Source organism: Amycolatopsis sp. WAC 04182 (assembly GCF_003947465.1).
Lineage (GTDB): Bacteria > Actinomycetota > Actinomycetes > Mycobacteriales > Pseudonocardiaceae > Amycolatopsis.
On sequence record NZ_QHJJ01000003.1, the window covers coordinates 1,313,784 to 1,371,454 of the forward strand.

Below are 57,671 nucleotides of genomic sequence, written 5' to 3' on the forward strand. Positions count from 1 at the left end.
ACCACCGGTGAGCGACGTTCAGACCACCAGTTCCGCGCCGGCCATGACCACGGCCCCTGATCTGGTCGGCAAGGCGGTGTCGGAAGCGCAGGATTCACTGCCGTCCAGCGTACAGGTGGAGATCATCGAATCGATCGAACAGACCGGCAAGCCGGGAACCGTGATCGAGCAGGAACCCAAACCCGGCGATCGGTTGAACGGGAAGATCAAGCTGACCGTCGCCAGGGAAGCTGTTCAGGTGTATCTGGACGAGTTGCAACCCGTACGCGGCGAGTGGTCCAGCCAGAGCGCCGCAGGCAGGATCGCCGGCAAGATCCTGACCCACACCGTTCACGACGAGCTGGGCTGCAGCAACGCGGCTCAGGCTGTCGAATACAACCTCACCAAGGGCTACCGGCGGCTGATCGCCACGGCGGGTATCGATGATGATTCACGAGATACCGACTTGAAGGTCCAGCTGGAGATTTTCGCGGACGGCCGCAAGCTGATCTCGTCGCTGCTGGAATACGGCAAGGCGACCGAGGTGAATGTCGATCTCAGCGGCGTTCTGCGCTTGAGAGTGCAATGGCAGCCACTCGGTTCCAACTCGGAGTGCTTCGGCGGAACGGTGGATATCGGTGAGGCCCGGCTTCTCGGGCTTCCGGGAGAAGTGCCCAGCTCATCAAGTGTTCCGACGAGCTGACCGATGAACCCACCGGAACCTGCCTTGTCGATCACCTTCGGCATACGCTCGTGGCGGTTTACTCCCGGGCAGATCGTCACCATCGGACGGTCCGGCCACTGTGACGTCCTGGTCGATGACGCCCGGGTGTCCCGGGAGCACTTGCGGATCAGCTACGACGACGGCTGGACGATGGCCGACCTCCGAGCGAACAGCACCACCATGCCGGAACCACTCGCCGGCAGCCGCTCTGTTCTGCTGGCAGAGGGTCTGCCGATCGAGCTGGCCGTCGAACCGTCGCGTCGGAACGCACCGTCCGGTACCGCCGTGTCCGTGGGCAGGGCTCGCGACAACGACTTGATCGTGAACGACGTGCGCGTGTCACGGCACCATGCCCGGCTGGAACGTAGCTTCTCAGGCTGGCGGGTCACGGACCTGGGTCCCCGGAACCGCACCCTGCTCAACGCTGTCCCGATCTCCGGCCCGACCCCGGTCTTCAACGGCGATCGGCTGACCTTCGGCGGAACGGATCTTCTCGTCGACGGCGACGACTTCGTTCCGGCCGGGACCACACGAGCCGCTCTCGTCGCCAGACATCTCGGCTACAGCCTGCCCGGAGGCCGGAAACTGCTCGTCGGAGTCGACCTGGAGGCGGGACCGGGTGAGCTGGTCGCCATTCTCGGCCCCTCGGGCGCGGGGAAATCGACACTGCTCAAGGTGCTGTCCGGGGAGTTGCGGCCGGAGACCGGGACCGTCCACTACGACGACTACGAGGTCCATGATCAATACGCGGCGGTACGCAGCCGGATCGGCCTGGTACCGCAGGAGGATCTCGTACATTCCAGATTGACGGGGCGCCAGGCGCTCACTTACGCGGCCGACCTACGGCTTCCGGACGACACCAGCAAGCCGGAAGTACGCGCCAGGGTCGAAGCGACACTTCACGAACTCGGCTTGACCGAGCACGCCGACGTCCGAATCGCGCGCCTGTCCGGGGGCCAGCGCAAGCGGGTGTCGGTGGCACTCGAACTTCTCACCTCACCGTCCTTGCTGTTCCTCGACGAGCCGACATCCGGCCTGGACCCGGCGCTCGATCGGCTACTCATGTCCAGTCTGCGGAAGATCGCGGACGCGGGCCGGACCGTGGTGCTGGTGACCCACAACGTGCTCAATCTCGGTCAGTGCGACAAGGTAGTACTGCTGGCGCCGGGTGGAATTCCCGCGTTCACCGGTGCGCCGGGCGAATTACGCCGACGCTTCGGGACCGACGACTGGGCCGACATCATCACCAGTGTCGTGGAGAAGCCTCCTGCCCTTCTTGCCGACGACCTGCCACGTCGGTCGGCCGCGGTCAGGAAGCCACGGGATCCGGGCGTACGCAAGCCCGCCTTCACACGTCAGGTTCGCACCTTGGCGAGGAGGCATACGCGCCTGATCTTCGCCGACCCGGGATACGCGATCTTCCTCGCCGTCCTCCCGGCCGCTCTCGCTCTACTGGCATTGACCGTTCCCGGGCGGGCCGGTCTTCGAAACGGGTCTCCGACCGAAGCGGCCGAAGCAGGTCAGATCCTCGTGCTGCTGTTCATCGGCGCGGCTTTCATGGGTGGTGCCGCCGCTGCACGAGAGGTGATCGGTGAACGATCGATCGCCCTGAGGGAACGTGCGGCGGGTTTGCTGCCGGCCGCGTACTCTGTGGCCAAAGCAGGTATGTTCTGCCTGGTGTGCGGCGCTCAGAGCGCCTTGCTGGTCGGTGTTCTCGTCACTGTCAAACCGAGACCGGTCGACGGCGTCGCACTTGGCAGCGTGTCACTCGAACTCGCGTTCGCGGTCTGGGGTACGGCGACCACGTCCTGTCTGTTCAGTCTTTTGGCTTCCGCGCTGGTGCGCTCGAGCGAGCAGGCCATGCCGGTGCTGGTGGTCACCGTCATGGCTCAGTTGGTGCTCTGCGGCGGAATGATTCCGGTCACCGGCCGGGCCGTGCTGAATCAGCTTTCCTGGTTCGTACCGGCAAGGTGGGGGTACGCGGCAGGTGCCGCGACCGTGGATCTCAACAGGACCGGGACTCCTCCGGACGTTCTGTGGACTCACGCGCCCCACTGGTGGCTGCTCTCGATCGCCGTTCTGGCGGTGACCACGATCCTGTGCGCGGTCCTCCTCACTGTCCGCATGGTCCGGCTTTGCCGAGCCTGACGCTCCCGTCCGATCGGCGACAATGAGAGCTGAATAGTCGCCGTGGCGGGCTTTCCCAAGCCGGATTCGGGGCGGCGTAGGCGAAATGCCGTAACAGCGGTTCACGAATTCGGCCCATCAAAGAATAGTGCTCGCTCCGAAGTATGATGCACGCGAGTGAACTTTCTCGACAGCAGCCGTGTCATGTTGGAAAATCAGATGCGCGCGACACCTTGTTGCCAATCCTTGTCGCGTTCAGTTCCCTTACTCCCATCATTTGGCGAAAAGGAACCCCATGCATGACGATGATGAGCCAGTAGGCCGAGTTCTCGGCAGGCGACAGGCGCTGATTCTCCTCGGTGCCGCCGGCGCGACACTCGCCGTCGCCGGATCCACCACCGCGAGCGCCACCACCTCCAGCCCGGGCGCACCCGATATCTGCACGCTGGATTGTGTGGTCAAGCCGGAGCAGATGGAGGGCCCGTACTTCGTCGACGAACGGCTCAACCGCTCCGATATCCGCAGTGAGCCGTCCACCGGGCAACTGGTTCCCGGCACCGCACTGGCGCTCAATTTCACCGTTCAGCAAATCCGCCAGCAGCAGTGCACGCCATTACCGGGCGCCATGGTCGACCTCTGGCAGTGCGACGCGTTCGGGCTGTACTCCGACATTCCGTCCCAGGGCAGCAGAGGCCGCCGTTTCCTGCGCGGTTACCAGAACACCGACCAAACCGGAGCGGCCCGGTTCACCACCATTCTGCCGGGGTGGTACACGGGACGCACACTGCATATCCACCTCAAAATCCGCACCACCGGCACCAATGGCAGGCCGTACGAGTTCACTTCGCAGCTTTATTTCACCCCCGAGTTCGGCGCGGCCTATCTGCGGACCGATCCGTACCGGCGGAAAGGACCGGCCGACACGACCAACAGCCGGGATTCGATCTACCGCAACGGCGGGGCCCAGATGCTGCTGCGTCCGCAACAGGCGGGAAGCGGCTACACGGCGGACTTCGCGATCGGTCTCGACCTGTCGAACACCCAGGTCGGCCGTCCCGACTAGAGCGAAGCACAGGGCCCTCCCCGGCAACCGCCGGGGAGGGCCTTCACGACTTTTCCACAAGGGACACTTTCAGGAGAGTGGGTCGTGAGTGGCAAAGAGCGTTCTATCGAGGGGTAAGTCAAAGGTGGCGTGTTGCGAAAGCCACTTTCGCAACCTCTAGCGTTGCGAAAGTGGCTTTCGCAACGTCGGCGGGGTGAACGGTCGACCGGATGGGGATCGAGGGTGGCGGGAGTGCCGGCGCTCGCGGGTGTGTCGCGAAAGCCACTTTCGCGACATCTGGTGTCCCGAAAGTGGCTTTCGCGACGCGAGCATCAGGGCAGCAGCTTCGAGGGACACGGAGGTGCCGACCACGACACGTTTGCCTTGCCCTCAATAACCCTCATTACCACTCACGACCCCACTCGGTAAGCTCACGTCAGCCAGTTCGACTCGTACTGGATCACGCCGACCGTCAGACGCCGGCGATACCCTGGATCCAGGGCCGGTACCGCGTGATGTTCGTGTACGCGGTCGTGGTCTGCCGGTCGCTCGTCGAGGCGACGCCGACCTGACGACCGGAGGCGAACATCGGGCCACCCGAGTCCCCGCCGGCGGTGATGCCGTCGCCGCGGCGCGCGCACACCGCGATGCCGCCGTTGTAGTCACGGCAGGAGACCGACGTGACCGAGACGTTGGCGACCTTCAGGTAGCGAGACTGGCAGTTGATCTCTGAGCCGCACTGGCTGGTCGCACCCCAGCCGTAGACCTGGACGGTCTGCCCGACGGAGACGTTGGCCGTGGTGCCCAGCGGCGAGTACGTCGCGTTCACCGGCGCGGTGAGCCGCACGATCGCGAGGTCGGCGCTCGGGTGCCGGGTGACGGTGGAGCCGGTGGCCATGGTGCCGCCGCTCTGCTGGTCGAGGCTGCCGATCCGGAAGGTGAACGTGCCGCTGCTGGCCACACAGTGCTTCGCGGTCAGGATGTACTGCGGCGCGATGATCGTCGAGGTGCAGGTCTGCCTGCCGTTGGCGAAGAGCCTAGCCGCCCACGGGCCGCTCGTCGCGTTCTGGCCGCCGATGATCATCGGCTGGACGTCGGAGGACGGTTCCGCGGCGGACGCCACGGGGGCGGTGACGCCGAGCAGCGCCGCGAAGGCGGTGCCGGCGATCAGGGCGAAGGAGCGCAGTCGCATGGTTCCGACTCATTTCTGCGGCCCGGATTCGGCCGCGCGATGGGGACGGGTGTGCTGATTCTGGTGCGCGGCAAGAGAAACCTGACACCGACGAAAGTCGTGCAGTGGATACCTATCTCTACGCCGCGACGACCACTGAGTGGCGCTCTAGGTACCGGAAACACCCGCCGGTTACGACGACCGGCGTCCGTCCACTTGGGACAGACGGCGGCATAACTCCAGGGACATAACCTCGCTCCGGGGCTTCCCGAAAACCGGGTCCGCCGCCAGAATCGCCATCATGACCACAGCACAGTGGACCCCGACCTACGGCGACCCCTTCGAGCCGGTGCCCTACCGTCCGGCGCGTGTGCCCGCGGAAGAAGCGCTGGCCACCGCCGCCGATCTGCGCCGCCGCATGGACACCCGCCGCACCGTGCGGATGTTCTCGACGGACCCCGTGCCCGAGCAGGTGGTGGTGGACGCCATCGCGGTGGCGGCGACGGCGCCCAGCGGCGCACACCAGCAACCGTGGACGTTCGTGCTCATCAAGGACGCCGAGACCAAACAGCGGATCCGTGAGGCCGCCGAAGAGGAAGAACGCGTTTCGTACGAGGGCAGGCTCGGCGAGGAGTGGCTGTCCGCCTTGCGCCCGCTGGGCACCGACGCCGTCAAGACCCACCTCACCGACGCCCCGTACCTCATCGTGGTCTTCCAGCAGCGCTACTTCCTCGACGAGGACGGCACCAAGCACAAGCACTACTACGTCGACGAGTCGGTGGGCATCGCGGTCGGCATGCTGCTCACGGCGTTGCATCTGTCCGGGCTGGCCGCGTTGACGCACACACCGTCGCCGATGCGGTTCCTCGGCGAACTGCTCGAACGGCCGCAGAACGAGAAGGCGTTCGCCGTCATCCCGGTCGGCTATCCGGCGGACGACTGCGTGGTGCCGAACCTGGTGCGCAAGTCGATCGACCAGGTGCTGATCCGCCGGTGACCGCCCGCGCGGCCCGGGTGTGTACGCGCACCCGGGTTGCGCGAAACACCGGCCAACGAGCAAGCAAATTGCGCAATAGTGCAGTTTACTGCACACTTTGGCGCATCTCTTGACATATCCGGCGGCGATTGGACAAGGTCTGGGCACCGAAGGCGACACGAAGGAGTGTTCTTCATGGCCGACCTGCCCTCTGTCTCCCGGCGGACACTGTTCGGCGGCGCGCTCGCCGCCGGGGCGCTCGCCGCGATCCCGACGAGCGCGACCGCCGCGGAAGAGGCGGAAAGCGCGCCCCGCCGTCCTGGTCAGCGCAGCATGATCGGGGTCCCGTTCGAGCGGCACCAGACCGTCCGGATCGCGCTCATCGGTCTCGGCAACCGCGGGATGTCCATGATCGGCGGATGGAGCGCCGTCCCGGGCGCCGTCGTCACCGCGGTCTGCGACATCCGCGCCGAGCGCGCGAAAGCCGCCGCGGACAAACTCGCCGCCGGCGGGCGCCCGCGCCCTGCCGAGTACGGCGGATCCGCCGACGCCTACAAGAAGATGCTCTCCCGCGACGACATCGACCTCGTCTACATCGCCACCCCGTGGGAGTTCCACTACGCGCAGGGCAAGGCCGCGCTGCTGGCGGGCAAGCACGTCGGCGTCGAACTGCCCATCGCCACCGAGCTCGACCAGTTGTGGGACCTGGTCAACACGAGCGAGCAGACCCGCAAACACCTGTTCCTCGCCGAGAACTGCAGCTACGGCCGCAATGAGCTGGCCATCCTCAAGATGGCGCACGAGGGCGTCTTCGGCGAGGTCACCAACGGGCACGGCGGCTACCTGCACGACCTGCGCGAGCTGCTGTTCTCCGACACGTACTACACCGACGCGTGGCGCCGGAAGTGGCACACCCGCAGCACCGCCAGCTTCTACCCGATGCACGGTCTCGCGCCGATCGCCGCCTGCATGGACGTCAACCGCGGCGACCGGTTCGCCACGCTGCGCGCCACGGCGACCGAACCGAAGGGGCTCGCCGACTACCGGAAACGCCACATGCCGCCGGGCCATCCGTCGTGGAAAGAGACCTACATCAACGGCGACCTGGTGACCTGTCTCATCGAGACCGAGCAGGGCCGGATCATCCGCGCCGAGCACGACGTCAGCTCGCCGCGTCCGTACAGCCGCATCAACAGCCTCGCCGGCAGCCGCGGCATCGTGGAGGACTACCCCGCCCGGATCTACGTCGAGCCCGACCACAGCGGCCACGCGTGGAAGGACTTCGGGCCGTACCGCGAGCGCCACGACCACTGGCTGTGGAAGAAGCTCAAGGACGACCCGAACCTCGGCGGGCACGGCGGCATGGACTACGTGCTGCAGTGGCGGATCGTGCAGCAGATGCGCGCCGGACTGGTGCCGGACATCGACGTCTACGACTCGGCGGCCTGGTGCTCCCCCGTGCCGTTGAGCGTGGTCTCCCTGGCACGCGGCGGGAAACCGGTCGCGGTACCGGACTTCACGCGTGGCGGCTGGACGAAACCGCGGGCGGGGCTGGACTCGCAGCCTTCGGAGATGCCCGGCTAGGGCTTGCGGCTCGTGAAGGTGTGAAGGTCGAGTTTCCTCGGCTGAGCCGAGGGAAGGGGGCCTTCACGCGCAGCGGCTGTGACTGCTGGTGCAGGTGGGTCGAACGTGGCGATCCTGGAGTCCGTGAAGGCCTCCTTGAGGGACTCTGGGTCCCTCAAGGAGGCCTTCACGGACCTGGCCCTACACGACTGGCCACTCACGAGGAGTAACGAGGCACGACCCGGTAGACACGGAGGTCCTTCGGGGTCCCCTTGGCGCGGAAGCTCCGGCGCGGTCGCACGATCACCGCGCCGGGGTCCAGCTCGTCGACGACGCTTCCGCTGGCCAGCACCTCGTCGCCGTCGGCGGCGGCCATGATGCGGGCGGCGATGTTCACGTCGACGCCGAGGTAGTCGTCGCCGACCCGCCGCGGATTCCCTCGGTGAAGCCCCGCGCGCAGATGCGGGAGATAGCCCTCGGCCTTGATCACGCTCACGGCGGAGCACGTCTCGTACGCGGCGTTCACCGCCTCACCCGGATCGGCGAACACGGCCATCACGCCGTCGCCGAGTCCCTTCACGATGCTGCCGCGATGCCCGGCGACGACCGATTCGGTCACCTCGGCGACCGAACGCAGCAGCTCCAGAACGCGCTCGTCCCCCGCCTGCAGCGCCCATGTCGAGAAGCCGACCAGGTCGGTGAACAGCACCGTGATCCCGTCCGCGGACACCGGGTGCGCGCCGGACCGTCGGACGGCCTGCCAGGCCTGCACGGCAGCCAGCCCCAGCTCGCGGGTGGCACTGGGCCGGTCCGCGCCCGCCTCGGCGAGCAGCCGGGCGAGCCGGTCGGACGAGCGGCCCGTCGACGGCGCCAGCGGGTCACCCGGGACCAGCCTGCGGAGGAACCGCGCCCCGCGCACCAGTTCGCCGCGCTGATCCGTCGCGCGCAGGAAGCTGCGGGTCCGGCGGTGCCACGGCTCGGGTCGTTCGGTCACGATCAAGACACTAGGCCGTGTCCTGCAAGTCTGTTCGATGGGCTTCGTGATCCAGGTGGCTCCTGACGGTGCGGGCGGGTCGGCCTCGTACCGGGTCGTACTCGGCCGCACCCGCCCGTGCCGTCAGCCGGACACTGCCTAGCCCGCTCGCCCCGGGGCCGGCGCACCTGTCACCGAGGTGACAAGAACGCGGACGCCATTTCCCCTTTCCTCTTCCGCATGACAATTCACGAACTCACCATTCCGCCTCCGCGTGACAAGATCGAAGCGTAAAGAAAACGCGAGAGATCTTTTCCTTTCCTCGTTGGTGACTTTCCACCTACATTCGCTTTCGAGCCCATTCAACGACGAAAGGACCAGATATGACGGAAACCCTCGTACGGAAGGGTGTTCGGCGGTTCTGCGCGGCCGGGATCGCGGCCGCGGTCGCCGGAACGGTCATGCTCGCCGCGGCCGGAACCGCTGCCGCCGTCGAAAAGAATCTCACGTACAAGGGCGGCTTCCCCATCATCGGCGACCAGAAGGTGGCGGTGGTCGTCAAGGCGGAAATCCCGGCGGCCGCGAAAGCCGGGGAGCCGGTTTCGGTGCCGTTCACCCTCGACGTCGACGCCGGTCAGGCCGCAGGCGACGGGCTCCGGCTCGTCGGCGCCAAGAAGCTCTCCGGCACGATCAGCTCGAAGGTGAACATCGCGCTCGGCGAGCAGAAGATCGCGATCCCCATCGAGCTGCCGATCCCGGACACCGAGGTGCCCGCCGAAGGACCGCTCAAGTTCACCGCGGAGGGCAAGGTCGACTTCACCATCCCCGCGGGCACCCCCGCCGGTGAGGCGACCAGCAGCGTGGACGCCGCGGCGACCTCGCATATCGTCACCGACAGCTCGCTCGGTGAGTTCGACGTCCAGCTCGCGCTCGACCCGCCCGACCAGGACGCCGTCCTCGGCAAGACGACCGTCAGCTGACCCCGTCTTCCCCCGGCTCGCCGAGCCGGGGGAAGACGCGTCTTGACCTCCAGCGCACTGGAGGTCGCAAGCTGTCGATCATGTGGATTTGCGACAGGTGCGGTATCGAACATCCCGCCACTCCCGAGCCTCCCCGGTGCGTTCTCGACCGCGGCGAGGTCGGCATCGAGGAAGCCGGCGACCTCGGCGCGCACACCGGCCGCTGGTGGACGCACGAGGAACTGATCTCCGCGCCGCACAAGACCTTGCACCGGGATCACGGACGCGGCCTGCACAGCATCAAACGGGAGCCGCATTTCGCGATCGGGCACTGGTCGTTCCTCGCGGTGACCCCGGCAGGCACCCTGCTCTGGGATCCGCCGTCCTGGTTGGACACCGAGGTGCTCGACGTCGTGCGCGGGCTCGGCGACGTCGCCGTGATCGCCACCAGCCATCCGCACATGTTCGGCGCCCAGCTCGGCTGGAGCCGCGCGCTGGGCGGGGTCCCGGTACTGGTCAACGAACGCAACCGCGAATGGCTGCCCGTTCCCGATCCGGCGTTCGAATTCTGGGACGAGCACGTGGAACCCTTGCCGGGCCTCGAACTCGTCCGGCTCGGCGGGCATATGCGCGGCAGCGCCGTGGCCAGGACGCCGGACGGCAGCATCCTGGCCGGGGACACGATCAGCGGAGGATTCGCGCCGAACTGGGTTTCGTTCCAGCGCAACTTCCCCAAGCACATCCCGCTGTCGGGCGCCGTGGTCCGCCGTATCGTCGACCGGCTCGACGAGTTCTCCTACGACCGGCTCTACACCCTCGGCGGCGACACCATCGACCAGGATGCCCGCGCGGTGGTGCGCCGAAGCGCCGAAACCCATATCCGGTGGGTGAACGGCGACTTCGACCACCTCACTTGATCGCGCGTTTGTCCTTGCCGCGGAAGGTCAGCGCGATGGCGCCCGCCATCGCCATGAAGAAGGCGACGGCCCACATCCCGGCACGGAAGCTCCCGGTCAGACCCTGCAGCCAGCCGGTGAGATAGGGGCCGACGAAGCCCGACAGGTTACCGAAGGAGTTGATCAGGCCGATCCCGGCGGCAGCGCCGACTCCGGACAGGAAGGCGTTGGGCAGCTGCCAGAACACCGGGATCGCGGTGAACACGCCGACCGCGCAGAGGGTCACCGCGATCATCACCCACAGCGGCGAGCCGAGATACAGCGCGGCGGCGATCGCGACCGCGCCGACGAACGCGGCGATGGCGACGTGCCCCGCCCGTTCGCCGGTGCGGTCGGAATGCCGCGCCCACAACACCATGGCGACGGCGGCCACGGCGTACGGGATCGCCGTGATCAGCCCGATCTCCACGATGCTGTAGTTGGTCTGGAACTGCTGCTGGAAGCCCTTGATCACCTGCGGCAGGAAGAACGCGAGCACGTAGAGGCCGAAGATGATGCCGAAGTAGACGGCGCTCAGCGCGAGCACCCGCGGATCGGTCAGCGCCGATCGGGTGCTCACCTCCTTGCCGACCTCACGGATGTCCTCCGCGTCGATGGCCGACTGCAACGCCGTGCGCTCGCCCGAGGTCAGCCATTTCGCGTCCTTCGGCTTGCTCGGCAGCAGGAAGAACACCGCCACCCCGAGCAGGATCGACGGCACCCCTTCGGCGAAGAACATGAACCGCCAGCCGGCGTCGAAGCCCAGGACACCGTCACCGTGCTTGATGAGCAGGGAGGAGACCGGGCTGCCGATGACCGAGGACAGCGGCACCGCGAGGAAGAACAGCGCGACGATCTTCGCCCGCTGCTTACGCGGGAACCAGTAGGTCAGGTACAGGATGATGCCGGGGAAGAACCCGGCCTCGGCGATCCCGAGCAGCACCCGGACGATGTAGAAGCTGACCTCGCCCTGGATGAACGCGGTGGCCGAGGCGACGATGCCCCAGGTGACCATGATCCGCGCGATCCAGATCCGGGCGCCGACCTTGTGCAGGATGACGTTGCTGGGCACCTCGAAGAAGAAGTACCCGACGAAGAACAGGCCCGCGCCGAGCCCGTAGGCGGCCGAGCTGATGCCGAGGTCGGCGTTCATGGTGAGCGCCGCGAACCCGACGTTGACCCGGTCGAGATAGTTGAGCAGGTAGAGCAGCCCGAGTAACGGGACCAGCCGGATCATCGCCTTGCGCACCGCTGACGCGGTGGACACCTCTGCCGTCTGTTCGTCCATCCGCGGGAGTGTAGAGGGCGATCAGAACAGCGGAGGCAGGAACGCACCGAAGTTTCCGCCGGCGGCCCGATCGGCCGGATCCGGATCCACCTGGACCGAGTCGGGGTTCAGCGGGTCGTAGGTGACCTTCACCGTCGAACCTCGGGCAGGAGCCTGCATCGGCGGCGTGATCATCGACGTGATGACGGTCCGCTCGCCGTCGTCCGTGGGGAACCGGACCTGCACGGTGAACCTCGGATTGCCCATCACCCAGACGTTCGTGAACTCGACGCCGAGCACGTGGCCCGGCACCTGACGGCCCGTCTGGGCCAGCGCCTGCGCGCGGTCGTCCGCCTCGGCCTTGGTGACGAACGCTCGTCCCAGCACCATGATCATGACCAGCGCGGTCACCCCGGCCACCGCCGGAACGAGGTACGGCTCGTAGTAGACGATCCAGTCCACCTCGGTCCACGGTTCGGACGGCAGCCGCTTCCCCACCGCCTCGGGCGGCGTCCAGGACGGGATCGCGACGCCGCTGCCCAGCGCGATACCGAGGGACGCGGCGAGGCTGCTCGCCCGGAAGCCGATGCCCATCCCGCGCAGCGACATCCCGCCGCCCCACAGCATCGCGAACCCGAGCGACGACGCCACCGTGATCGAGACGCTGAAGAACAGGACGAGCGAAACCGCCGGGCCCGCGTCGGGCCCCCACGCTTCGACGCGGTTCAGTGACATCAACCGGAAGCCGTCCAGCAGCCCGAGGGCGCCGGACCAGCCCGCCGCCGCCCAGGCGAGCGTCGTCGGCACGCCGAGCAGCCAGAGCCGCAGGCCGGGGCTGCGGGCCTGCCGGGGATCTCCCGGCAGGCCGAACTCGAAGGTCCCGAACATCGCCGCCGCCTAACCGATCGGCCCGAACACGGCGACCTTCGCCGGGTCGGCGGGGTCGACGCGGGCTTCGTGACGGGTGCCCGGCGCGTACTGCTGGATCGTCGCCAGCGGCGCGATCAGCTGCGTCACCGTCCGGTACGTGGTGCCGTCGGTGCGCGTGACCTCGAGCGTCGCGGTGTACTGCGCCTGCCCGGCGATCTTCCGGCCGGTCGGCTCCAGCTCGCGGACCACCAGGGTGGCGGGCTCGCAGGTGTCGTAGAGCCGCCGCAGTTCGGTGCCGTAGGCCTGGAGTTCCTGCTGCTGACGCAGTTGCTCGTCCATCGGCAGCGCCAGGAACGCCGCCATGTCCGGGTCGGCGTTGAGGCTCCGGAAGGCCTGCGCGGCCAGCTGCGGCGTCGGCAGCTGCGGGGTGATGTCGTGGCCCTGCGCGGCGGCGGCCTGCCGGAACTGTTCCGCGTGGCGGTGGAAGTCCTGCTCACCCCGCGCCATGCCCTGCTGTGTCGCGTCGTTGATCTTGTCGCGGATCTTCTTGAACATCGGGTGCCGCCTTTCGCCGTGTCGTTCGTGCTGGACACAGCTTCGGCGGGCCCTCCCGCTACCGAACCCAGGTTTTCCCGTCGTCGGTCGCGTCGAGGCAGGTCAGCGGCGCCCAGAAGACCGGCGAGGCCGCCGGTTCGGGCTTTTCGCGCCAGCGACCGAGGCGGGACCGCTGCCAGGCGCACAGTTCGGTGACCGGATCGTCCCCGGCGAGCGCGGTGTCGACGGCGATGACGAGTTCGGACATCGGGTCCGAACCGGGCACCGCGGCCGAAGTCGGCAACGCCCAGACCGTGGCGGCCACCAGTCCCGCTCCGGCCGCGACGGCGGCGAGCAGCACACCGAACGGTTCGGCGAGGCCGAAATCGCCCGCGCTGGCGCAGCCGATCAGCGCCACCCTCGCGGGCATGCTGTCCATTTCGGACAGTGCGAGGTCGGCGGCGGTGAACGGCCGATGCGTCCCGATCGGCGCGGCCGTGCCCGGAAGGTCGGCGGAACAGGACAGATGCAGCGCGGTCTGCGCGCCGTACTCGTCGCGGACCCGGCTGACGTGTCCGACGAACACCAACCGGGAACAGGGGCCCGCCAGCAGTTCGGCGAGCAGACGGCGGTCGGTGTCGGTGCGGCGGACCAGATCGAGCCCGCGGGCGGCGGCGGGAAGGACCGGGCCGTCGGCGAGCCGCTCGTCGAGATGCCGGATCAGCGGCGACGCCGGATCCTGCTTGCCGAGCACGGATCCCAGCTCGCCGAAGGCACTCTGCCCGGGGATTCGCGGGTCGAGCAGATAGACGGGCGGGCCGTCGGCGGCAGGCGGGCGGCGCGGGATCGCGGCCGGGGCGAGCAGCGAGACGTCGGCGACGTCGAGCACGCGCTCGTCACTGTCGAAACAGCCGCCGATCTCGTCGATTTCGAGCACGTGGTCGGCCCGCCTGTCGGGCAGCGCGAGCAGCCCCCACGGGACACCGGCGAGGCTCGGCGACGGCTGGATCCGCAGGAGCGGGCGGGTTCCACCGTCGGCGGCGCGCCGGAGCCGCTCGACGAGATCCGCGGGCAGGAGGTTGAGAGCGAGGACGCGGGCCAGACGTTGTTCGCCTTCGAAGCTGCCGAAGGCGTCTGCGCTCAGTGAGCGACGGACGGCGTCGGCCGCGCTTTCGCCTTCGCGTGGTGTGGGCGACGCGGCGTCCAAGAACTGGCGAGCGGTCCCGACCAGGGCGAATTCGATCGGATGGGTGTGGACGGTGTCGAGGTCCTCGGCGGTCCGCCAGGTGAGGAAGGTGTGGCCGGCGTCGGCGTAGCGCAGGAGGAAGGTCTCGCGTCCGGGCTTCGCGGACGGCCAGGTCTCGACGGTTTCGGTGACCGTGCGCGGAAGCTGGTACCGCTCGGCGGCGAGGCGAAGCCACGGGTCCAGCTCCATGGGTGACGAGGGCGACCAGCGCAGCGCGGGCGGCGGGGCGAGCCGCAGCGGAAGCGACGACGTCACGGAACCCAGTGCCGCCAACGGAAGCCCTTCGGCGACCGGCGCCATTTCGAGGCTGGGCAGCGAGCCGGTGAGGTCCAGCGAGCGTCCCTCCACGCCCGTGTACGCCCCGACGGCGCAGGTGCGCTCGATCAGTTCCGCCGCCAGCCTCGGCTCCTGGAGCTGAGCCAGCAGCGCCATCAGCATTTCCGTCGCCGGACCGGCGACGTCGCGCGCCCAGGCCGTGCGTGCCTGCGGCGAAGTGAACTCGAACCGGTACTCCGCCGCCGCGAGGGCGAGCGGGAGCAGCAGATCCAGCACCGCGCGCAGGTCTTCGCCGTGAGCGAAGCCGATCGTGGCCGCCACGAAATCCGTGTGCAGACGGTCCGACCAGTCCCCCGACGTCCGCGCCGACTCCCGGGCGCGGGCCACGTGCTCCCCCGCCGTCGCCCAGTTGCCTTCGGCCATCGCACAGCGGGCCAGCGCAACGTCGAGGCGCCGCAGGCCCGGAACGTCGGCGTTGGCCGTCCAGATCTTTCCCGCGTGCTCGAACTGGTCCCTGGCCTGTGCGACATCACCCGCGTACAGCAGGAGTGTGCCCAGCGCGTGGCTTGCCTCCGCGACGTCGCCGTTCAGACCCGCGTCCGCGAGTTCGTCGCGGGCGGCGACGATCGCGGCGACCGCTCCGGGGAGGTCGCCGCCGAAGGCCCGGTCGGCCGCCAATTCGATGCTCGCCCTGGCGGCCAAGGGACGGCCCTCGTGCTGGGCGCTCAGCCGCAGCAGATCCGCGCGCGCGTCGGCGTCTTCGCCACCCGCCTGGCGGACGCGGGCCCGCTCGGCCCGCGCCATCGCCTGCAGCGCCGCCACCTGCCCGCGGATCTCGTCGATCTCCGCGATGGCGTCCAACGCCGTCAGGATCTCCTCGATCGCGGCCCGCGCACCCGCCATGTCCCCGGCGGCGATCTGGACACGCACGTCGAAGATCCGCAGTTCCAGCTCGTCCGCGCCGTACACGTCGAGCAACTCGGGCGGGTACTGTCCCGGTCCCTCTTCCTTGCGCAGCGCCGCCCGACGGCGTTGCCCGGCGATCAGCTCCCGCGCCTTGGCGACGTCACCTTCCTCCGTGCACAAGGAGATGAGCACGCGCTCGGCGACCTCGCGGGAGCCCTCGATCATCCGGATCTCGGCGAACTGTCCGAAGTGGACGATCGCGGCCGTGCTCACCTTGAAGGCCTGAAGCACGGCCTCGGCGCATTGCCTCGCGTTGCGCAGGTCGCCCGCGGAATAGCAGACGGTGGCCAGGTCGCTGACGGCGGCGAGGTCCAGATCCGTGCGGTCCAGCCGCTGCGCGATCTCCCGCATCTTGCCGTACGTCCGGTGCGCGCCGGCGACGTCCCGGGCGGCGGCGAGCCGTTTGGCCTTGTCCTGGAGCTTGGCCGCGTCGACGAGCAGCTTCCGGTACTGGCGTTCGGACAGCGAGCACGCCGGCAGTTCGCCGTACGGCGCCGGATCGAGGCCGAAATGCCTTGCGACACAACGGCAGTTGTAACCGTGCGAGGTCGCCGGGCCCAGTTCGGGCGGGAGCGGCCGGTCCGGTCGGTTCCGGGGCGGTGGCATGCCGACGAGCACGTCAGAACTCCTCATCGGCGGAAGCGGCCGCCGCCCGTTCGGCGAGCGTCCTGGCCTCCGGCGGGCGGGCCCGCACGAGCGCGACCACTTCCGCCCGGTCTTCCGCCGTGGTCCCGGCGACACCTTCTCCCGCGACGCCGACGACGACGGCTATCTGTCCACTGTGGACCCGGGCGGCGAGCCTGGCCGCGGTCTCGTCCAGCTCCGCCGTGCCGGAGAACCGTCCGGCGCCCAGCTCAAGCGGCACCTCCGCGAACGGCTCGCCCTCGTGACTCGCGAACGCGGTGATGGCCGCGTCGGCGAACGCGCCCGCGACGACGGCTTCGAGCCTTGTCGCTGCCGCAGCCGCGACGATCCGCCAGGTCACCGTGTCCTCGCCGGCGTCCAGGATCCCCGGTGGCACGCGCGCCCAATCGACGCTCGCGCGTCCGCTCGCCAGTACCCCTTCGCCGGGTGCGAGCGGATCGAGGCCCGCGGCCAGCGCGTACTCGCGTTGACCGGCTGTCGCCGTTTCCAGCCGTGCCGACACTTCGGCCGCCGCTTCGGCGCGCACGACGTCGTCCTGGTCGTCGAACCAAGCCGCGAGGCGAGTGCACAAGTCCCGGGCTCCGCCGGCGACCGGCACTGCGGCAGCGAGAAGGGCGCCGTCCGCGATCGCCGCGTCGAACAGTTCGGCCGGGGATGCTTCGAACTCGTCGAGTAGACCTTCGGCCACGTCCTCCACGTCCGCCGTGGCGACCGCCGTTTCGAGGTCCAGCAAAGCCGGATCCAACGAAGGGATTCCGAGCGACGGTCCGGCGGGCCACCAGCGACGCAGCCAGAGCAGCAAAGCGAGCCTGCCGAGTTCAGGCTTGGCGACGAGGTCCGCCTGACCTTGGTCGAGCGCGGCGAGGCTCGCCTCGGCGCCCGCGAGCCGGGTCAGCCAGGGTTCGGCGGCTGCGGCGTCGGTGAGTTCGAGGTGCATCGTGGCCGTCCGGCCGGCGAGAAGATCGGCCAGGCCGAAGCGGATGAGGCCGCCGTCGGCCGCGATGACGGGAGTGTGCACCGGATGCGTCACGACACGGCCTCCAGCTCCGGCAGACGGGCCGTGAGCGCGCGCCGCACCTTCGTCCGCAGGTCCAGCGAGGTCGAACGGACCACCCCGGTGACGAGGTCGCGGACGTCGGCGGCGTCGGCGGGCAGGTCGCCGCGGACGTCGAAGCCGTGCAGCCGCACCCACAGCCTGCTGAGGAAGTGCTTGGCGAATTCGCGAAGATCGCGCAGGAGTTCGGGGTCGGGCCGCGGAGTGAGCGGCGTGGCACCGGCGAGAGCCCGGCGAGCGTGCAGGACGTAACCCTCGCGTGCGACCTGCGCGTTGAGCTGCCGCGCGAATTCGGGAACACCGGCGGGCGCCGCGCCATCGAGTGGCCGGAGCGCGGGCGCGAGGACGACACCGAGCGCGAAACACGCGGCCAGCGCGGGCAAGCCGAGCCCGAATCCGGCGGCGATCCGGGTGAGTTCGTCGTCGACCAGCTCGGCGACGGGAGCCCGCTCGTCCAGCGGCAGACGGCGCAGGGTCGCGCGCACCCGTCGCTCGACACTGCGCTCCAGGAGTTCGGCTCCGGTTTCGTCGCTCCGGCTCAGTGGTGGGACGGCGGTGCGATCCCCGCGCTGCAGACCGAGATCCGGCGCGCGCAGCCCCGAAATCTCCTGGACGACTTCGCTCAAGCCCCGGGCCCCGCCCGGCTGTCGCAGCATCAGCCCGAAAGCGTGCCCCGCCGCCGAATCGGCGAGCGAACGCCAAGCGGAGTCGGAAAGACCGTCGACGAACGCCCGGAGCGCGGCGATGTCTTGCGGTACAGCGGTTTCGGCGTGCCAGCGGCGCCGCAGTTCCGCGGTGAGCTCGGCCGAGTGCCGCGGATCCGAGAGGTAGGAGGTGAGCTGATCGACGCCCACCGCGCCGCCCTCACCGTGCAGATCCCGCAACGCCGCCGCGGCCGTCTCCGCCGCGTCCGGGCCCGGCGAGCCGAAACCCGTCGCCAATTCATAGGCGAGCGGGAAACAGACGTCCTGGACGTTGCCCGCGGTGATCCGCAGGGCGCGGCGCTGCCGTTTGAGGTGGGTGAACCACGAGGCCGTCGCGCGCAACCTGTCGGCGTCGGCCAGCAGCACTTCCGTCAACTCCGCCGCCGCGACCGCGTCCAGCACGGGACGCCCCAGCCGGGGCCGCGCCGCGGTGCGGACGACGAGCGGGTCGATGATCTTCTTGATCGTCCGGGTCAGCGGACCGCCGTCGGCCGACGACAGGACTTCCACACCGGGGATACTCGCCCATGCCCGCGCGAGAACGGCCGACCGCAGCCGGGACTCGTCCGATCCCCTGGTCACTCGCCCTCCCCCCACGTCCGGCCGCAACTCTATCCGAGAGACCGTTCGGCCTAACTTTCGTCCGTTCTGTACATACTTTCGTTGACTTCAATCGAAAGTCCTCTTAGGTTCAGCGACGTCACAGAGGTGCTCCGCCGCCGACCCGAGGAGCAACGATGCTTCCGTCCGTCCGCAAGCGCTTCAACCGGACCATCGTCGCCTCGTTGGCGCTGGTCACGGCAGTGTCCGGGCTGGTGACAGCCCCGGCAGAAGCGGCCATCCCACCCCAGCAACCCGGTGTCACGCTCCGCACGTACGACCTGCAACGCGAGCTCAGCAAGCTCTGCACGATCAAATCCGGCCAGACGCCCAACGTCGACAAGCTGATGCCGACGATCAACTGGACCGCCACCGCCGACTTCGGGCTCAACGAGCAGTTCGTCTCGGAGGTCATCGGCAACATCACCATCACCACCGCCGGGCAGTACGAATTCCGGCTCACCAGCGACGACGGCTCACGGCTCCGGATCGACGGCCAGACGGTGATCAACCACGACGGTCTGCACGGCGCGACCCCCGCGACCGGTTCGGTCCAGTTGGGCACCGGCTATCACGCGTTGCGGATCGACCATTTCGACAACCTCCACGATCAGCAGGTCACCCTCGAATGGCGGCCACCCGGCGCGGCGGACTTCGCGCTCGTGCCGAACTCCGTGCTCAGCACCGATGCCGACGTCGTCCGGGTGACCTCGCCGGGGCGCAAGGAATGCGAGGGCGCCACGGACTCGGCCGGTGACGGCCTGCCGCTCAACGGCGTCCACCCCGGCTTCACGCTGACGAATCTGCGACCCGACGGATTCCAGCCGCAGGTCACCGGCATGGACTGGCTGCCGGACGGACGGCTCGCCATCGCCACCTGGGGCGGTTCCGACAAGACCCTCGGCGAGGTCCACCTGCTGAGCAACGTCAGCGGGAACACCGACCCGAGCAAGGTCCGCACGCAGCGCGTCGCCAGCGGGCTGAAGGAACCCATGGGCGTCAAGTACGTCGACGGCAAGCTGTACGTGTCGGAGAAGACGCGGCTCGTCGAACTGAACGACACCACCGGTGACGGCGTGACCGACGACTACCGCACCGTGGCCACCTGGCCGTTCGGCGGCAACTTCCACGAGTTCGCGTTCGGCCTGCTGTACAAGGACGGATTCTTCTACGCCAACCTTTCCGTGTCCATCAACTACGGCGGCGCCACGACCGATCCGCAGCCCGCGCCGAACCGCGGCACCACGATCAAGGTCGAAAAGGCGACCGGCAAGGTTTCCTACATCGCCGGTGGGCTGCGCACGCCGCACGGCATCGGCTGGGGACCGGAAGGCGACGTCTTCGTCACGGACAACCAGGGCGGCTGGCTGCCGGCGAACAAGCTGGTGCGGGTCAAGCAGGACCGGTTCTTCAACCACTACACCAATCCCTCGGGCCCGTTCGACTCGAAGCCCGTCACAGCGCCGGTGTTGTGGTTGCCGCACAACGAGATCGCGAACTCGCCGAGCAACATGGTCATGCTCTCGCAGGGTCCGTTCGCCGGCCAGATGGTGTACGGCGACGTGACCTACGGAGGGCTCCAGCGAGCGTTCCTGGAGAAGGTCAACGGCGAGTACCAGGGCGCCGTTTTCCGTCTCACGCAAGGACTCGAGTCCGGTGTCAGCCGGATCAGCCTCGGCCCCGACGGCGCGATCTACACCGGCGGGATCGACGGCGGCGGGAACTGGGGCCAGCCCGGCAAACTCGCCTACGGCCTCCAGAAGGTGACGCCCAACGGCACGAACGCCTTCGACATCCGGGCGATGCGGGCCGTCGCGGGCGGATTCGAACTGGAGTACACCCAGCCGCTGTCGGCCGAGACCGCGCAGAACCTCGCGGCGAAGTACCAGGCCCAGCAGTGGCGCTACCAGCCCACACCCGCGTACGGCGGACCGAAGATCGACGAGCAGACCCTGTCCGTCACGTCCGCGAGCCTCTCGGCCGACCGCAAGAAGGTCACGCTGCAGGTGGCGGGGCTGAAGGCCGGGCACGTGGTCCATGTGCGATCGCCGCGGCCGTTCGCGGCGGAATCCGGTGCGGCGCTCTGGAGCACCGAGGCTTGGTACACGCTGAACTCACTGGTCGGCGGCCCGGCGGCGAGCACGACCTACGAGGCCGAGCGGGCCGCGCTGAGCGGCGGCGCCGGGACGAACACGAACCACGCCGGCTATACGGGCACCGGATTCGTCGACGGCTACTGGAACCAGGGCGCCGCGACGACGTTCACCGTGAACGCACCGAAGTCCGGCGCCTACAACGCGGCCCTGCGCTACTCGAATGGCCCGGATCCCGCGCCAGGGACCAAATCGGTGACCGTCCACGTCAACGGGACGAAGGTGAAACAGGTCAGGCTCGCCAGTACCGGCAACTGGGACACCTGGAACACGCAACCCGAGACGCTGAACCTGAAGGCCGGGTCGAACACGATCTCCTACCGCTATGAGACGGGCGACGCGGGCAACGTCAACCTCGACAGCCTCACCCTGACCGAGTCGCAACGTATCCAGCTGTTCAAGGGCACCGACCTGAACGCGTGGGAGAAACGCGCGGGCGGCGCGGCGACCTGGCCGGTCTCGGGCGGCGCGATGGAGTCGAACGGCGGGGACATCCGCACGAAACAGCAGTTCGGCGATTTCCGGCTGCACGTCGAGTGGAACGAGCCGAACTATCCGCCCGAGGTCACCGGGCAGGCCAGGGGCAACAGCGGCGTCTATCTCCAGGAACGCTACGAACTGCAGGTGCTCGAGTCCTTCGGGGACACCACGCTCGCCAACAACGAAGCGGGCGCGATCTACTCGAAGAAGGCACCTGACCGGAACATGGCGACGGCTCCCGGAACCTGGCAGACCTACGACGTCACCTTCCGTGCCGCGCGGTTCGACGGTGCCGGGAACAAGACCGACAACGCCCGTGTGACCGTGGTCTGGAACGGCGTCGTGGTCCACAACGACGTGGCGATCGACGGCGGCACGGGCGACAGCATCCCGGAGAGCGCGGCACCGGGCGCCATCCGGCTGCAGGACCACGGGGATCCCGGTGAGAACCCGCGGTTCCGCAACATCTGGATCGAGCCCATCGGCTAGGACGCGTTCTCCCCAGTACATGAAGGACCCCTTCCTTGCGCCTAGGTACAGGAAGGGGGCCTTCATGTACTGGGAGGCAAGGTCTTAAGGACCAAACGTTGCCGGTGCGCGGTTGGCGGTTTCGCGTGACTGAACGGACGACACACGTGTTGGGATGGACGACACGCGTGTCGTCCGTTCAGTCACGCGACAACGCCTGCTTGTCCTCGTGAGTGATTCGGGCCGTTGGAACGACCCGAATCACTCACGACCGGCCAGGCTCAGCGGCGGCAGGGGCCGAGGTCCACTCCGCCGGTGATCTGCCCGGCGGTGACCGGAATCGGTGTGGCGGAAGCGAAATCGGCCGCCCCCCGGTACCAGCACTCGGTGTTCGTGTAGTATCTGATCTTGACGTTCCCCGTGGTGAGGCCGTTGACGGTGTACTGCCCGTTCGAGTCCGGCGTGGTCCAGTCGACGATGTCTCCGGTGCGCGCGTTGTAGGTGTACACGTACCCGAAGGTCGGCTTGCCGTCCGCGCCGAGGATCCGTCCGCTGACCGAGCCGTTCGGCACGAGCGCGGCGTTCTCGGTCACCGTCGCGCCGGGCCGCACCCGCACCGGACGGGCGGCGAACCGGTCCGCGGCGCCTCCCGACCACTGCCACGCGTAGTCGCCCCGGGACGAGGCGAACTCCAGCGGCCACTTGTACGGTCCGAGGCCCTTGATCGTGTAGGTGCCGTCGCTCCGGCTGCAGTTCACGTCGAAGCGGAAACCGATCCGGGGATCGACCGCGTACGGGTAGACGCAGACGCCGCCCACCGCGGCCGCCGTGGCGCGATCGGTGACCTTGCCGGTGATCGTCCCGGCGGGATCCATCTTGATGTCCGGCGTCGTGACCACCTTGCCGAGTTCGGCGGTGACCGTGCGGGCTTGGCCGATGTCGCCGGTGCCGCCGTCCGCCCCGGCCCACTGCATGCCGTAACGCTCGTCCAGCGATTTGACCAGCAGCTTGTACGCGCCGGGCTCGATCGGCCCGATCACCAGTTTCCCGCTCTCGTCACTGCAGTGGTACAGATAGTCGGCGTCGAGGACACCGACGACCGGAAGGGCGTAGGTGTCGACGCAGACCCGCGCCAGCGGTGCCTTGGTCTTCGCGTCCCGCACGGTGGTCACGATCGAAGCGGCGGGTTTCATCGACGCCCGGAATTCGGTGGTCTCTCCCGGAGCCAGGTGGACACGCTCCCAGTTCACCGGTTGATAGGAACCATCCGGTCCCCAGACGCTCAACGAGTAGTAGCCGAACGGCGGCATGTCCTCGTAGAGCATGACGCCGTCCGCGCCGGCGCATTTCCGCAGCTGGGGCGGATGCCCTTGTTCGACCTGCGAGCACGCACCCGCGACGGGCGCGCCGGTCTTCTCGTCCGTCGCGATCACTCGGAGCTTCCCGTACGGTGCGATGGCCTCGTCGACGACGGCGACCTGGTCATCGGCGACGGCGAAGGTCTCCGCCGCCGGGAAGCTCGACTTCTGCCGGATCCATTGCGTGCGATCGCCGTAGGTGATCGCCATCGTGTAGGTGTCCGCCTTCACGCCGCTGAACGAGTACGTGCCGTCCGCCGCGGTGAGGACCGTCGACCACCACCGCTGGTTCTGGTCGGTGAGGCTCACCGACGCCCCCGCGGCGGGCTTTCCCTGGTCGGTGATCTGCCCGCGGACGGTGGCGGTGCCTTGCCGCAACCCGAAGTCCAGTCCGTGGGGCAGGTCCAGCACTTCCGCGGCGAGCGCGCTTCCCTTGTTGTACGCCCAAAGCTCGGCGTATCCGGCGGCGGTCGCGCGTGCCTTGTACTTGCCGGGAACGACGCCGGTGATCTCGTAGCGGCCGTCCGCACCCGCGCACGCCGAGCCCGTCTCCTTCAGGTCGAGATCGAACAGCGTCACGCACGCTCCGGCGACCGGCTCGCCGGAAGCCGCGGCTTTGACCACCCCGGCCACGATTCCCTCGTCGGCGACCGCCGGTCCGGTCGTCAGCAGGGCTGCGATCGGTATGGCGGCGGCCAGGAACAATGCTCTCTTCATCGGAAGCTCCCCTCAGTGTCCGCCAACGATGGCGCCGGGGAGCCGCCGTGTCTGCGTCATCTGACACAGACACGGCCGGGGAGCCTCAGGCCGTCTCCGCCGCGAGGACCTCGCGGGCGACGAGCACACCGCCGACGAAGCCCACCGGCATCACGATCAGCGCGGCGAACGGGATCAGGCACAGCAGCGACACGGGAAGCCCCAGCCCGAGCGCGAGCGCACGGTGACGGCGCAGCAGCGGCCGACGCTGCTTCAACCCCATCCCCCGCCGATAGAACGGCACGGCGATCAGTTCCAGCGCCAGGAACCACGCCGTCACCAAGGCCAGCAGGACCGGCACGACCGTTTGTCCCACCACGGGGATGAAGCCGGCGAACAGCAGCGGAATCGTGAACAGCAGCGAGCGGAGCACGAGTGCGAGACCGTCTTTCAGGCCCAGCACCAGCAACCGCCACCCCGAGAGATCCACCGCGCCGGGCACGCCACCGAGGTCGTCCTCGACCTTCTCCGCGATGTGTTCGTAGAACGGCCCGCCGACGGCGAGGGTGATCGCCGTGAACCCGATCATCGCGATGGCCAGCGCCGCCCCGAACACCGCGACGCCGACCGCCACCCGGATCGTCGTCTGCCAGCCCGGCGACCAGTCGTCGGCGAACGGGGTGAGCAGCAGCGAGAGATCATCGATCCAGAACGCCAGCGCGACGACACCGCCGATCAGCAACAGCGTGGTCAGCAACGCGGGCAGCGCGCCGATCAGCAGCAGTCTCGGCGACCGCAGAAGGATGCCCAGGCCTTGCCCGAACATCCGGAAACCCTTGAAGAAATCCCGCATCGGACATTTCTACCAGTGTCCGGGATGGCCGGTCAGGGCACCAGCATGCCCTGACCCGGATTGAGCAGGTTTCCCGGCGCGTACCGGGCCTTGGCGCCGGCGAGTTTCGGCCACGCTCCGCCGAAATGCGCGCGCCAGTCCTCTGTGGACATCGGCAGCGCGTTCGACGGATAGACCTTGCCGCCCAGGTCGAGCGCCTTCCGGTGGAGGTCCACATTGAGCTCCACCAACCGCGCGTTGTGCAACGGATCTCGGGGCGAACCGACGCGCAGCGGCGAGAACAGCCAGGAGATCTCCCCCGGCGGCACGGCGAACAGCGGAGTCTTCAACCGGTCGTTCCGCACCGGGTAAAGGAGGACCAGGCCAGTGGCACCCAGTTCGGGTTCGCCGGTGGCGGCGAGGGTTTCGGCGACGAACCGCTCGACCGTGTCGTCCGTGAGGAAGACGTTCAGCCACGGATGCGGATGGAACCAGCTTCCTTCCGCCCGCAGGGCCGCCTCCCCGTCGGCCATCCGGTTCAGGAAGCCGAAATACGCGGTGTCCTCGTCTTCGGACTCGTCGAAACCGAGCGAGTCCAGCAACGCTTCCTCGTCCGGCGCGGCGGGCGGCGAGTAGTAGGCCACCGCCTCCAGCATGTACCGCCAGCCTTCGCCGACGGGGATCAGCTGGCCCTCCACGTAGTCGAAACGACCGTCACGGACCACGGCACGCTGGTCCGCCAAGAAGGCCGGAAGCGAGTCGTAGTAGAGCTTCCACCGCCGGGCCCGCGCCGGGGCCGGGGTCAGCCGCAGGGTCGCGCGGGTGATCACCGCGCATTGCCCCAGGCCGCCGAGGACCGCGTCGAACAGGTCTTTGCCGCTCTCGCGTGAGCAGGTGAGCACCTCTCCGGCACCGGTGACGACCTCCAGTTCCACCACGCCGTCGGTCTGCGTGCCGTGGTGGTGGGTGGCGCCGCCGATCCCGCCGACCACCAGGGTGCCGGCGACGGTCAGCTCGAGATAGTCGGTGAGCACCGGAGGTGCCAGCCCGTGCGGCAACGTCGTCTCCAGCACTTCCCGCCAGCGGGCGCCCGCGTCCACCGACACCAGATCGCCGGTGACCACCCTGCGCGGCGGCAGCGAGGTCATGTCCAGCAGGATCCCGCCCTCGACCTGTCCCTGCCCGTACGGCGAATGCCCCGCTCCCCGGGCGGCGACCGGCAGGCCCCGCGCGGCGGCGAACCTGAGCACGATCGCCACGTCGGTCACCGAGGCGGGCTTCACGACCAGCCCCGGCCTGGTGTGGATCAGGTTCCCCCAGTCCTTTCCCGCCACGGACAGGGCGGCTTCTCCGGTGAGGATCTCTCCGGCGATGGCGGGCAGGATCTCGTCGGTCATGCCCGCACGCTACCGAGAACGGGCGGACATAGGCGATTTTCACCGACGCGAACCCGGCGGTCCCGCTGCGAGGTTGGTGGCGTGACGAACACGTTGACGCCGACGCGGCGAGCCCGCAGCACCGTACTCGCCGCGGCGCCGCTGACCATCATGGCCGCGGCGATCATCGCGCCCAGCCTGCCCGCGATGCGGGAGGTCTTCTCCGGTACCCCCGGCTCCGGCCTGCTCGTGCGGTTGACGCTGACCGTGACCTCCCTCGCGATCGCGATCAGCGCACCCCTGTCCGGGATCGTCGCCGACCGCGCCGGACGCCGCCCCCTGCTGTTGGCGGGCCTCGGGCTCTACGCGATCTCCGGTACGGCCGGGTTCTTCGTGAACGACCTCTACCTGCTGCTGATCACCCGGGCGGGGCTCGGCTTCGCCGTCGGCGGGATCATGACCGCGATCAGCACCCTGATCACCGATTGGTTCTCCGGCGAGCGCCGGGCCTCGTTCCTCGCGTTGCAGCAGGCTTTCGCGAGTCTCGGCGGTGTGGTCTTCCTGCCCATGGCGGGGTTGCTGGCGACGGTCAGCTGGCAGGCGCCGTTCTGGATCTATTCGGTCTCGGCGGTCGTGGCGATCTTCGCGATCACGTCCCTGCGCGAACCGGTCCGGAGCAGCCCCGCGGTCAGTGAGCGTGAACGGACCCGGCTGCCCGCTCGCATCATCGGCGTCTACGTCCTCGCGTTGGTGGCGACGCTGGTCTTCTACATGGCGCCGACGCAAGTGCCCTTCCTGCTGGAGGGATTCGGCAGCGGTCCCGCCGTCGTCGGGGCCGTGGTCGCCGGGAGCACCTTGACCAGCGTCGCCGGCGCGCTGGCGTTCCCTCGACTGCGTGAACGCCTGAGCCCCACGGCGATCACCACCCTGAGCGTCGCGCTCATGGGCGCGGGCTGGCTGGTGATCGGCACGGCGGGCACCGTCGCGCAGGTCGTGTCCGGACTGCTCGTCGGCGGGTTCGGCGTCGGCTTCGTCGTCCCGAACCTCAACCTGCGCCTGGCGGAATTCGCCCATCCCGCGCACCGCGGCCGCGTGCTCAGCGGCCTGGTCGCCGGGATCTTCCTGGGGCAGTTCCTGTCCCCGCTCGTCGTCCAGCCACTCGTCCAGGGCGTCGGCATCGCCGGAGCGTTCACCTGGACCGGTGTCGCCATGGGCGCCGGAGCGGCACTCGCCGCTCTCCTCCCGAACCGGAACAATGGAAAGGAATCACGATGATCTACCACGGCAACCGCTTCACCCTGCGCCCCGGCGCCTCCCCGGAGCAGGTCGAAGAAGCCTTGGAAAGCCTCCGCAACCAGGGCCGCGTCATCCCGTCGGTGAAGTCCTTCGTCGTCGGCCGCGATTTCGGCGGTGACTACGAATGGGGCGCCGTCTTCGCGATCGAAGATCTCGACGGGTACTGGGAGTACCTCATGCACCCGGCGCACCGGAACACCGACCGGGTCGGGCTGCCGCTGGTCGACAGGTTCGCGTCCTTCGACATCACCGACGACCCGGATCCGGAGATGGGCGCGAAGATCGCCGAACTGCACCAGCGTCGCTACGACGGCGACGCCGAGCTGACCGCGCTGATCACCGATCTCGGCGAGTACTCCGGCAGCGCCGCGCCGGGAAAGCACGGAACGGCTTCAGCCACCGTCCGCGAGTGAGCCGCTGCCGTCGGGGCCGGTCACGATCACCCGGGTGCTCACAGCGGTGCCGAACGGGACGGTCGTGACCTGCCACGTCTGCGGTTCCCCGACTTCGATGGTCGCCTTCGCCCGCCGCACCAGGGCAGGGACGCGGTCGACCTCCAGCGCGCGGAGGTCGAACCGCGGCACCTGGGCGCCCGACGGTGCGAAGACCACGGTCAGCCGCCGGTCCTCGACGACCACGGTGATCACCTGCGAAACGTCCGTGGCCTGCGCCAGTGAGTCGATCGCCCGGCGCAACTCCCCTTCGCCCAGCAGGGATCTGTCGACGTCGACGGTCGCGGAGCCCGAGGTGGACGTGGTCACGCCGGACTGGGTTTCTTCCGCCCGGGCAGGTGCTTCGGGCGCGAACAGCTCCGCGCGGAACAGGAACAGCACGAGCCCCGCGCCGAGCAGGAACCCGAGGACGGCGAGCGCGGAGAACCCGCAGCCCTCCGGCGGTTCCTGCACCAGGCTGGACTCCGGAGCGGAGTCGATCGTGGCTTCGGCCGCACGGTGTTCCCACGACGGCGGCGGCCGGTCCACGACCTCGGCCTTCCACGGCCGGTCCGGCGGATACCGGATGACGAGGACGTCGCCCGTCCGGTAGTTCGGGATGTCGACCAGGTTGATGTGGTGGGCGACCTTCAGCCGGAACGTGGCCATGCCTTCGGGTGCGACGGTGAAGACGAAGTCGACCGGGATGTCCCCCGTCTCGGTGCCCCCGGCACGAAGGCTTTCGATCTTGGCGAGCGCGACCACCGGAACGATCTTCGCCTCACGGGCGCGTCGCGGTGCCCCGGCGAGGTGGAGCAGGATCCCGTAGACGATCGGGAGCCCGACGCCGGTGATGGTCAGCGGGACGTACTCGATGACGATGCCGACGACGAACGCGCACAAGGTCGTCCCGCTGATGATCCCGGTCAGGAATCCGCGGACAAGGGTGAGCGGCATGGACACTCCAGAGCTCAGTTCGCGGACAGCCAGTCGCTGAGGGCGGGATGGCGCCGCAGCGCCACGAAGATCTTCTTGTCATCGGCGGGTGAAGCCGGGTCGAACAGCACTTCCGCGCCGGCGATCGTGGTGTCGCCGGTGCGGCGGGTCACCCAGTGCCGGACGCCCGAGAGGTCGACGAACGACACCGTCACGTCCGCGCCGACGACCCGGGTGCCCGACTCGTCCCCTCCCATGCGCACCTTCACTTCGACGACCTCGGCGGGCATCCGGCGGCCGTGCCGCAGCAGCCGGTCCCTGGTGCGCGCCAGTTCGGCTTGGTGCCGCGAAACTCCGACGGCGTACCACAGGGCCAGCAACGTCAGAACGAGCAGGAACGCGGGCGCCCACCGGTCGGCGTAGTACAGGAACCACCCCCAGAACCCCCACTTCTCGTCCGTGTGGAACACGGGGTCGACCGCCGTGCCGACGGCGAGCGGCGGAAGCCACCCTCGTGACGATTCCCAGAGGCCGAGCGTACTGGCCGCGAAGGCCAGGACGAACGGGAACGCCGGCCCCGACCGCCGCCCTTGGTAGCGCCGCATCGCGGCTCGCGCGAGGTTGCCCGCGGCGAGACAACCGAGGAGGCCGAGAGTCCCCCAGATGGGGCCATACGGCGGCTCGCCGTCACCGCGGTCGTCGAAGACGCTGTCGATCGCCATCGTCCGGAACTGTTCGAGGAGCGCGCCGAATCCGTGCCCGGTCAGGAAGCCGCAGACCAGGGTGACCAGCGAAGCCAGGACCGCGCCCACGAGCAGGCGCCGATCTCCCCGCCACCGCTCGATCCGGTCGTGCCGGGCCTTGGCCGGGTCCACCGTGTTCATCACGTCCACCTCCGTTCGTCCTGCGCCCAGCCTCCGCCGGGCCCGGCGCTACCGAACCCAGGTTTCGTCTTCCTAATCTCATTAGGTAAATCCCGAATGGACTATGGTATGGTGGCAACCATGGTGCGAGCGGGACTGACCACGGACCGCGTGGTCCGGCTGGGTGCGGAACTGGCCGACGAGATCGGCTTCGAGCACGTGACGCCGACAGAGCTCGCGAAACGGTGCGGCGTCAAGACGGCGAGCCTGTATTCACATGTCAAGAACGCCCACGAACTGAAGACCGAGATCGCCCTGCTGGCCTTGGCCGAACTCGCCGATCTCGCCGCCACCGCGGTGGCGGGCCTGGCGGGCAAGGACGCGCTGGTCGCCTTGGCGAACGTCCACCGCGACTACGCCCTCGAACACCCGGGCCGGTTCACGGCCGCGAGGTTCCGGCTCACCCCGGACAAGGCGGTCACCAGCGCAGGCGTCCGCCACGCCGAACTGACGCGGGCGATCCTGCGCGGCTACGACCTCGCCGAACCGCATCAGACGCACGCGGTCCGGCTGCTGGGCAGTGTGTTCAGCGGTTTCGTCGGCCTGGAGGCCGCCGGCGGGTTCAGCCACAGCACCCCCGGCTCACAGGAGAGCTGGGCCGAGATCCTCGACGCGCTCGACGTCCTCCTGCGCGCCTGGCCCCGAACGAAATGAACGGAAGAATGCTCACGACCCCGATCACCGCCGACCTCGTCCGCGGCGCGCTCGACCTCGAGTCCACCGAACGCGGTGTGCTCCCCCACCGGCTGCCCGCGCGGGCCAGGCAGCAGATCCCCGACGGCCAGCTGACCATGGCGGAATCGCAGCCGTCCGGTGTGCGGCTGGTCTTCCGCACCGCGGCTTCCCTCGTCGAACTCGACGTCCTGGCCACCAAACGGGTCTTCGCGGGCACTCCGCCCCGTCCCGACGGCGTCTACGAACTGTTCGTCGACGGCCGGCGCTCAGGGCAGGCGAGCGTGCCCGACGGCGACACGATCAGTGTCGACCTGGCCACCGGTGCCGCACGGCACGAGCCCGGCCCCGTGCGAACCCTGCGGTTCGACGGCCTGCCCGGTCACGAGAAGACCGTCGAAATCTGGCTGCCGCACAACGAAACGACCCGGCTGGTCGCCTTGCGCACCGACGCGTCCGTCCACAGTGCGCAGTCGAGCGGCCGCCGGACCTGGCTGCACCACGGCAGTTCCATCAGTCACGGTTCCAACGCCACGACCCCGACCGGGACGTGGCCCGCCACGGCCGCGGCCCTCGCCGGGGTGGACCTGGTCAACCTGGGCTTCAGCGGCAGCGCGCTGCTCGACCCGTTCACCGCCCGCGCGATGCGGGACACGGCCGCCGACGTCATCAGCGTCAAGATCGGCATCAACATCGTCAACGCGGACTTGATGCGGCTGCGCGCGTTCGGCCCGGCGGTGCACGGTTTCCTCGACACGATCAGGGAAGGCCATCCTGCCACGCCCTTGCTGGTCGTCTCGCCGATCCATTGCCCCATCCACGAACACACGCCGGGGCCGGGCGAGTTCGACCCGGAAGCCCTGCGTGAGGGGAAAGTGCGGTTCAGGGCCACCGGCGATCCCACGGAGACCGCCTCGGGAAAGCTGACGCTCACCGTGATCCGCGAAGAACTCGCCCGCATCGTCAAGGAACGGAGCGCGGCCGATCCGAACCTGCGCTACCTCGACGGCCTCGAACTGTACGGCGAGGCGGACCACGCCGAGCTGCCGCTGCCCGACGCCCTCCACCCGGACGCGGCCACACACCGGCTCATCGGAGAGCGCTTCGCCCGGCTGGCCTTCGACGCCGCACTCGCGTGAATCACGGACCCGCCGTTTGCTCTGCGCGTATCCGTCGGTAGGCCGAACGGCGGCTACCTATTTTTCTTCCTGTCCAACGAAAGTCGGTATCCGCCTCCGGTGCGGCGGATCACCATGATCGGCACCGGATCACCGGTGCCGGGTCGCCTTGGCCGCACCCGGCTACCCACTGTGTCCAGTGCACCACCCCTCGCGCTGGATGTCCCCTCGCGAAAGTGAGTCACCGGTATGCGCACAAACCCCTTAGCCCGTACCGCCACGACACTGGTGGCCGCGGCCGCGGTCATCGGATTCCTCGCCCCGTCCACGGCCACCGCCACCACCATCGCGGGCTACTCCCCCACGGTGCAGCACGAAGCGGTGACGGCCCTCGCCGCCGAAGCCGGGATCAGCCAGGCCGCCGCCGTCGAGTTCCTCCGGACGCAGACGGCGAGCGTCGAGAAGCTGCAGCAGGTCACCGTTTCGCTCGGCGCCCGTGCCGCCGACGGGTACCTCGACGACGCCGCCAAGCCGGTGGTGAACGTGCTCGACCAGGCCGCCGCGGACCAGGTGACCGCGACCGGGGCACAGGCCCGCGTGGTCAAGCACTCCAGTGCCGCGCTGGCGGGGGCGCAGAACGCCCTGCAGGCGTTGCCGTCGGTCGCGCACACGTCGATCGGCCTCGACCCGAAGGCCAATCAGGTCGTGCTGACCATCTCCGACGCGGCGAAGGGCACCGAGGCCCTCGTGAAGGCCGCCGAAGCACTCGGCGACCGCGTCCGCGTGGAGCGGACCACCGGCGAGATGCACACCGCGATCTACAACGGTGAGGCCATCACCGGCGGCGGCACCCGGTGCTCGGTCGGGTTCAACACCAACCGCGGCGGCCAGAACTACATCCTCGACGCCGGCCACTGCACCCGCGCGGTCTCGCAGTGGAACGTCGGACCGTCGCAGGGCGCCAGCTTCCCGACCAACGACTACGGCCTGATCCGCAACACCACCGGCAGCGCGCCCGGCGCGGTCACCCTGTGGAACGGCTCCACCCAGCGGATCGCCTCCGCCGGCACCGCCACCGTCGGACAGCGGATCAGCAAGAGCGGCAGCACCACCCGACTCACCTCGGGTTCGGTGCAGCGGCTGAACGTCACGGTGAACTACGCCGAAGGCTCGGTGCACCAGTTGATCCAGACCAACGCGCTGGCCAACCCCGGTGACTCGGGTGGCTGCCTCTTCTCGGGCAGCGTCGGGCTCGGCATCACCTCCGGCAAGGGCAGCGGCACCTCGTACTACCAGCCGATCGGCGAAGCGCTGAGCGCCTACAGCGTCACGCTGAACCCGTAAGCACGTCCCACCGGGCCCCGGTCACCGCGACCGGGGCTCGGCCCGTGCGTGGAAGTGACCGACCAGATGGTCGCGAAACCGCTGGGCGGCAACGGAAAGGTAGGTGTCCTCGCGCCACGCGACGCTGAGCACGCGGCGGCATTCGGGATCGTCGACGTCGAGCCAGACCACCGCCGAACCGGTGACGGCGCGCAGCCCCAGAGAAGGCACCAACGCGACGCCGAGCCCCGCGTCGATGAGCTGAAAGAGCACCGCGGCTTCGTCTCCCTCGCAGACGACGTGCAGTTCGAGCCCGGCCTTCGCGAAAAGACGGTCGACGAGCGCACGTTGCCAGTAACCGGGTCGCGTGGTGAGGAACGGCTCGCCCTCGAGGTCCGCCAGGCCGACACTGCCGCGGTCGGCGAGCCGGTGCCCGGCGGGCACGCAGAGCATCACCGCTTCGTCGAGGAGCACGCGGCTGCGGATGTCGTTGCCCGTCACGGGTTGCGAGGTGACACACAGGTCGACGTCGCCGGCTTTCAGCTTTTCTGCCATCCCCTCCCCCGACGCCTGGGAAAGCCGCACGTCCACCAGCGGATGGCCGGGAACGAAGGTGCGAAGCGGTTCGGTGAGGACGAGCAGGCTTTCGGCCGCGACGGCGACGGTGCCACGTTCCAGCCCGGCGGCGTCGTCGAGCTCCTGACGGGCGTCGTCGAGTTCGGCCAGCGCCCGGTCGACGCGGCGGAGGAACGCGGTGCCGAACCGGTTGAGCCGGATCCGGCGGCCGTGCCGGTCGAACAGCGGAACGCCGAGTTCGTTCTCCAGCCTGGCCAAGGTCCGGCTGAGCGAGGGTTGCGCGACACGCAGCTTTTCGGCGGCGCGGCCGACGTGTTCGAGCCGGGCGACCGTCTGGAAGTACCGGAGCGCCAGAAGATCCACTGCTGATACCTCACCTGTTATGAACAGATAACCGATCTTGTCTTGGACAGCATAAGTCGTCGGCTCCTACGTTCGAGCACGTGAGTGAAACCCTGACCAGCCCGAGCCGGAAGGCGAACGGGACGCTGGTGGTGAACCGGGTGCTGGTGAGCGCCCACGCCGTCGCGATCATCGGCCAGCCGGTGTTCGCCGGCGGCTATCTCGGCGGCGACTACGACATGCTCTGGCTGCACCGCTGGGGCGCCGACGCCGTGTCGTACCTGGCGTACGCGCAGATCCTGGCGGCACTGGTCCTATGGCTGGTCCGCGGACCGCGCTGGCTGTTCTGGATCAGCCTGCTGCTCGCGCTGGGCGAGACCGGGCAGTACCTCGCCGGGATGAAGGGCGCGCTCGAACTGCACGTCCCGCTCGGCGTCGCCCTCGTGACCGCGACGGTGCTGACGACCATCGCCGTCTGGCGGCCGCAGACCTGGCGGGCCGACCGATGAGCAGGCGGCTGCCCCGCAGGACCTTCCTCGGGCTCGCCGGCGGGGCCGGTGTCCTCGTCGCCGCGGGGATCACGGCTCCCAGCCTGCTCGCGCAGGGCGCTCCGGGGACCGGCGAACTGCTGCGCAGCGGACTCCCGTTGCCGGAGCCTTTCCGCGTTCCGCTGCCGATCCCGCCGGTCCTGCGTCCACAAAGGACCGCCGACGCCGACCACTACACGATCACCCAGCGGGCGGCGACGGCCGAGATCCTGCCCGGCGTCCGGACACCGATCTGGGGCTACGACGGGATCTTCCCCGGTCCGACGATCGAGTCGCGGCGGGACCGGGCGGTGGTGGCGCACCACCGCAACGAACTTCCCGTGCCGACCGTTGTCCACCTGCACGGCGGGCACACCCCGGCCGATTCCGACGGCTATCCGACCGACCTCGTCTTGCCGCGCTCAGGCTGGAGCACCGCGCATGCCGGGCACGGCATGGTCGACTCGCGCGCCCGGATCTCGAACGGGGAACGCGACTACGTCTTCCCGCTGCGGCAACGGGCCGCGACCCTCTGGTACCACGACCATCGCATGGACTTCACCGGTCCGGCCGTGTACCGAGGCCTGGCCGGATTCCACCTGATCCGCGACGACGAGGAAGACTCGCTGGGGCTCCCGTCCGGTGACCGTGAACTGCCGCTGATGATCGCCGACCGGTCTTTCGACGAGCACGGCGCCTTCGCCTATCCCTCACTCGACCGGTCGCTGCGGACCACACCGGGCGTCGAAAGTGCTTACGTGGAAGGCGTTTTCGGGGACGTCATCCTGGTCAACGGCGCGCCTTGGCCGGTGCACGAGGTGGCGGCCGTCAAATACCGGCTGCGCGTCCTCAACGGCTCCAACGCCCGCCGCTACGACCTGGCGCTGGACCCGCCGCCGCCCGGCGGGGGCGGTTTCGTGCAGATCGGCGCCGACCAAGGTCTCCTGGACGCGCCGCGCGAACACGACCATCTCCCGATCGCGCCGGCGGAACGGTACGACCTCGTCGTCGACTTCGGCCGGTATCCGGTCGGCACCGTGGTCACCCTCGTGAACCGGCTCGGCACCGGCTCGACCGCCCAGGTCATGCGGTTCGTCGTCGCGCGCCGCGCGGCGGACGACAGCCGCGTCCCGGCGAAACTCGGCGAAATCCCGCCGCTCACGCGCGAACAGGCCACGACCACGCGGGACTTCTCGTTCCGGGCGGGCACCGTCCACGGCCGCGCGGGCTGGGTGGTCGGCGGGGAACCGTTCTCGCCGGACGTGATGTCGGCGAGCCCGCGCCTCGGCGACACGGAGATCTGGCGGTTCGTCGCCGACATCCATCATCCCGTGCACCTGCACCTGGTGGGCTTCCGGATCCTCTCGCGGGGCGGGCGGCCACCGGGGCCGTTCGACGGCGGCATCAAGGACACCGTCGACCTGGCCCCCGGCGAGTCGGTCGAGGTCATCGCGCGGTTCGACGGCTACCGCGGCCGCTACGTCTTCCATTGCCACAACGCCGAACACGAGGACATGGCGATGATGGCGAACTTCGAGGTGGTCTGAGCGGAAGGTCACTTCTTATTCTGTTGGACTTTCCGTCCAACGCTTATACAGTCAGTCTCGTGACCAACGAGCATCCGTACCCGCCCGCCTTCCGCAGCGGCGACCTGGTTTCCGTGTCCGGACGGCTCGGTGTGACCGGGACCGGAGAACTGGTGCCCGGCGGATTCGACGCCGAATGCCCGCAGTCCTTCGCCAACCTCGACGCCGCGCTGCGGTCGGTGGGCGCGACGCGGGCCGACGTGGTGAAGGTCGTCGTGTACCTCACTGACATCGCCGACCGCGACGGCCTCAACCGGGTCTACGAAGAGTTCTTCGCCGAGCCCCGCCCGGCTCGGACCTGCGTCGGAGTCGCGTCCCTGCCCTACGGCGGCGTCGTCGAAGTCGAGGCCCTGGCCCGAGTACGCGATGTCTGAGCAGGACGCGATCCTCGACGCGCTCGCGCCGGTCGCCGACGGCATCGCGGCCACGCTCGGCTCGTTCTGCGAGGTCGTTGTCCACGATTTCCGCCGTCCGGAGAAATCGGTGGTCGCGATCGCCGGCTCGGTCACCGACCGCACCGTGGGCGGCTCGATGAGCGAGATCGGCATGGGCCTGCTCGCCCGCGGTGACGACGCCGAAGACCAGCTGAACTACGTGACCAGGACGGCGTCCGGGAAGCTCGTGAAGTCGTCGACCATGCTGCTGCGCGACAGCGGCGGCTCGGTGTTCGGCGCCTTGTGCGTGAACCTCGACGTCACCGCGCTGGGCCAGCTCAAGACCCTGGTCGGTGAACTCGCCGACGTCGGTGCCGTCACCGAAACGCCGACCACCACCTTCGGCGACGACGTCGACGCGGTGGTGGACGCGATCGTCGACGAACATCAGCTCCGGCTGAACAAACCCTGGACCGCCCTCAGCCGCGAAGAACGTCTCGATCTGTTCCGCAGCCTTCACGCACGCGGCGTCTTCGCGGTGCGACGGGCCGTGCCCCAGGTCGCCGCCCGCATCGGGATCTCCCGTGCCTCCGCTTACAACTATCTCGCCGAAATCCGTGATCAAGGAGCATCATGACCGCCCCCGTGACCATCGACGACATCCGTGACGCCGCCGCCCGTCTGGCCGGTGTCGCGCACCGGACCCCGGTCGTGCGTTCCCGGACCCTCGACGACCTCGTCGGCGCCGAGGTCTTCATCAAGTGCGAGAACCTTCAGCGCGTCGGGGCCTTCAAGTTCCGTGGCGCGTACAACGCCGCTTCGCGACTCTCGCCGGAACAGTTGGCCAAGGGCATCGCCGCCTACTCGTCGGGCAACCACGCCCAGGCCGTCGCGCTCGCCGCGCGGGAACTCGGGAGCAGCGCGGTAATCCTGATCCCGGAGGACACCCCGCAGTCCAAAAAGGACGCCACCGCGGGCTATGGCGCCGAGATCGTCACCTACGACCGGTACACCGGCGACCGCGTCGCGATCGGTGAAGCGCTGGCGGCCGACCGCGGTCTCGCGCTCATCCCGCCGTACGAACACCCGCACGTGATCGCCGGCCAGGGCACCGCGGCGCTGGAACTGCTGGAGGACACCGATTCCGTCGACACGCTCGTCGTCCCCGTCGGCGGTGGCGGCCTGATCGCGGGCAGCTCGACCGCCGCGAAGGCCGTCCGGCCCGGAATTCGGGTCATCGGCGTCGAACCCGCCGCGGGCGACGACACCAAACGCTCGCTGGAGGCCGGCGAACGTGTGTCGATCCCGGTGCCGCGGACCATCGCCGACGGCCAGGCCGCCGAGATCCCCGGCGAACTGACCTTCTCGATCAACCGGCGGCTCGTCGACGACATCGCGCTGGTCACCGACGACCAGGTCCGGGACGCGATGCGGTTCGCGTTCGAACGGCTGAAGCTCGTCATCGAGCCGAGCGGGGCGACCGGGCTCGCGGCGCTGCTCAGCGGCCAGGTGCCCGCTTCGGGGCGGGTCGGGGTGATCATCAGCGGCGGGAACGTGAGCCCGGAACGCTTCGCCGAACTGATCGCCGGCTGACCTCTCCGCATTCAGTCCTCTCGATGCGGTGTCCCGTGAACGACCTGCGGGTGTGCTGGCGCGCAACTCGCGTGATTGGAGGCGCAACTCGATGTGCCGCCTCTGATCACGCGAGTTACGCCTCCAAGCACGCGAGATACGCCTCTGATCACGCGAGTGCGGCGTTCGGTCACGTCACAGACCGAGCCCACCTGCCAGAACCGGCCAGGAGTTCCGCAGCGCCCGTTGCCAGTACGGCCAGCTGTGCGTGCCGTCGCCGTAGTAGTCGACGGTCGCCGGAATCCCCTTGGTCTTCAACCGATCCGTGAAGCTCACTGAGGAAGCCAGCGCCTGCGGTTCGAAGATGTCGGACTGCCCCGGCGGGTCGAGCGGACCGGTTTTCCCGTTCCCGCACGAGATGTACAGCGCCGTGCCACGCAAGCCATCTGCGTTGTCATACGGGTTGTTCGCCGTCCAGAGCGGCCGCATCCCCCAGGAGTCGCCCCAGAGTTCGAGGTAGTTGAAGATCCCCGCGCGGGCCAGGATCCCCTGGATGAACAGCGGGGCTCCCTGGTTGAGCGTGTTCGGCACACCGCTGTAGGACGCCGCCGCGGCGAACATGCCCTTGTGCTTGTACGAGTACGCGAGCGCGCCGTAGCCGCCGATCGACAGTCCGGCGATCGCCCGGCGCGTGCCCGCCCGGTAGCCGCGTTCGACGATCTGCCGCACCTCAAGAGTGTGGAAGGTGTCCCAGTCGGGGGTGCTCTTGAACCCGAAGTTCCACCACTTCGTGTACATCCCGGCAGGCCCGCCGGTCGGCATGACGACGAGGGCGTCCTTGTCCGCCATGAACGCCTTGACGTCGGTGAACTGGTCCCACGAGCGGTAGTCGACCGGTTCACAGCAACCGTGCAGCAGGAACAACGTCGGCCAGGTCCGCGAGGGTTGCGCGGCCCAGCCCGCCGGGACGAGCAGACGGACCATGCCGGTGGTGCCGAGCGCGGGCGAACTGATCTTGAGGTCGACGGTGCGCGCGTCGAGCCAGGTCTCCTCGACGACCTTCGCGCCGTTGTCGGCAGTGACCGGCGCGGGCGCCGCGCTCGCAGGGACCGGGCTTGCGAGCAGGGCGACCATGGCCAGCGCCAGCAGAGCCCACCGCCGGGTTCGCTTCATCGTTTCTCCTTGCTCACAACGGGATGTTTCCGTGTTTCTTGGCCGGGAGGGTCTGCCGTTTGGTCCGCAGCGCGTGCAGTGCCCTCGCCACCTGAAGGCGGGTCTGGGACGGCGTGATGACCTGATCGACGTAGCCGCGTTCGGCCGCCAGGTAGGGGTTCGAATGCCGTTCGCGGTACGCCTCGGTGAGCCGTCGCCGTTCGGCGGACCGCTGTTCCGGGGGCAGCGCGGCCAGTTCGTGCCGGTGCAGCACCCGCACCGCGCCCTCGGCGCCCATCACCGCGATCTCCGCGGTGGGCCAGGCCAGGTTGACGTCCGCGCCGAGATGTTTCGACCCCATCACCGCGTAACCGCCGCCGTAGGCCTTACGGATCACCACGGTCACCTTCGGCACGGTCGCCTCGGCGTAGGCGTAGATCAGCTTGGCGCCGCGCCGGATGATCCCGTGCCGCTCCTGCGCCTCACCGGGCAGATAGCCGGGAACGTCGGCGAGGGTGAGGATCGGGAGGGAGAAGGCGTCGCAGAACCGGACGAACCGCGCGGCCTTCTCCGAGGCGTCGATGTCGATCACGCCCGCCCGATGGCGCGGCTGGTTGGCCACGACACCGACCGTGCGGCCCCGGATCCGGCAGAACGCGCAGATCATGTTCGGCGCGAAGCCGCCGTGCACCTCCATGAAGTCGCCGTCGTCGACGAGCCGGACGATCACCTCGGCCATGTCGTACGCCTGGTTCAGCGAATCGGGCACCAGCCGGTCGAGTTCGAGGTCGGCGGCGGTGAGTTCGGGCGCGGTCTCGTCGGCGTATTCCGGGACGGCGTCGAGGTTGTTGGACGGCAGGTAGCCGAGCAGGGTCCGCACCCAGTCGATGGCGTCGTACTCGTCGGCGGCCCGGTGGTGGGCGTTCCCGGAGACCTCGCTGTTCACCGCGGCGCCGCCGAGCCGCTCGGCGGTGACCCGTTCGCCGCTGACGGCGTGCACGACGTCCGGCCCGGTGACGAACATGTGCGCGGTCTCGTCGACCATCACGGTGAAGTCGGTGATCGCCGGCGAGTAGACCGCGCCACCCGCGCAGGGGCCCATGATCAGCGAGATCTGCGGGATGACGCCGGACGCGAGCGTGTTGCGCCTGCCGAGTTCTGCGTAGTAGGCGAGCGAGACGACGCCTTCCTGGATCCGGGCGCCGCCGGAGTCGTTGATCCCGACCACGGGACAGCCCAGCGTCATCGCCAGGTCCATCACCTTGAGGACCTTCTCGCCGAAGACCTCGCCCATACTGCCGCCGAACACGGTGAAGTCCTGCGAGAACACACAGATCCGCCTGCCGTCGACGGTGCCGTGCCCGGTCACCACCCCGTCGCCGTAGGGCCGGTTGGCGTCCATCCCGAATTCGGTGCACCGGTGCCGGGCGAACTGGTCGAGTTCGACGAAGGAACCCGGGTCCAGCAACTCCTCGACACGTTCACGCGCGGTCAGCTTCCCCTTGGCGTGCTGCCGGTCGACGGCCCGTTTCTCGGCGGTCCGGAGCTCTTCCCGGCGGGCGTCGAGATCGGCGATCCGGAACGCCGTCGTGTCGGTCATGATCTCGCCGTCCTCGGCGCTCCGAGCCGGGCCGCGAGTGCCGCGGCGACCACTTCGACGTGCGGCGGGTCGATCATCGACAGGTGATCGCCTGGTACCCGCACGACCTCCAGATCCGGGCAGAAGGCGTCCCAGCCGAGAGTGTCGTCGGTGCGCAGGTACCGCGGATCGAGGGTGGTCGTCAGCGGATGCGGTTCCTGCGCGCGCAGCAACAGCACCGGCCCGGCATAGGGTTCCGGCTCGTAGCGTTCGGCGACCCGAGCGTCCACATAGGACTCGTACTGGTGCCGCAGCACGCCGTGTCCCAGCTCGGGCACCTGAGCGGCCAGCCTGCCGATCACCAGCCGGATCTGGTCGTCGTCGCCGAGCCCGGCGAGTTCTTCACGCGAGATGTCCAGCGGGACACCGTAGGTCCGCTCGACGTGCTCCGCGAACCGGCCGAACCGGTCCAGCAGGATCTCCCCCACCGGTTTTCCCGGCGCGTGCAGCGGCAGGATGCTGTCGATCATGAACACGAGATCGACCCGCTCACCGGCCGCGGTCAGCCGCCGCGCGGTCTCGTAGGCGAGGCAGCCGCCGAACGACCACCCACCCAGCCGGTACGGGCCGCGCGGCTGGATTTCCCGGATCAGCTCGACATAGCACTCGGCTTTGTCCTCGACGGTGTCCTCATCGTCGATCCGCTCGAGCCCGTAGACGGCTCTGTCCTCGGGCAGCAGGCGGACGAGCCCCTCGTAGACGCTCGTCGGACCGCCCGCCGGATGGAACAGGAACACCGGATCCGTGCCGCCTTCGCGCAGCGGCCGGACAGGGCACCCTCCGCGTCCTTCGATCTCGTCGCGCAGCAAGTCGGCCATCGCGGCGATGGTCGGTGTGGCGAAGACCTGTTCGGGAACGGCTCCCAGCTGCCCGGCGATCACGGCCCGCAGCCGCTCGGCCGCATCGGTGTCGCCACCGGCGGCGAAGAAGTCTTCGTGGACGCCGGGCTCCGCGCCACCGAGTTCCGCCTGCCAGTGCCGGGCGATCCAGCGTTCGGCCGGATCGCGTGGCCCGGCGGACGTGACCGACGCGGCAGGCCGGGCGCCTGTCTCACCGAACCCCGCCTGGTCGGCGAGATGGTCGGCGACTTCGGCGAGGCCCGCGCCCCGCAGCAGCAGCGGAATCGGCAGCGTCAGGCCGAAGTCGCGTTCCACGACTCCCCTGGCGCGCAGTGCGGCGAGCGAGTCCAGGCCGAGCCGGGTGAGCGGTGTCCGCCGGTCGATCTCGTCCGCGGCGAGGCCGAGCATCCCGGCGACGAGCCCGGCGAGGTAGTCGGCCAGCATCTCGCGGGCGGCTTCCGGGAGGACCGCCCGCAGCGCGTCCAGTCCGTCCCAAGTGGACGGTCCGGCTGCCTGCTCCTCCCCCGGTACCAGGAGCTCGAAGAACGGCCGTCCGGCCAGCCGGGGGAACAGGGCGAGCACGGTCCCGGGGTCGACCCTGGCGATCCCGGTCGACGCGCGGTCACGGCGCAGCACGGCCTCCATCGCCGCCAGCGCCTCCTCCGTGCCGAGCGGTTCGAGCACCGGGTTGCGGTTGCCGACGGCCGCTCCGGCCTCGCCCCAGGCTCCCCAGCCGATGGTCGCCGCCGGCAGTCCCGCGGCGCGGCGCCACGCGACCAGGGCGTCCACCCACGCGTTCGCGGTGGCGTAGGCGGTCTGTCCCGGTGATCCGAACAACGCCGCCGCCGACGAATACGTCAGCCACCAGTCGAGTTCGTGTCCGGCCGTCGCTTCGTGCACTCGCCACGCCCCCAGCGCTTTCGCACGCCAGACGGCCTCGACGGCGTCGGCGTCGAGGGTGACGGCGGCACCGTCGGACAGCACACCGGCCGCGTGCAGCATCCCGCGCAACGGCATGCCACCTTCGGTCGCGGTCGCGACCAGCGCTTCGGCCGTCCCCGGCTCCGCGATGTCACCCGTCACCACGCGGACGTCGACGCCCTGCTCGCGCAGGTCCGCCAGAAGCGGCTCGACGGAAGGGCGCGCACCACGCCGTCCGGATAGGACGAGCCTGGTCGCGCCGCGCTCCGCCAACCAGTCCGCCGCGACCAGGCCGAGGCCGCCGAGACCACCGGTGATCACGTAAGCACCATCGCGCACCACGGTCTCGTGGCGCGGTTCGCCGAGTTTCGGACGGGCCAGCAGCCGCGTGTACCGCACTCCCCCGCGCCAGGCGATCTCGTCGTCCGGCGCGTCCGCGCGGATCTCCGCCACCAGCCTGGCGACCCACAGCCGGGCAGGATCCGGCTCGGCGTCGAAGTCGACCTGGCTCGCGCGCAGTTCGGGATGCTCGAAGGCGAGGACCCGGACCAGTCCGCGCAGCCAGGCCTGGCCGGGGTCGCCACGCTCGCCGGGTTCGAGGGCCGAGGCACCCGTGCTGACGAGCCACAACCGCGGCGCGGTTTCGACCAGTTCGGCGAGGACGCCGGAGAACTCGGCGACCTTCCGCGCCGCGCTCATCGGGTCGGCCGAAGTCCCGGCGCAAACGAGGACTCCCGACACCTCGCGGGATCTCAGGACTTCCGCGAGCGCCTTCCGGTCTCCAGGCCGAACCGTCACCAGTTCGTCCCCGGCTTCGGTGAGCCGCTCGCGCAACGCCGTCAGCCACGGCGCGTCTTCGTGCAGCACGACCCAGCGACGCGAGCCCGGCGCCGCCACCGGCAGGTCCGCCTCCCGCCAGACCGTTTCGAACAGCAGCTCCGCCATGGGCACCGGAAGCGCCGAACGCTGGAACCGGCGGCAGTAGACCTCGCGGAACTCGACCAGCACGACGTCGTCGGCGTCGACCAGCTGGACACCGCCGACCAGGCCGTCACCCGCCGGATCGAGCGAATCGAGGACCGCGTCGACCCGGACACCGCGGCGCGGATCACCGGCGAGGACGACCTCGCCCAAGGTCAGCGGCAGGAAAGCGCCGTCGGCTTCGCGCAGCGCGTCCCCGGCCGCGGCGGCCAGCGCGTGCAGGCAGGCGTCGGCGATCACCGGGTGCAGGACGTAGGCCGGATCGTCGGTGGGCAGCGTGATCGACGCCGAGGCCCGGCCAGGCGCGGCCAAGACGTCGCGTAGTCCTCGGAAAGCGGGACCGTAGCTCTGCCCCGCCCCGGCCAGCACCTGATAGAGGTCGATCGGCCGGGCGTCGCCGCCGACCGCGCCGAACGGCACCACCGCGGTGTTCCCGTCGCGGACGCGGGCGGTGGCGTGCCGCACCCAGCCGCCGTCCGCGGACCGCGCGTAGACGTCCACGCTTCCGGTGTTCAGGCTGGTCGTCACCTCGGTGTGCGCGGCGAGCGGGAGGACCCGGTGCAGTTCGAGACCGCCGACGCGCAGCCGCCCGCCGGGCCGCTGGACCGTTTTCGCCGCCGCGAGCGCGAGTTCCAGGAATCCGGCGGCGGGGAACAGCGGGACACCCATCGCCGCGTGGTCGGCCAGCCACGGCAGCGCCTCGGTCCCGACGTCCGCGCGCCACAGGTGCCCGCCCGTCGGCTGTTCGATGTGGACGCCCAGTAGCGGATGTGCGCCGCTCCGGGCCGCCGGGCGTCGCGGCCAGAACCGCCGGTGCCGCCAGCGCGGTCCTGGCAGTTCGACCGGCAGCGGACGGGGGCCGCCGTCGTCGAGCACGACGGGCAGCCCGAGGGTGTGGAGCCGGGCGAGCGTGGTCAGGAACGCCACTCGCTCGTCACCCTTGCGGCTCGCCGTCGGAAGCGCGAGCGCGCCGGTGCTCTGCTCGATCGCGGCCAGTGCCACCGGATGCGGCGAGATCTCGACGAAAACGCCGTACCCGTCGGCGGTCGCCGCCGCCAGTGCCTGGCTGAAGCGCACGGGACGGCGCAGATTCGCCGCCCAGTACTCGACGTCGAACACCACTGACCTTTGTGGATCGTCGAGAACGCTGCTGTAGCAAGGAATCTCCACCGGTCGTGGGGAAAGGTCGCCGAGTTCGGCGCGGAACCGGCCGAGAACGGCGTCGACGGCTTCCGAATGGCCCGCGCCCCCGACAGGCAGCCGCTTCGCCAGCCTGCCGAGGCTCTCGACGTGCGAAACCAGCGCCTCGACCTGTTCGGCGCCGCCGCTGACAGTGCACTGGAACGGCGAGGCGTAGACCGCGACGGTGATGCCGGGGAAGTCCGTTTCCAGGTCGGCGAGTTCGGCCGGGGACAGTTCGACCACCGCCATCGCGCCGTCGCCGGACGCGTCGACCTCGGCGAGCAGCCGGGCGCGGGTGGCCATCACGCGCAGGCCGTCGGCGACGTCCAGCGCCCCCGCGACGACGGCGGCCGCGACCTCGCCCATCGAATGCCCGAGCACCGCGGCCGGGACGACGCCGTGCGCGCGCCAGAGTCCGGCGAGGGCCAGCTGCATCCCGAACAACGCGAGCTGCGTCGCCGCGAGATCCGGCAGGTCACGCACGCCGGAGAACACCTCGCTCAGCGTGAACCCCGCTTCGGCGCGGAACACCGGATCGAGTGCCTCCACCTCGGCCCGGAACGCGGGCTCGGTGCGCAGCAGGACGCGGCCCATCCCGGGCCACTGGGAGCCGTAGCCGGAGAAGACGAACACGACACCCGGCACAGGTCCTGCCTCGCCGAGGACGACGTCGCCGCTCTCGCGTCCGGCGGCCAGTTCCCGCCAGGCGGCGGCCACCCGGTCGCGTTCCTCCGCGATGACCGCGCCACGGATGGGGAGGTGTTCACGGCTCCGGGCGAGTGTCGCAGCGACCGTGTCCAGCGGGATCGACCGGTGGGCGGGGTCTTCGAGCCAGTCCGCCAGATCGGCGGCCCGCGCCCGGAGGACCTCGGCCGAGCGCGCGGACAGCGCGAAGATCCGCGGCCGCCCGGTCTCCGTCCCGCGAGGGGCGAACGACGCGGCGGGCCATTCTTCGAGGACGACGTGGGCGTTGGTGCCACCGAAGCCGAACGCGGAGACGCCGGCGCGCACAACGTCGGAGTAGCGGGGCCAGGCCGTTCCGGTGTCCACCACCCGGAGGCCGAGACCGGCGAAATCGACATGCGGACTAGGTTCGTGATGATGCGGGGTCGGCGGCAGCCGCCGGTGGACCATCGCGAGGACGACCTTGATCAGCCCGGCCATCCCGGCCGCGCCCTCCAGATGACCCAGATTCCCCTTCACCGAGCCGATCAGGAGCGGGCGGGCGAGTTCGCGTGCGGATCCGAGCACCGCTCCGAGCGCGCTCGCCTCGATCGGGTCCCCCACCTCGGTCCCGGTCCCGTGCGCCTCCACGTAGTCCACAGTGGACGGCTCGACGCCCGCCGCCGCGTACGCGTCCCGTAACAGGTCCGTCTGCGCGCCAGGGCTGGGCGCGACGAGACCGTTGGACCGGCCGTCGGAGTTGACCGCGCTGCCGCGGATCACCGCGAGCACCCGGTCTCCCGCGCGGCGAGCGGCTTTCAGCGGTCTGAGCACGATCACGCCACAGCCCTCGCCGCGGGCGATGCCGTCGGCGGCGGCGTCGAACGGTTTGCAGTACCCGTCCGGGGCCAGCACCCCAGCCCGCTGGAAGGACGCGGTGACCGCCGGTGAGAGCAGCAGGTTGACCCCGGCGGCGAGCGCCGTCCCGCACTCGCCGCGACGGAGGCTCTGCACCGCTTGGTGCACCGCGACCAGCGAGGACGAGCACGCGGTGTCGACGGTGAGACTGGGCCCGCGCAGGTCGAAGAAGTACGACAGCCGGTTGGCGGCGATACTCGTCGCGGCACCGGTGGCGGACCAGACGTCGACGGCGGCGGGATCGGCCATCGTCAGGTGGCCGTACTCGCCCGCCGAGAGCCCGACGAACACCCCGGTCCGGCTTCCCCGCAGCGTGGACGGCGGGATCCCGGCGTGTTCCAGCGCCGCCCACGCCACTTCGAGCAGCATCCGCTGCTGGGGATCCATCGCTTCGGCCTCGCCCGGGGTGATGCCGAAGAACTCGGCGTCGAAACCGGCGATGTCGCCTAGGAACCCGCCACGTGCGGGGATTTCCCAGCGCTCCTCCGGAACCTCGCGGATGCCGTCGCGTCCCGAGTCCAGGAGCCGCCAGTAGCGTTCCGGGGAGTCCGCCCCGCCCGGCAGGCGACAGCCGACGCCGACGATCGCGATCGGTTCCTCTTCACGGCCTTCACCGCTCACGATCGCCGACTCTTCCACTGTGGACAGACGGTCGGCGAGGGCGGCGATCGTCGGGTACTGCCACACCAGGGTCTGCGGCAACGGGCGGCCGAGGTACCGGCCCAGCTCCGCCGCCAGTTCCATCGACTCCCGCGAGGAAAGCCCGCTCTCGTGCAACGGCCGGTCCGGATCGACGTGGTCCGCGGGCGACCCGGTCCGCTCCGCCACCCGCGCGACGAGCCAGGCACGGATCTCCGCGGTCACCCGAGCCGCCGCGCGGTCAGCGAACCATCCGAATAGGACTCTCGGCACCGGGCCCGGCTGATCTTGCCGCTGGAGGTGCGCGGCACTTCGCCCGGGGCGAGGAAGACGACGTCGTGCGGCCGCAGCCCGTGCACGGCCGAGACCACCCTCCGGATCTCCGCGGTCGCCACGGCGAGGTCGGCCTCGGTCTCCTTGGCCCGCTCCACCAGCACGACCGCCGCTTCACCGTCTTCGTGCCCGATCGCGAAAGCCGCGGCGGAATGCGGCCGGACCGCGGGATGCGACTCCACGGTCTGTTCGATGTCCTGCGGATAGTGGTTGCGGCCGTCGACGATGACGAGGTCCTTGAGCCTGCCGGTCATGAACAGTTCGCCCTCGTACCGCACGCCGAGGTCTCCGGTCGCGAGCCAGCCCGCGCCGGAGTCCGGATCGATCGGCGGCAGGCCGAAGACGCCGTCGGAAGCGGCAGGCCGTCCCCAATAGCCCACCCCGACGTTCGGGCCGTTGACCTGGATCTCCCCCACCCTGCCCGGTTCGACCAGCGCGCCGGTGACCGGATCGGCGATGCGGACCCGTTGTCCCACCGGGAATCCGCAGGAGACGAGCGTGGTGGACGCCGCGCCGGGGAGCGCCGGCGCGGCCAGCCCGGCGGCGAGGCTGTCGCGGTCGAAGGCGACCTGCCGTGGCTCCTTGCCCGCCTCGGTGACGGAGACGAGCACCGTGGCCTCGGCCAGCCCGTAGGAGGACCGGTGCACCTCGGGGCGCAGCCCGCATTCCGCGAAAGCGCCGTGGAACTTCGCGATGGTCGAAGGGAGAACCGGTTCGCTGCCGTTGATCAGCGAGACGACCCGGCTCAGTTCGAGGTAGCTCTTCTCGGCCTCGGTGACCCGGGAAGCGGCGTAGGCGTAGGCGAAATTCGGTGCCGCGCTGATCGCGCCCGGGCTGGCAGAGAGCGCGCGCAGCCACCGTGACGGACGTTCCAGGAAGGCGTGCGGATCCATCAGGACCGACGCCGCGCCCGACGCCAGCGGCGCGCCGATCCCGAGGATCAGGCCCATGTCGTGGAAGAGCGGCAGCCAGCTGACGGTGGAGGTCGTCCCGGTTTCGATCGCGTAGGCGTCGCAAGCCTGACGGGCGTTCGTGAGCGCGTTGCGGTGGGTCAGCATCACGCCGGCAGGCGTCCGCGTGGAACCGGACGTGTACTGCAGGTACGCCACTCCGTCCGGTTCCGGTCGCGGCCAGGAGCGATCACCGGCCGCGACCGGGGCTGTGGTGTCGACGGCGAGCACGGCGGGCCGCTCGAAATCCGTCGAGGCGAGGAAACCGGCGGCGTCGTCGAGTCCGTCGGTGGTCGTGAGCACGACCCTCGGCGCGCAGTCGGCGAGCACGGCCGCCAGCCTGCCCGCGTGCCCGGGGAGGCCAGGCGAGAACAGCGGGACCGCGACCAGCCCGGCACGGATCGCGCCGAGGAAGGCGACGACGTAGTCGACGGACTGCCGGGCCAGGATCGCGGCCCGGTCCCCCGGGCCGGTGAACCCGGTCAGCCGGGTGGCGAGGGCGTCGACCCGGTCGTCGAGCTCACGCCAGGACAGGGTGATCGCCCGGCCGTCCGCCCCGGCACGATGGTCGAGGTAGGTCACCGCGACGTCGTCGCCCAGCCGCCACGCCCAGTACCTCAGCAGCGTCGCGAACGACTCCCCGCCGCGTGCGTCGTCCGGCGCGTGGGCGGCGACGACCGATTCCGAAATGGTTTCCATGGCCCCTCGTTGTGACGACTCGTGCAGGAGCGGGTGAATTCGGAACGGCGCCGTTGCCGAAAGCGGATTCCATTCCGGAGACCGTTCTTTATCTGCCCGGAACTGTATGGACGTCGCGGGAAGAGTGTCAATGAAAGGATGATGGAACGCGGGCGAAAACGCGGACGTGCTCACGGGGACGTGAGAAAGGGGGCACTCCGCTTGTCACTTGGGGACGAAATGTCCGCGATTCAGAGCCAGCCCTGCCGGGACGCCTGCGCTCCCAGCTGGAACCGGGTCCGCGCGCCGAGCAGTTCCTGCAACCGGCTGATCCGCCGGAGCACCGTCCGCTCACTGATGCCGAGCTCGCGCGCGATCGCCTCGTCGGTCAGGCCTCCGCTCAGCAGCGCGAGCAGGCGGCGCGTGGCGACGGTCGGTTCCTGCGCCGCTTCCGCGTCGTCCGGACCACCCGCCCGCACGGGCACGGCCATCCGCCAGAACGAGGTGAACAACTCGATCAGCGCACTCAACAGCATCGACGGATGGATCAGCAGGGCGAGCACGTCACCGGCGTCGGAATTCGGAACGGCGATCAGCGCCCGGTTGCTGTCGGCGATCACCAGCTTCAGCGGCAGCCCGGGGAACACCCTCGCCTGCTCCCCGAGGGCGATACTCGACTGCACCTGGGCGAAGCCGTCGTCGTGCTGCAGCACGGACGAGTCGTAGACGACGCGGTACGCGATGCCGCGCGCCATCGAACCGGGCTGCACCGTGCTCACTTCGGCCTTCGGGCTCATGTACGACCCCGGGTCCAGCGCGACGATGTCGACGCTCGCCTGGGTCTGCATGGCTTCGAAGGTGGCGATCACCTCTTCCCGGCTCCGCAGCACCTCGACGAAGTCCGCGTCGCGGCCCGTCCGCAGCGCGTAGGCGGCGCCGAGCACCTCGGCCGCTTCCCGCGCGCGGATCGCCGCGGCCTCGTGCTGCGCCGCGAACGCCGACAACGCCGCGCGCGGCGGGCACACCTCGACCCCGGACGCGCCTGCCCGGACCAGGCCGAATTGCTCCAGCTCCGCCAGCTCGGCGCCGGGCGTGATCGGGCGCCCGTCCAGCAGGGCCCGGTACAGCTGCTCGGCCTCCATCGACAGGCCTCGCGACTCGGCGAGCATGACGCTTCTCCTCCCCCACCCCGGGATCGATCGGCGTGACATCGATGTCACGCCCGGCGGACCGGCTGTTTCCGCTCACCGGTCATGAGGGGGAAAGGCGCGTGATCGTGCGCCCGAACCGATAACGAAAGCGTCACAGATCATGCCGGAGAGGCTCCCGCGAAACCGCGGGAGCCTCTCGTGTGGCCACTAGGACTCAGGCGTTGGCGGGCAGGCCCTTCTCGTCCGCTTCCGGCGTCGCGGTGCCTTCCAGCAGCTCACGGACGATCTCGTTCGCCTTGCGCACCTGGGGCGTGATCATCTTGATCTTGATCTTCCCGTCGTGCCCGAGGTGGCCGCCGACCTCGGCCGTCTTGTCCTCACCCGGCAGCGGCAGGCCCTGGCAGCCGGTGAACTTCTTCTTGGGCGTGAGCCCGGTCTGGAAGTAGGCGACGATCGGGTCGTCGACGCAGTCGGTGTTGTACGGGAAGATCCCGTGGCTGCCTTCGTTGTCGACGCTGATCATCTTGGCGCCCGGCAGGCCGTTCGCGGTGGCGAGCGCGCCCTCGTACGGCGTGGCCGCGTCGAGTTCGGTCTGCGCGATCAGCAGCTTCGGGAACGTCTTGGCGTCCGGCGCCGGCTTGGCGTTGGTGGTCGGCCAGAACGCGCACAGCGGCGCGCCCGACAGGGCCATGATCGGCGCGATGAACGGCGCGTTCACGGTCAGGTCGGCCTGCCAGTAGTTCCAGTAGTGCAGGTTCTGGTTCCACTGGCCGTCCTGGCAGCGGATCGCCTCGAACGCGGCGTCCCAGGTCTCGACCTCGGCGCCGCCCTGGTAGGAGGCCTTGCGCTCGACCGAGTCCTTCTTCGCGATGGCCTCCAGCGCGTTGCCCTTGGCCTTGTTCAGGAACGCCTTGTTCGCGTCGGTCAGCCCGGGCGTGGCGAGAGCCTTCGCGACGACCTGCTCCAGCTTCTCCGCGTCGGTCCCGGCAGGCGCCGGTCCCTTCGCCAGCGCGGCCACCATCGAGGCCGCCGAGGGGTACTGGCTGGTGTCGTACATCGCCGGGATGATGAACCACGCGGCGTACAGCATGCCCGCGAATTCCCGGGTGCCGCCCGCCTTCTCCCAGTTGCGCCGGATCTCGAGCGGATCGGTGCCCGCCTTGTACTTGGCGTCGTTGCGCGCGACGTAGGGCAGCAGCGCCTCCTGGAACTGGCGGTCACGGCTGCGCGGCTGCAGGTCCCAGGTCTTCTCCAGCGTCGAGCGGCTCGCGTCGGTCGACGAGTCGAGCAGGAACCGGTGCGCCTTGGACGGGAACGTGGTGGCGTACCAGGTGCCGAGCCACGTGCCGTACGAGTAACCGATGTAGCTGGTCTTCTTCTCCCCGAGCAGCACCCGGATGAAGTCCATGTCGTACGCGGTCTGCTCGGTGGTGATGAACTTCGTCAGCGGATTCTTCAGGCAGCCCTCGACCTTCGCCCGGCTGATCACGTTCTGGTCCGTGCTGTCCGGGACGGTGTAGCTACAGGTCAGCGGGGTGCTCTGGCCGACGCCGCGGGGATCGAAACCGACGAAGTCGTACTGCGAAGCCAGCACGGGGCTGCGCATCGCCATCGCGGCGCCCCACGGGAGGCCTTCGCCGCCGGGTCCGCCGGGGTTGACCAGCGCGATGCCCTGCCTGCCGGTGCCGGGGTAGGCGGTCGCGGTCTTGGAGACGCGGACGCCGATGGTGTTGCCGTCCTGCGGGTCGTGCCAGTCGCGCGGCACCTGGACGGTGGCGCAGGCGAGGCCCTTGACCTTCTTCAGCTCGGCTTCCGTCGCCGGCGCGACCGAGGGGAACGAGCACTCGCCCCAGGCCACGGCCTGCTTGGTCAGCGCGCCGGCGAGCGCGGCGGTGTCCGGCTCGGCCTTGGCCGCGGGTGCCGCACCCGCCGCCGGAGCCAGCACCAGGCCGGAGGCCAGGATCGCACCGGCGACCACCGCCACCGTGCCCCTCCGCGTCTTTCTCGTACTACTGATCACCATGATCCCTTTCGACAGGAGCCCCCGACGTCCGTACGTGAAGTAAAGACGGGTGATCAGCTTTCCCACACGGCCGGAAGATGGCGGATACCCGACATGGCAGGATCTCGACACCGCGCGGCTCCGGCGAGTTACGAGTTCTCTTCCGGATGCAGCCCCGGGCCATGGTCGGGGTCGGACGACGGTGCGATCGGGGTCGGGCTGAGCGACGCCTCGTCCTCCCCCTCTTCCAGCAGGGTCGCCGCGGCGCCGATCACCTTCAAGTCCGGCTCGCCGACGGCGTCCTCATCCTTGTCCGCGTAGTCCACGCGAGCGAGGACGCTGCGCATCGCCTCGACCCGCGCGCGTTTCTTGTCGTTGCTCTTGACCACCGTCCACGGCGCGATCTCCGTGTCGGTGGACCGGAACATCGCGACCTTCGCTTCGGTGTAGGCGTCCCAGCGGTCGAGCGACTTGATGTCGTTGGGACTCAGTTTCCATTGCCGCACCGGGTCGACCTGCCGGATGAGGAACCGGGTGCGCTGCTCGGACTTCGACACCGAGAACCAGAGTTTGACGAGGATGATCCCGTCGTCGACGAGCATCCGCTCGAACGTCGGCGCCTGCCGCATGAACCGCTCGTACTGTTCGTCCGTGCAGTACCCCATCACCCGCTCGACGCCGGCCCGGTTGTACCAGGATCGGTCGAACAGCACGATCTCGCCCTCGGTGGGCAGGTGGTTCACGTAGCGCTGGAAGTACCACTCACCCTGCTCGCGCTCGGTGGGCTTGCTCAGCGCCACCACTCTCGCGCCGCGCGGGTTGAGGTGTTCGGTGAACCGTTTGATGGTGCCACCCTTGCCCGCCGCGTCGCGCCCTTCGAACAGGATCACCATGCGGCCGCCGGTGTCCTTGATCCAGTACTGCAGTTTCAGCAGTTCGATCTGCAGCGACCGTTTCACGACGTCGTATTCCTCACGCGACATTCGCGTCGTGTACGGGTAGTTCTCCCGCCAGGTGTCGATCGGCGATCCGTCGGCGCGGAGCAGCACCGGGTCGTCGGCATCGTCGTAGTCGACGACGAGACGCTGGTCCTTCAGTTCGGGGAAATACGAGTGGTCGAGCACGGGCGGCTGATACCCAGACCGGGCGGCACGCAAACGCGGAGAACGCGCCGTCACCCTTCGCGCAGGTGGTCCCGCAGCGCCCGCGCCACGCTGGCCATCAGCACTTCGGCCTCCGGCTGGATCGCGGCGGGCACCCGGGATCCGGTCAGCGCGGCGATCGCGTAAAGCCCGCCGTCGGCGTGTTCGACCACCCCGACCTCGTGCCGCAGGTTCAGCACCGTGCCGGTCTTCGACGACCATTTCGTGGCGTCGGAGACGAAATCGGGGCTCAGCCGCTGACGCAGCAGGTTCAGTCCCATGAGTTCCCGCACCCGCGCCGCCACCCCTTCGTCCACTTTGGACGGTTTCCACAGCGCTTCGAGCAGGTTCACGAACGCGCGGGCCGAGCCGGAACTCGCGCGCGTGACGTCGAGCTGCGGAACAGGATGGCCCTGCCCGGCGGTGCCCGCGTTGATCGCGAGCGCGTGCGCGAGGTGGACATCGGCCGGGGCGAAACGTTCGGCGGGCGTGTCGCTGAGATCCGCGGCCGGATGCCGTGCGGTGATCCCGGAAACGCCCCATTCGCGCGTCATCCTGGTGACCTCGGCGGGCGGTGTCAGCGCGAAGAGCGCGTCCGCGGCGGTCTCGTCGCTGATGGCCATCGTCAGGTAGAGCAGGTCGTCGATCGCGACCCTGGCCGGATGCCGGAACCGCGTCAGCCCGGTCGGTCCGGGGGCGGTGGCCCGTCCCGGCTCGACGTCGATCGGCGCGGAGCCGTCCAGTTCGCCCCGGCGGATCCGCTCCAGGGTCGCCGCGGCGAGCGGGATCTTCACCAGCGAGGCGCTCGGGAACTCGAGGTCCGGGTCGATGCCGATCTCGTATCCGGTCCGCAGATCGCGCACGAGGAACGAACCCCGCAGGCCGCCGTCGTCCAGTTCGGCGCGCAGCCCGAGGAGCAGCGTCTCGGTGTTCATGTCGTCTCCTCCGCGCCGAGACACCGGGCGATGTCCGGCCACAATCGTGCCCGGAGCCGCCGCGTGTCCTCACCGGGCCCCGCCGTGATCTCGAACCCGCGCGCGAGCCGGGTTTCCCCGATCGGGCGCCAGTTCAGGCCGAGCTCGGTCGCCTGGGCCGTCGAGCACAGCAGCAGGTCGTCCGAACCGAACACCGCCGCGGCGGCCGCGGTGAGGGCGTCGGCGACGGACACCTGCGCGGGCCGCAAGCCCACCGAGTCACGGATCCGGAAGAGGCGATCCCGGATATGCGGCACGTCGTCCTCCGGCTGGATCCAGACCCGGCGAGGCGACCGGCCGGACCGGCCGACCCGCAGCGTTTCCAGGTGGAGGGCGCCCGCCCGCGACCTCCCCCCGCCCGCCAGCCCGAGCGGCACCGTCCAGGTTCCCTCTTCCGCGGGGACGGCCGTGAGCGCCGCGCGCACCTCCTGTGTGCGCACGAGTTCCGCCCGCTCCCCCGGCGGCGCCTGCCGGAACTCCAGGAAGACGTCCAGCGCTCGCGCCGCCGCGTCGAGTTCGGCGAGTTCGCGGACGGTGCAGGTGTCCGGCATCGCCAGCCGCAGCGGGCGCAGTTTGGCGCGCTGCGCGTCGTGTTCCATGGCGTCGGCCAGCGCCACCAGCCGTTTCGCCGACGGCAGCATGTCCCGGCCGAACGGGGTGAGCACGGCGCGGCGGGTGGAGCGGTCGAACAGCCGCTCGCCGAAATGCCGTTCCAGCGCCGCGATCCGGCGGCTCGCCACCGGCTGGGGGATGCGCGCGATCGCGGCTCCCGCGGTGAAGGTCCCGGCCTCGCTCACGCTCACGAACGCGCGGCAGCTCCCGATCAGGTCCACGACCGCATACTATGCCGATTGCGCATGAAAGAGGTCGTTCGTGTCTTGGACAGCATGACCGGTGCTGGACAGACTGCGGACATCGAACGATCTTGAAAGGAACCACCGTGTCCGTCACTTCCCGCCGCTGGGCCGCCCTGCTGGCGCTCTCGGTCGCGTCACTCACCGCGTGTTCCGCACCCGCCCCCGCACAGCCGCCGGCCGCCACCTCCTCGCCTGCCGCGGCGACCGGGCGAGCCGACTTCGAACAGCTCGAACGCACCTACCGCGCCCGGCTCGGGGTGTACGCGATCGACACCGCGACCGGCCGCGAAGTCGCCTTCCGCGCCGACGAACGCTTCGCCTACGCCTCGACGCACAAGGTGTTCAGCGCCGGCGGTGTCCTGCAGCGGACGCCGGTCGCCGAGCTGGACCGAACGGTGACCTACGAACGCAAGGACCTGGTCGTGAACTCACCGGTCACGGAGAAACACGTGGCGACGGGGATGCCGCTGCGCGCCGTCCTGGACGCGACTCTCCGATACAGCGACAACACCGGCGGGAACCTGCTCTTCCGCGAACTCGGCGGCCCCGAAGGGCTCAACGCGGTCCTGCGCGGGATCGGCGACACCACGAGCCACGCCGACCGGATCGAACCGGAACTCAACGACACCGCGCCCGGCGACACCCGGGACACCAGCACACCGCGCGCCCTCGCCGTGAGCCTGCGTGCCTTCGCCCTCGGCGACGCGCTTCCCGAGGACAAACGCAAGATCCTGGTCGACATGATGCGGGCCAGCACGACCGGCGACCAGAACATCCGCGCCGGGGTGCCCGGCCGGCCGGTCGCCGACAAGACCGGGACGGCGTCCTACGGCACGCGCAACGACATCGGGGTCGTGTGGCCGCCGAACCGGGCGCCGATCGTCCTCTCGGTACTGACCGACCGGTCCGAGAAGGACGCCAAGATCGACAACAAGCTCCTGGCCGACGCCACCGCGGCCGCGGTGAAGGCCCTCCCCTGAGCGAAACCGCCGGGACGGACGTGGTTCCGTCCGTCCCGGCGGGATTCAGCGGCTCAGCGACGGCAGGGGTTTCCCGCCGGATGCGCCGAGGTTCCGTGCACGTCGGCCTGGGACTCCGCGAGCACGATCTTCGCGAGCGCGGTGTCCAGTGCGACGGCCTGCTGCTTCACCACACCGTTCGCCACGGTCTGGCCGTTGAGCTTCAACGAACCGATGACCAGCGGGATGGTCAGCGGCGCCGACCCGACGGTGATCGACTCGCCGTTGATCTTCAGCGAAGCGACGTTCGAACTGCCCGCCAGCACCGGGGCGAGCCCGCCCGGCGACGGCTGACAGGTCGCGGTCGCCTGCGACTGGATCACGCCGAGTTCGACGGTCAGCCCGAGCGTGCTGATCACCGTCTTGTCGATCTTGGCCGACGCCAGCGCGCGATCACCCGCGGCCGGAGCCGCCGACTGGTCGTCCGGCGTGAGATCGGTCGACGCGGTCAGCACCTTGGTGTCGACCTTGATCAGGCCGGCGTTGAGCGTCGCGGCGGCGACGGTGCTGCTGTCGTCGGCACAAGGCAGGTTCGCCGGGTTGGCCCGCGCCGCGGTCACCCCGAGGACGTTCGCCGCGGTGCCGGTGCAGGAGAAGACGCCGTCACGGTCGTCGTCGACGATCGTGCCGACACCGGTCGGATCGATGAGGCCGGCGCCCGACGGGGCCGAGAGAGTCACCGTGAACGTCTCGTTCGGCTCGTCGACGGTGTCGGGGTTGACCAGGACCGTCACCGGCCTGGTCGTCTGTCCCGGTGCGAACGTGACCGTCCCGTTCGCCGCCGCGTAGTCGGCGGGCGCCGTCGCGGTGCCGTTGGCGGTCGCGTACTGGACCGTCACCGGATTCGGGCTGGGGCCGCCGAGCAGCGACACCGTGAACGTCGCGGGTACCTGCGCGCCACCGGAACCCTCGCCGACGGTCACGTCGTTGATGCTCAGGCCGAGCACGCGCACGGTCGTGGTCTCGATGTACCCCCGCGAAACCCCGTCGACCTGGTAGTCGACGACGCACTGGTAGGTGCCCGGAGCGGCGCCGGCGGCGGCCTTGATCGTCTCGGTGAACGTGGCGACCCCGCCACTGGTCACCTTGACGCTGCCCGGATCGTTCGTGACGGTGAGCTGCGGGTCGCAGCTGGTCACCTTCGGGGTCACCGTGACCTCGATGGACTTGATGCCGTCCAAAATGGCCTGGGAGACCTGGCCGGCCGGGACGTTGTTCAGCAGTACACCGCCCGTGGCCGAGGTGATGGCGGAAGCCTGCCCCGTGGCGTCGAGCGCGCCGACGTTGACGGCGACCACGCGGATCTTCGCCGCCTGCAACGCCGCGATGGTCTGGGCCAGGGTGTGCCCGCCGCTCGGGTCGTGCGACGGCGCGTCGCCGAACCACGCGATGATGCGGGTGCCGTCGGGCCGGAACGCGACCGCGCCGGTGGCGAGCTGGTAGAGCGCGTTCAGGTTCGCCTCCGGCGTGTCCCCGCCGCCCGAGGCCGCCCACTGGTTGATCCCCGCCTGGACGGCGGTCGTGTCCCCGGTGATGCCCTGATTGACCTTGAACGGCACCGAGTCGGTGAAGTCCTTGTACTCGGCCACACCGAACTGCGCCGTCGGCTGTGCGGCGAGGACGTCACCGGTGATGGCGCCGGCGTTCGTCCGCACGTTGCCGATCGGGCCGCCCATGCTGCCGGTGGTGTCCGCGAGCAGGACGAGATCGGGATTCGGCGGTACGGCCGAGGTCGTCACGTTCTTGGTCACGGTCGTGCTCTGCCCCGCGTTCAGCGTGAGGTCGAGCGTGGCCGGGTCGACCCCCGGCGGAGCGGCGGCGGCGACCGCGGTGGACGCGAGCATCGCCGAAACGGCGGCCAGGGCGACGAGCAGTGGTCTTCGTGACATGGACTTCCCTTTCGAGACCCGGCCGGAGCCGGAATTCCTGTGGGCTCGGTGGAGAAGACGGAGAATTCCGCTTTTCGTTAGCGCGGGCCCCG

At 69.6% G+C, this 57,671-nt stretch carries 43 protein-coding genes (1 of these 43 only partly in view); 19 read left to right on the plus strand and 24 right to left on the minus strand.

The genetic code is table 11. From position 1 onward, the window contains the following. The 3 genes from DMH01_RS19755 to DMH01_RS19765 form a co-directional block, all read left to right on the plus strand. On the plus strand, positions 1-682 hold the final stretch of the coding sequence (locus tag DMH01_RS19755) for a serine/threonine-protein kinase (protein WP_125678682.1). 1,112 nt of this gene lie to the left of the window's left edge; the window shows 682 of its 1,794 coding nt (coding positions 1,113-1,794); the start codon falls outside the window, past its left edge; its stop codon occupies positions 680-682. A gap of 3 nt (positions 683-685) precedes the next feature. Beyond that, positions 686-2,851 (plus strand): ATP-binding cassette domain-containing protein, encoded by a 2,166-nt coding sequence (locus tag DMH01_RS19760; protein ID WP_125678683.1) that lies wholly within the window; start codon positions 686-688, stop codon positions 2,849-2,851. 274 nt (positions 2,852-3,125) lie between these two features. Continuing rightward, positions 3,126-3,893: a twin-arginine translocation pathway signal protein gene (locus DMH01_RS19765; RefSeq protein ID WP_125678684.1), complete on the plus strand. Its 768-nt coding sequence runs from the start codon at positions 3,126-3,128 to the stop codon at positions 3,891-3,893. A 451-nt stretch (positions 3,894-4,344) separates the two neighbouring features. On the opposite strand, the gene DMH01_RS19770 is transcribed toward DMH01_RS19765, so the two are convergent. Further along, on the minus strand, positions 4,345-5,064 hold the full coding sequence (locus DMH01_RS19770; protein WP_125678685.1) for a trypsin-like serine protease: 720 nt from the start codon (positions 5,062-5,064) through the stop codon (positions 4,345-4,347). 280 nt (positions 5,065-5,344) lie between these two features. On the opposite strand from DMH01_RS19770, the gene DMH01_RS19775 reads away from it, so the two are divergent. Both DMH01_RS19775 and DMH01_RS19780 read left to right on the plus strand, forming a co-directional pair. After that, complete coding sequence (locus DMH01_RS19775; protein WP_125678686.1) at positions 5,345-6,040, plus strand: nitroreductase family protein; 696 nt, start codon at positions 5,345-5,347, stop codon at positions 6,038-6,040. Positions 6,041-6,214: 174 nt separating this feature from the next. After that, positions 6,215-7,603: a Gfo/Idh/MocA family protein gene (locus tag DMH01_RS19780; protein ID WP_125678687.1), complete on the plus strand. Its 1,389-nt coding sequence runs from the start codon at positions 6,215-6,217 to the stop codon at positions 7,601-7,603. A gap of 196 nt (positions 7,604-7,799) precedes the next feature. Here DMH01_RS19780 and DMH01_RS19785 read toward each other — a convergent pair whose 3' ends face one another. Next, on the minus strand, positions 7,800-8,582 hold the full coding sequence (locus DMH01_RS19785) for an adenylate/guanylate cyclase domain-containing protein (protein WP_125678688.1): 783 nt from the start codon (positions 8,580-8,582) through the stop codon (positions 7,800-7,802). A 356-nt stretch (positions 8,583-8,938) separates the two neighbouring features. Between DMH01_RS19785 and DMH01_RS19790 the strand changes: the two genes are divergently transcribed. Continuing rightward, positions 8,939-9,535: a DUF6801 domain-containing protein gene (locus tag DMH01_RS19790; protein ID WP_125678689.1), complete on the plus strand. Its 597-nt coding sequence runs from the start codon at positions 8,939-8,941 to the stop codon at positions 9,533-9,535. Positions 9,536-9,615: 80 nt separating this feature from the next. Continuing rightward, a complete protein-coding gene (locus DMH01_RS19795) occupies positions 9,616-10,431 on the plus strand; it encodes a hydrolase (protein ID WP_233621600.1) in 816 nt (271 codons plus the stop codon). Here the strand turns inward: DMH01_RS19795 and DMH01_RS19800 are convergent. The 6 genes from DMH01_RS19800 to DMH01_RS19825 are packed head-to-tail and all read right to left on the minus strand — an operon-like array spanning position 10,424 to position 18,593. Next, a complete protein-coding gene (locus tag DMH01_RS19800; protein WP_125678690.1) occupies positions 10,424-11,737 on the minus strand; it encodes an MFS transporter in 1,314 nt (437 codons plus the stop codon). The two genes, DMH01_RS19795 and DMH01_RS19800, sit on opposite strands and share 8 nt — an antisense overlap. A 21-nt stretch (positions 11,738-11,758) precedes the next feature. Next, a complete protein-coding gene (locus tag DMH01_RS19805) occupies positions 11,759-12,604 on the minus strand; it encodes a DUF3592 domain-containing protein (RefSeq protein ID WP_125678691.1) in 846 nt (281 codons plus the stop codon). A gap of 9 nt (positions 12,605-12,613) precedes the next feature. Then, positions 12,614-13,141, minus strand: a complete 528-nt coding sequence (locus tag DMH01_RS19810) for a hypothetical protein (RefSeq protein ID WP_125678692.1) — start codon at positions 13,139-13,141, stop codon at positions 12,614-12,616. A 58-nt stretch (positions 13,142-13,199) separates the two neighbouring features. Then, positions 13,200-16,241: a hypothetical protein gene (locus DMH01_RS19815; protein WP_233621601.1), complete on the minus strand. Its 3,042-nt coding sequence runs from the start codon at positions 16,239-16,241 to the stop codon at positions 13,200-13,202. Beyond that, positions 16,228-17,283 (minus strand): hypothetical protein, encoded by a 1,056-nt coding sequence (locus DMH01_RS19820; protein ID WP_125678693.1) that lies wholly within the window; start codon positions 17,281-17,283, stop codon positions 16,228-16,230. Before DMH01_RS19820 ends, DMH01_RS19815 begins: the two co-directional genes overlap by 14 nt. Next, positions 17,280-18,593, minus strand: a complete 1,314-nt coding sequence (locus DMH01_RS19825; RefSeq protein ID WP_125678694.1) for a hypothetical protein — start codon at positions 18,591-18,593, stop codon at positions 17,280-17,282. The genes DMH01_RS19820 and DMH01_RS19825 overlap by 4 nt, the downstream gene beginning before the upstream one ends. A gap of 155 nt (positions 18,594-18,748) precedes the next feature. Here DMH01_RS19825 and DMH01_RS19830 point away from each other — a divergent pair, with 155 nt between their 5' ends. After that, entirely contained in the window at positions 18,749-21,733 is a 2,985-nt protein-coding gene (locus tag DMH01_RS19830; protein ID WP_125678695.1) for a family 16 glycoside hydrolase, read from the plus strand. Between the two features lie 260 nt (positions 21,734-21,993). Here DMH01_RS19830 and DMH01_RS19835 read toward each other — a convergent pair whose 3' ends face one another. The 3 genes from DMH01_RS19835 to DMH01_RS19845 form a co-directional block, all read right to left on the minus strand. After that, positions 21,994-23,787 carry a collagen binding domain-containing protein gene (locus tag DMH01_RS19835; protein ID WP_125678696.1) on the minus strand — a complete coding sequence of 598 codons (1,794 nt, stop codon included), beginning with the start codon at positions 23,785-23,787 and terminating at the stop codon, positions 21,994-21,996. Between the two features lie 85 nt (positions 23,788-23,872). Continuing rightward, a complete protein-coding gene (locus tag DMH01_RS19840) occupies positions 23,873-24,619 on the minus strand; it encodes an EI24 domain-containing protein (RefSeq protein ID WP_125678697.1) in 747 nt (248 codons plus the stop codon). A gap of 32 nt (positions 24,620-24,651) precedes the next feature. After that, on the minus strand, positions 24,652-25,995 hold the full coding sequence (locus DMH01_RS19845; protein WP_125678698.1) for an FAD-binding protein: 1,344 nt from the start codon (positions 25,993-25,995) through the stop codon (positions 24,652-24,654). Between the two features lie 81 nt (positions 25,996-26,076). Between DMH01_RS19845 and DMH01_RS19850 the strand changes: the two genes are divergently transcribed. After that, a complete protein-coding gene (locus DMH01_RS19850) occupies positions 26,077-27,249 on the plus strand; it encodes an MFS transporter (RefSeq protein WP_233621602.1) in 1,173 nt (390 codons plus the stop codon). Continuing rightward, on the plus strand, positions 27,246-27,683 hold the full coding sequence (locus DMH01_RS19855; protein WP_125678699.1) for a Dabb family protein: 438 nt from the start codon (positions 27,246-27,248) through the stop codon (positions 27,681-27,683). The genes DMH01_RS19850 and DMH01_RS19855 overlap by 4 nt, the downstream gene beginning before the upstream one ends. On the opposite strand, the gene DMH01_RS19860 is transcribed toward DMH01_RS19855, so the two are convergent. Both DMH01_RS19860 and DMH01_RS19865 read right to left on the minus strand, forming a co-directional pair. Beyond that, positions 27,663-28,658 (minus strand): hypothetical protein, encoded by a 996-nt coding sequence (locus tag DMH01_RS19860; RefSeq protein ID WP_125678700.1) that lies wholly within the window; start codon positions 28,656-28,658, stop codon positions 27,663-27,665. The genes DMH01_RS19855 and DMH01_RS19860 overlap by 21 nt on opposite strands. 14 nt (positions 28,659-28,672) lie before the next feature. Beyond that, positions 28,673-29,521 (minus strand): hypothetical protein, encoded by an 849-nt coding sequence (locus tag DMH01_RS19865; RefSeq protein ID WP_125678701.1) that lies wholly within the window; start codon positions 29,519-29,521, stop codon positions 28,673-28,675. 120 nt (positions 29,522-29,641) lie between these two features. On the opposite strand from DMH01_RS19865, the gene DMH01_RS19870 reads away from it, so the two are divergent. The 3 genes from DMH01_RS19870 to DMH01_RS19880 all read left to right on the plus strand — a co-directional run bounded on the left by DMH01_RS19870 (position 29,642) and on the right by DMH01_RS19880 (position 32,694). Next, on the plus strand, positions 29,642-30,214 hold the full coding sequence (locus DMH01_RS19870; RefSeq protein WP_125678702.1) for a TetR/AcrR family transcriptional regulator: 573 nt from the start codon (positions 29,642-29,644) through the stop codon (positions 30,212-30,214). 8 nt (positions 30,215-30,222) lie between these two features. Beyond that, on the plus strand, positions 30,223-31,371 hold the full coding sequence (locus tag DMH01_RS19875) for an SGNH/GDSL hydrolase family protein (protein ID WP_125678703.1): 1,149 nt from the start codon (positions 30,223-30,225) through the stop codon (positions 31,369-31,371). A gap of 228 nt (positions 31,372-31,599) precedes the next feature. Next, positions 31,600-32,694 carry a S1 family peptidase gene (locus DMH01_RS19880; protein ID WP_125678704.1) on the plus strand — a complete coding sequence of 365 codons (1,095 nt, stop codon included), beginning with the start codon at positions 31,600-31,602 and terminating at the stop codon, positions 32,692-32,694. A 21-nt stretch (positions 32,695-32,715) separates the two neighbouring features. Here DMH01_RS19880 and DMH01_RS19885 read toward each other — a convergent pair whose 3' ends face one another. Then, positions 32,716-33,612 (minus strand): LysR family transcriptional regulator, encoded by an 897-nt coding sequence (locus DMH01_RS19885; RefSeq protein ID WP_125678705.1) that lies wholly within the window; start codon positions 33,610-33,612, stop codon positions 32,716-32,718. An 80-nt stretch (positions 33,613-33,692) separates the two neighbouring features. Between DMH01_RS19885 and DMH01_RS19890 the strand changes: the two genes are divergently transcribed. The 5 genes from DMH01_RS19890 to DMH01_RS19910 are packed head-to-tail and all read left to right on the plus strand — an operon-like array spanning position 33,693 to position 37,671. Beyond that, a complete protein-coding gene (locus DMH01_RS19890; RefSeq protein ID WP_125678706.1) occupies positions 33,693-34,100 on the plus strand; it encodes a hypothetical protein in 408 nt (135 codons plus the stop codon). Beyond that, on the plus strand, positions 34,097-35,665 hold the full coding sequence (locus DMH01_RS19895) for a multicopper oxidase family protein (protein ID WP_125678707.1): 1,569 nt from the start codon (positions 34,097-34,099) through the stop codon (positions 35,663-35,665). Before DMH01_RS19890 ends, DMH01_RS19895 begins: the two co-directional genes overlap by 4 nt. A gap of 59 nt (positions 35,666-35,724) precedes the next feature. After that, entirely contained in the window at positions 35,725-36,078 is a 354-nt protein-coding gene (locus tag DMH01_RS19900; protein ID WP_125678708.1) for a RidA family protein, read from the plus strand. Further along, the gene (locus tag DMH01_RS19905) at positions 36,071-36,715 is read left to right on the plus strand and encodes a transcriptional regulator (RefSeq protein WP_125678709.1); all 645 of its coding nucleotides are present in this window, start codon (positions 36,071-36,073) and stop codon (positions 36,713-36,715) included. The genes DMH01_RS19900 and DMH01_RS19905 overlap by 8 nt, the downstream gene beginning before the upstream one ends. Further along, complete coding sequence (locus tag DMH01_RS19910) at positions 36,712-37,671, plus strand: pyridoxal-phosphate dependent enzyme (RefSeq protein ID WP_125678710.1); 960 nt, start codon at positions 36,712-36,714, stop codon at positions 37,669-37,671. Before DMH01_RS19905 ends, DMH01_RS19910 begins: the two co-directional genes overlap by 4 nt. 174 nt (positions 37,672-37,845) lie before the next feature. On the opposite strand, the gene DMH01_RS19915 is transcribed toward DMH01_RS19910, so the two are convergent. The 9 genes from DMH01_RS19915 to DMH01_RS19955 form a co-directional block, all read right to left on the minus strand. Next, positions 37,846-38,823, minus strand: a complete 978-nt coding sequence (locus tag DMH01_RS19915) for an alpha/beta hydrolase family protein (protein ID WP_125678711.1) — start codon at positions 38,821-38,823, stop codon at positions 37,846-37,848. Positions 38,824-38,836: 13 nt separating this feature from the next. After that, the gene (locus DMH01_RS19920; protein WP_125678712.1) at positions 38,837-40,402 is read right to left on the minus strand and encodes an acyl-CoA carboxylase subunit beta; all 1,566 of its coding nucleotides are present in this window, start codon (positions 40,400-40,402) and stop codon (positions 38,837-38,839) included. Next, the gene (locus DMH01_RS19925) at positions 40,399-46,809 is read right to left on the minus strand and encodes a type I polyketide synthase (protein WP_125678713.1); all 6,411 of its coding nucleotides are present in this window, start codon (positions 46,807-46,809) and stop codon (positions 40,399-40,401) included. The genes DMH01_RS19920 and DMH01_RS19925 overlap by 4 nt, the downstream gene beginning before the upstream one ends. After that, positions 46,806-48,566: a fatty acyl-AMP ligase gene (locus DMH01_RS19930; RefSeq protein ID WP_125678714.1), complete on the minus strand. Its 1,761-nt coding sequence runs from the start codon at positions 48,564-48,566 to the stop codon at positions 46,806-46,808. The genes DMH01_RS19925 and DMH01_RS19930 overlap by 4 nt, the downstream gene beginning before the upstream one ends. 230 nt (positions 48,567-48,796) lie before the next feature. Next, a complete protein-coding gene (locus DMH01_RS19935; protein ID WP_125678715.1) occupies positions 48,797-49,714 on the minus strand; it encodes a helix-turn-helix transcriptional regulator in 918 nt (305 codons plus the stop codon). Between the two features lie 196 nt (positions 49,715-49,910). Further along, positions 49,911-51,680: an alpha/beta hydrolase gene (locus DMH01_RS19940; protein ID WP_125678716.1), complete on the minus strand. Its 1,770-nt coding sequence runs from the start codon at positions 51,678-51,680 to the stop codon at positions 49,911-49,913. A gap of 167 nt (positions 51,681-51,847) precedes the next feature. Beyond that, entirely contained in the window at positions 51,848-52,855 is a 1,008-nt protein-coding gene (gene ppk2, locus DMH01_RS19945; RefSeq protein ID WP_233621617.1) for a polyphosphate kinase 2, read from the minus strand. Between the two features lie 17 nt (positions 52,856-52,872). Next, positions 52,873-53,775 (minus strand): serine hydrolase, encoded by a 903-nt coding sequence (locus tag DMH01_RS19950; RefSeq protein ID WP_125678717.1) that lies wholly within the window; start codon positions 53,773-53,775, stop codon positions 52,873-52,875. Further along, positions 53,772-54,647: a LysR family transcriptional regulator gene (locus DMH01_RS19955; RefSeq protein WP_125678718.1), complete on the minus strand. Its 876-nt coding sequence runs from the start codon at positions 54,645-54,647 to the stop codon at positions 53,772-53,774. Before DMH01_RS19955 ends, DMH01_RS19950 begins: the two co-directional genes overlap by 4 nt. A 107-nt stretch (positions 54,648-54,754) precedes the next feature. On the opposite strand from DMH01_RS19955, the gene bla reads away from it, so the two are divergent. Continuing rightward, positions 54,755-55,651 carry a class A beta-lactamase gene (gene bla, locus DMH01_RS19960; RefSeq protein WP_125678719.1) on the plus strand — a complete coding sequence of 299 codons (897 nt, stop codon included), beginning with the start codon at positions 54,755-54,757 and terminating at the stop codon, positions 55,649-55,651. Between the two features lie 53 nt (positions 55,652-55,704). Here the strand turns inward: bla and DMH01_RS19965 are convergent, their stop codons facing one another. Continuing rightward, on the minus strand, positions 55,705-57,579 hold the full coding sequence (locus DMH01_RS19965) for a Calx-beta domain-containing protein (protein WP_199745544.1): 1,875 nt from the start codon (positions 57,577-57,579) through the stop codon (positions 55,705-55,707). Positions 57,580-57,671: the final 92 nt, after the last annotated feature.

Coding starts and splice junctions, on each gene's coding strand:
- DMH01_RS19760 (WP_125678683.1), top strand. CDS start 686: ATGAACCCACCGGAACCTGCCTTGTCGATCACCTTCGGCATACGCTCG.
- DMH01_RS19765 (WP_125678684.1), top strand. CDS start 3,126: ATGCATGACGATGATGAGCCAGTAGGCCGAGTTCTCGGCAGGCGACAG.
- DMH01_RS19770 (WP_125678685.1), bottom strand. CDS start 5,064: ATGCGACTGCGCTCCTTCGCCCTGATCGCCGGCACCGCCTTCGCGGCG.
- DMH01_RS19775 (WP_125678686.1), top strand. CDS start 5,345: ATGACCACAGCACAGTGGACCCCGACCTACGGCGACCCCTTCGAGCCG.
- DMH01_RS19780 (WP_125678687.1), top strand. CDS start 6,215: ATGGCCGACCTGCCCTCTGTCTCCCGGCGGACACTGTTCGGCGGCGCG.
- DMH01_RS19790 (WP_125678689.1), top strand. CDS start 8,939: ATGACGGAAACCCTCGTACGGAAGGGTGTTCGGCGGTTCTGCGCGGCC.
- DMH01_RS19795 (WP_233621600.1), top strand. CDS start 9,616: ATGTGGATTTGCGACAGGTGCGGTATCGAACATCCCGCCACTCCCGAG.
- DMH01_RS19800 (WP_125678690.1), bottom strand. CDS start 11,737: ATGGACGAACAGACGGCAGAGGTGTCCACCGCGTCAGCGGTGCGCAAG.
- DMH01_RS19805 (WP_125678691.1), bottom strand. CDS start 12,604: ATGTTCGGGACCTTCGAGTTCGGCCTGCCGGGAGATCCCCGGCAGGCC.
- DMH01_RS19810 (WP_125678692.1), bottom strand. CDS start 13,141: ATGTTCAAGAAGATCCGCGACAAGATCAACGACGCGACACAGCAGGGC.
- DMH01_RS19815 (WP_233621601.1), bottom strand. CDS start 16,241: ATGAGGAGTTCTGACGTGCTCGTCGGCATGCCACCGCCCCGGAACCGA.
- DMH01_RS19830 (WP_125678695.1), top strand. CDS start 18,749: ATGCTTCCGTCCGTCCGCAAGCGCTTCAACCGGACCATCGTCGCCTCG.
- DMH01_RS19835 (WP_125678696.1), bottom strand. CDS start 23,787: ATGAAGAGAGCATTGTTCCTGGCCGCCGCCATACCGATCGCAGCCCTG.
- DMH01_RS19840 (WP_125678697.1), bottom strand. CDS start 24,619: ATGCGGGATTTCTTCAAGGGTTTCCGGATGTTCGGGCAAGGCCTGGGC.
- DMH01_RS19845 (WP_125678698.1), bottom strand. CDS start 25,995: ATGACCGACGAGATCCTGCCCGCCATCGCCGGAGAGATCCTCACCGGA.
- DMH01_RS19855 (WP_125678699.1), top strand. CDS start 27,246: ATGATCTACCACGGCAACCGCTTCACCCTGCGCCCCGGCGCCTCCCCG.
- DMH01_RS19860 (WP_125678700.1), bottom strand. CDS start 28,658: ATGCCGCTCACCCTTGTCCGCGGATTCCTGACCGGGATCATCAGCGGG.
- DMH01_RS19865 (WP_125678701.1), bottom strand. CDS start 29,521: ATGAACACGGTGGACCCGGCCAAGGCCCGGCACGACCGGATCGAGCGG.
- DMH01_RS19870 (WP_125678702.1), top strand. CDS start 29,642: ATGGTGCGAGCGGGACTGACCACGGACCGCGTGGTCCGGCTGGGTGCG.
- DMH01_RS19875 (WP_125678703.1), top strand. CDS start 30,223: ATGCTCACGACCCCGATCACCGCCGACCTCGTCCGCGGCGCGCTCGAC.
- DMH01_RS19880 (WP_125678704.1), top strand. CDS start 31,600: ATGCGCACAAACCCCTTAGCCCGTACCGCCACGACACTGGTGGCCGCG.
- DMH01_RS19895 (WP_125678707.1), top strand. CDS start 34,097: ATGAGCAGGCGGCTGCCCCGCAGGACCTTCCTCGGGCTCGCCGGCGGG.
- DMH01_RS19905 (WP_125678709.1), top strand. CDS start 36,071: ATGTCTGAGCAGGACGCGATCCTCGACGCGCTCGCGCCGGTCGCCGAC.
- DMH01_RS19910 (WP_125678710.1), top strand. CDS start 36,712: ATGACCGCCCCCGTGACCATCGACGACATCCGTGACGCCGCCGCCCGT.
- DMH01_RS19915 (WP_125678711.1), bottom strand. CDS start 38,823: ATGAAGCGAACCCGGCGGTGGGCTCTGCTGGCGCTGGCCATGGTCGCC.
- DMH01_RS19920 (WP_125678712.1), bottom strand. CDS start 40,402: ATGACCGACACGACGGCGTTCCGGATCGCCGATCTCGACGCCCGCCGG.
- DMH01_RS19930 (WP_125678714.1), bottom strand. CDS start 48,566: ATGGAAACCATTTCGGAATCGGTCGTCGCCGCCCACGCGCCGGACGAC.
- DMH01_RS19935 (WP_125678715.1), bottom strand. CDS start 49,714: ATGCTCGCCGAGTCGCGAGGCCTGTCGATGGAGGCCGAGCAGCTGTAC.
- DMH01_RS19950 (WP_125678717.1), bottom strand. CDS start 53,775: ATGAACACCGAGACGCTGCTCCTCGGGCTGCGCGCCGAACTGGACGAC.
- DMH01_RS19965 (WP_199745544.1), bottom strand. CDS start 57,579: ATGTCACGAAGACCACTGCTCGTCGCCCTGGCCGCCGTTTCGGCGATG.